Source organism: Streptomyces sp. NPDC033136 (assembly GCF_055578235.1).
In genome coordinates this window covers 1-53,485 of sequence record NZ_JBVIPD010000022.1, presented here as the reverse complement: position 1 = coordinate 53,485, position 53,485 = coordinate 1, and the positions used below count along the sequence as shown (strand labels likewise).

At 70.1% G+C, this 53,485-nt stretch carries 66 protein-coding genes and 1 pseudogene (1 of these 67 cut by a window edge); 47 read left to right on the top strand and 20 right to left on the bottom strand.

The window, feature by feature from the left end; all coding sequences use genetic code 11:
* The 8 genes from ACZ5TL_RS31075 to ACZ5TL_RS31040 all read left to right on the top strand — a co-directional run.
* Positions 1 to 1,215, top strand: the 3' portion of a protein-coding gene (locus ACZ5TL_RS31075) for a hypothetical protein (protein WP_468593988.1). 855 nt of this gene lie to the left of the window's left edge; 1,215 of the gene's 2,070 nt are visible here — the last part of the coding sequence; the start codon falls outside the window, past its left edge; the stop codon is at positions 1,213 to 1,215.
* A gap of 19 nt (positions 1,216 to 1,234) precedes the next feature.
* The gene (locus ACZ5TL_RS31070; RefSeq protein ID WP_468593986.1) at positions 1,235 to 1,534 is read left to right on the top strand and encodes a hypothetical protein; all 300 of its coding nucleotides are present in this window, start codon (positions 1,235 to 1,237) and stop codon (positions 1,532 to 1,534) included.
* 83 nt (positions 1,535 to 1,617) lie between these two features.
* Positions 1,618 to 2,223, top strand: coding sequence for a hypothetical protein (locus tag ACZ5TL_RS31065; protein WP_468593984.1), 606 nt, complete (start codon positions 1,618 to 1,620; stop codon positions 2,221 to 2,223).
* Positions 2,224 to 2,415: 192 nt separating this feature from the next.
* The gene (locus tag ACZ5TL_RS31060; RefSeq protein WP_468593982.1) at positions 2,416 to 2,625 is read left to right on the top strand and encodes a hypothetical protein; all 210 of its coding nucleotides are present in this window, start codon (positions 2,416 to 2,418) and stop codon (positions 2,623 to 2,625) included.
* Between the two features lie 109 nt (positions 2,626 to 2,734).
* Positions 2,735 to 3,262, top strand: a complete 528-nt coding sequence (locus tag ACZ5TL_RS31055; RefSeq protein WP_468593980.1) for a hypothetical protein — start codon at positions 2,735 to 2,737, stop codon at positions 3,260 to 3,262.
* On the top strand, positions 3,259 to 3,540 hold the full coding sequence (locus ACZ5TL_RS31050; protein WP_468593978.1) for a hypothetical protein: 282 nt from the start codon (positions 3,259 to 3,261) through the stop codon (positions 3,538 to 3,540). The genes ACZ5TL_RS31055 and ACZ5TL_RS31050 overlap by 4 nt, the downstream gene beginning before the upstream one ends.
* A gap of 137 nt (positions 3,541 to 3,677) precedes the next feature.
* Complete coding sequence (locus ACZ5TL_RS31045; RefSeq protein ID WP_468593976.1) at positions 3,678 to 3,893, top strand: hypothetical protein; 216 nt, start codon at positions 3,678 to 3,680, stop codon at positions 3,891 to 3,893.
* Positions 3,894 to 3,913: 20 nt separating this feature from the next.
* Positions 3,914 to 4,651, top strand: coding sequence for a hypothetical protein (locus ACZ5TL_RS31040; RefSeq protein ID WP_468593974.1), 738 nt, complete (start codon positions 3,914 to 3,916; stop codon positions 4,649 to 4,651).
* A gap of 133 nt (positions 4,652 to 4,784) precedes the next feature.
* Here ACZ5TL_RS31040 and ACZ5TL_RS31035 read toward each other — a convergent pair whose 3' ends face one another.
* A complete protein-coding gene (locus tag ACZ5TL_RS31035; protein ID WP_468593972.1) occupies positions 4,785 to 5,288 on the bottom strand; it encodes a GIY-YIG nuclease family protein in 504 nt (167 codons plus the stop codon).
* A gap of 9 nt (positions 5,289 to 5,297) precedes the next feature.
* Positions 5,298 to 5,528 (bottom strand): hypothetical protein, encoded by a 231-nt coding sequence (locus ACZ5TL_RS31030; protein WP_468593971.1) that lies wholly within the window; start codon positions 5,526 to 5,528, stop codon positions 5,298 to 5,300.
* Between the two features lie 98 nt (positions 5,529 to 5,626).
* On the opposite strand from ACZ5TL_RS31030, the gene ACZ5TL_RS31025 reads away from it, so the two are divergent.
* The 21 genes and pseudogenes from ACZ5TL_RS31025 (at position 5,627) to ACZ5TL_RS30925 (ending at position 19,647) form a co-directional block, all read left to right on the top strand.
* The gene (locus tag ACZ5TL_RS31025; protein ID WP_468593970.1) at positions 5,627 to 6,052 is read left to right on the top strand and encodes an RRQRL motif-containing zinc-binding protein; all 426 of its coding nucleotides are present in this window, start codon (positions 5,627 to 5,629) and stop codon (positions 6,050 to 6,052) included.
* 50 nt (positions 6,053 to 6,102) lie between these two features.
* On the top strand, positions 6,103 to 7,050 hold the full coding sequence (locus ACZ5TL_RS31020; protein WP_468593968.1) for a DUF4097 family beta strand repeat-containing protein: 948 nt from the start codon (positions 6,103 to 6,105) through the stop codon (positions 7,048 to 7,050).
* Positions 7,051 to 7,215: 165 nt separating this feature from the next.
* Positions 7,216 to 8,265 (top strand): DUF6919 domain-containing protein, encoded by a 1,050-nt coding sequence (locus tag ACZ5TL_RS31015; RefSeq protein WP_468593966.1) that lies wholly within the window; start codon positions 7,216 to 7,218, stop codon positions 8,263 to 8,265.
* 17 nt (positions 8,266 to 8,282) lie between these two features.
* Complete coding sequence (locus ACZ5TL_RS31010) at positions 8,283 to 8,675, top strand: RapZ C-terminal domain-containing protein (RefSeq protein WP_468593964.1); 393 nt, start codon at positions 8,283 to 8,285, stop codon at positions 8,673 to 8,675.
* 100 nt (positions 8,676 to 8,775) lie between these two features.
* On the top strand, positions 8,776 to 9,564 hold the full coding sequence (locus tag ACZ5TL_RS31005; protein ID WP_468593963.1) for a hypothetical protein: 789 nt from the start codon (positions 8,776 to 8,778) through the stop codon (positions 9,562 to 9,564).
* A 98-nt stretch (positions 9,565 to 9,662) separates the two neighbouring features.
* Positions 9,663 to 10,553: a hypothetical protein gene (locus ACZ5TL_RS31000; protein ID WP_468593962.1), complete on the top strand. Its 891-nt coding sequence runs from the start codon at positions 9,663 to 9,665 to the stop codon at positions 10,551 to 10,553.
* A gap of 131 nt (positions 10,554 to 10,684) precedes the next feature.
* Positions 10,685 to 11,176 carry a hypothetical protein gene (locus ACZ5TL_RS30995; protein ID WP_468593960.1) on the top strand — a complete coding sequence of 164 codons (492 nt, stop codon included), beginning with the start codon at positions 10,685 to 10,687 and terminating at the stop codon, positions 11,174 to 11,176.
* 93 nt (positions 11,177 to 11,269) lie between these two features.
* Entirely contained in the window at positions 11,270 to 11,725 is a 456-nt protein-coding gene (locus ACZ5TL_RS30990; RefSeq protein WP_323711857.1) for a transcriptional regulator, read from the top strand.
* 56 nt (positions 11,726 to 11,781) lie between these two features.
* Positions 11,782 to 12,798, top strand: coding sequence for an AAA family ATPase (locus ACZ5TL_RS30985; RefSeq protein ID WP_468593958.1), 1,017 nt, complete (start codon positions 11,782 to 11,784; stop codon positions 12,796 to 12,798).
* The gene (locus ACZ5TL_RS30980) at positions 12,795 to 13,187 is read left to right on the top strand and encodes a hypothetical protein (RefSeq protein WP_468593956.1); all 393 of its coding nucleotides are present in this window, start codon (positions 12,795 to 12,797) and stop codon (positions 13,185 to 13,187) included. The genes ACZ5TL_RS30985 and ACZ5TL_RS30980 overlap by 4 nt, the downstream gene beginning before the upstream one ends.
* On the top strand, positions 13,184 to 13,495 hold the full coding sequence (locus ACZ5TL_RS30975) for a hypothetical protein (protein ID WP_468593954.1): 312 nt from the start codon (positions 13,184 to 13,186) through the stop codon (positions 13,493 to 13,495). Before ACZ5TL_RS30980 ends, ACZ5TL_RS30975 begins: the two co-directional genes overlap by 4 nt.
* Positions 13,492 to 13,917, top strand: a complete 426-nt coding sequence (locus ACZ5TL_RS30970) for a hypothetical protein (protein WP_468593953.1) — start codon at positions 13,492 to 13,494, stop codon at positions 13,915 to 13,917. Before ACZ5TL_RS30975 ends, ACZ5TL_RS30970 begins: the two co-directional genes overlap by 4 nt.
* A gap of 109 nt (positions 13,918 to 14,026) precedes the next feature.
* On the top strand, positions 14,027 to 14,599 hold the full coding sequence (locus tag ACZ5TL_RS30965) for a hypothetical protein (protein ID WP_468593951.1): 573 nt from the start codon (positions 14,027 to 14,029) through the stop codon (positions 14,597 to 14,599).
* A 35-nt stretch (positions 14,600 to 14,634) separates the two neighbouring features.
* Positions 14,635 to 14,883: a hypothetical protein gene (locus ACZ5TL_RS30960; RefSeq protein ID WP_323711633.1), complete on the top strand. Its 249-nt coding sequence runs from the start codon at positions 14,635 to 14,637 to the stop codon at positions 14,881 to 14,883.
* A gap of 94 nt (positions 14,884 to 14,977) precedes the next feature.
* Complete coding sequence (locus ACZ5TL_RS30955) at positions 14,978 to 15,274, top strand: hypothetical protein (RefSeq protein ID WP_468593950.1); 297 nt, start codon at positions 14,978 to 14,980, stop codon at positions 15,272 to 15,274.
* Positions 15,271 to 15,903 (top strand): ASCH domain-containing protein, encoded by a 633-nt coding sequence (locus ACZ5TL_RS30950; protein ID WP_468593948.1) that lies wholly within the window; start codon positions 15,271 to 15,273, stop codon positions 15,901 to 15,903. The genes ACZ5TL_RS30955 and ACZ5TL_RS30950 overlap by 4 nt, the downstream gene beginning before the upstream one ends.
* A 94-nt stretch (positions 15,904 to 15,997) precedes the next feature.
* Positions 15,998 to 17,121, top strand: a pseudogene (dnaN, locus tag ACZ5TL_RS30945) (DNA polymerase III subunit beta).
* Positions 17,122 to 17,225: 104 nt separating this feature from the next.
* A complete protein-coding gene (locus ACZ5TL_RS30940; protein ID WP_468593947.1) occupies positions 17,226 to 17,945 on the top strand; it encodes a hypothetical protein in 720 nt (239 codons plus the stop codon).
* 70 nt (positions 17,946 to 18,015) lie between these two features.
* A complete protein-coding gene (locus ACZ5TL_RS30935; RefSeq protein ID WP_468593946.1) occupies positions 18,016 to 18,390 on the top strand; it encodes a hypothetical protein in 375 nt (124 codons plus the stop codon).
* On the top strand, positions 18,383 to 19,411 hold the full coding sequence (locus ACZ5TL_RS30930) for a DUF5131 family protein (RefSeq protein WP_468593945.1): 1,029 nt from the start codon (positions 18,383 to 18,385) through the stop codon (positions 19,409 to 19,411). The genes ACZ5TL_RS30935 and ACZ5TL_RS30930 overlap by 8 nt, the downstream gene beginning before the upstream one ends.
* A gap of 5 nt (positions 19,412 to 19,416) precedes the next feature.
* The gene (locus ACZ5TL_RS30925) at positions 19,417 to 19,647 is read left to right on the top strand and encodes a hypothetical protein (RefSeq protein WP_468593944.1); all 231 of its coding nucleotides are present in this window, start codon (positions 19,417 to 19,419) and stop codon (positions 19,645 to 19,647) included.
* A 92-nt stretch (positions 19,648 to 19,739) separates the two neighbouring features.
* Here the strand turns inward: ACZ5TL_RS30925 and ACZ5TL_RS30920 are convergent, their stop codons facing one another.
* On the bottom strand, positions 19,740 to 20,576 hold the full coding sequence (locus ACZ5TL_RS30920) for a hypothetical protein (protein ID WP_468593943.1): 837 nt from the start codon (positions 20,574 to 20,576) through the stop codon (positions 19,740 to 19,742).
* Positions 20,573 to 21,550, bottom strand: coding sequence for a ParA family protein (locus ACZ5TL_RS30915; protein ID WP_468593941.1), 978 nt, complete (start codon positions 21,548 to 21,550; stop codon positions 20,573 to 20,575). Before ACZ5TL_RS30915 ends, ACZ5TL_RS30920 begins: the two co-directional genes overlap by 4 nt.
* Positions 21,551 to 21,935: 385 nt before the next feature.
* Here ACZ5TL_RS30915 and ACZ5TL_RS30910 point away from each other — a divergent pair, with 385 nt between their 5' ends.
* On the top strand, positions 21,936 to 22,826 hold the full coding sequence (locus tag ACZ5TL_RS30910; protein WP_468593940.1) for a PIN domain-containing protein: 891 nt from the start codon (positions 21,936 to 21,938) through the stop codon (positions 22,824 to 22,826).
* 64 nt (positions 22,827 to 22,890) lie between these two features.
* On the top strand, positions 22,891 to 23,673 hold the full coding sequence (locus ACZ5TL_RS30905) for a DUF6292 family protein (protein WP_468593938.1): 783 nt from the start codon (positions 22,891 to 22,893) through the stop codon (positions 23,671 to 23,673).
* A 33-nt stretch (positions 23,674 to 23,706) separates the two neighbouring features.
* On the opposite strand, the gene ACZ5TL_RS30900 is transcribed toward ACZ5TL_RS30905, so the two are convergent.
* Complete coding sequence (locus ACZ5TL_RS30900; protein ID WP_468593936.1) at positions 23,707 to 23,904, bottom strand: hypothetical protein; 198 nt, start codon at positions 23,902 to 23,904, stop codon at positions 23,707 to 23,709.
* 159 nt (positions 23,905 to 24,063) lie between these two features.
* Between ACZ5TL_RS30900 and mobF the strand changes: the two genes are divergently transcribed.
* Entirely contained in the window at positions 24,064 to 25,887 is a 1,824-nt protein-coding gene (gene mobF / locus ACZ5TL_RS30895; protein ID WP_468593935.1) for a MobF family relaxase, read from the top strand.
* The gene (locus ACZ5TL_RS30890; RefSeq protein ID WP_468593934.1) at positions 25,884 to 26,231 is read left to right on the top strand and encodes a hypothetical protein; all 348 of its coding nucleotides are present in this window, start codon (positions 25,884 to 25,886) and stop codon (positions 26,229 to 26,231) included. Before mobF ends, ACZ5TL_RS30890 begins: the two co-directional genes overlap by 4 nt.
* A 572-nt stretch (positions 26,232 to 26,803) precedes the next feature.
* Here the strand turns inward: ACZ5TL_RS30890 and ACZ5TL_RS30885 are convergent.
* Together ACZ5TL_RS30885 and ACZ5TL_RS30880 are read right to left on the bottom strand one after the other, a co-directional pair.
* The gene (locus ACZ5TL_RS30885; RefSeq protein WP_468593933.1) at positions 26,804 to 27,262 is read right to left on the bottom strand and encodes a hypothetical protein; all 459 of its coding nucleotides are present in this window, start codon (positions 27,260 to 27,262) and stop codon (positions 26,804 to 26,806) included.
* A gap of 95 nt (positions 27,263 to 27,357) precedes the next feature.
* Positions 27,358 to 27,783 (bottom strand): hypothetical protein, encoded by a 426-nt coding sequence (locus ACZ5TL_RS30880; RefSeq protein WP_468593931.1) that lies wholly within the window; start codon positions 27,781 to 27,783, stop codon positions 27,358 to 27,360.
* 456 nt (positions 27,784 to 28,239) lie between these two features.
* Between ACZ5TL_RS30880 and ACZ5TL_RS30875 the strand changes: the two genes are divergently transcribed.
* From ACZ5TL_RS30875 to ACZ5TL_RS30865, 3 genes are all read left to right on the top strand, one after another.
* A complete protein-coding gene (locus ACZ5TL_RS30875; protein ID WP_468593930.1) occupies positions 28,240 to 28,707 on the top strand; it encodes a hypothetical protein in 468 nt (155 codons plus the stop codon).
* A gap of 121 nt (positions 28,708 to 28,828) precedes the next feature.
* Complete coding sequence (locus ACZ5TL_RS30870; protein WP_468593929.1) at positions 28,829 to 29,884, top strand: replication-relaxation family protein; 1,056 nt, start codon at positions 28,829 to 28,831, stop codon at positions 29,882 to 29,884.
* A gap of 227 nt (positions 29,885 to 30,111) precedes the next feature.
* On the top strand, positions 30,112 to 30,630 hold the full coding sequence (locus ACZ5TL_RS30865) for a hypothetical protein (protein ID WP_468593928.1): 519 nt from the start codon (positions 30,112 to 30,114) through the stop codon (positions 30,628 to 30,630).
* Between the two features lie 100 nt (positions 30,631 to 30,730).
* Here the strand turns inward: ACZ5TL_RS30865 and ACZ5TL_RS30860 are convergent, their stop codons facing one another.
* Complete coding sequence (locus ACZ5TL_RS30860; RefSeq protein WP_468593926.1) at positions 30,731 to 31,276, bottom strand: GNAT family N-acetyltransferase; 546 nt, start codon at positions 31,274 to 31,276, stop codon at positions 30,731 to 30,733.
* Positions 31,261 to 32,286: a hypothetical protein gene (locus ACZ5TL_RS30855; RefSeq protein ID WP_468593924.1), complete on the bottom strand. Its 1,026-nt coding sequence runs from the start codon at positions 32,284 to 32,286 to the stop codon at positions 31,261 to 31,263. The genes ACZ5TL_RS30860 and ACZ5TL_RS30855 overlap by 16 nt, the downstream gene beginning before the upstream one ends.
* A 475-nt stretch (positions 32,287 to 32,761) precedes the next feature.
* Here ACZ5TL_RS30855 and ACZ5TL_RS30850 point away from each other — a divergent pair, with 475 nt between their 5' ends.
* From ACZ5TL_RS30850 to ACZ5TL_RS30840, 3 genes are all read left to right on the top strand, one after another.
* The gene (locus ACZ5TL_RS30850; RefSeq protein WP_468593923.1) at positions 32,762 to 32,992 is read left to right on the top strand and encodes a hypothetical protein; all 231 of its coding nucleotides are present in this window, start codon (positions 32,762 to 32,764) and stop codon (positions 32,990 to 32,992) included.
* Positions 32,989 to 33,168 carry a hypothetical protein gene (locus ACZ5TL_RS30845; protein ID WP_468593922.1) on the top strand — a complete coding sequence of 60 codons (180 nt, stop codon included), beginning with the start codon at positions 32,989 to 32,991 and terminating at the stop codon, positions 33,166 to 33,168. Before ACZ5TL_RS30850 ends, ACZ5TL_RS30845 begins: the two co-directional genes overlap by 4 nt.
* A 93-nt stretch (positions 33,169 to 33,261) precedes the next feature.
* Positions 33,262 to 34,041 (top strand): class I SAM-dependent methyltransferase, encoded by a 780-nt coding sequence (locus ACZ5TL_RS30840; RefSeq protein WP_468593921.1) that lies wholly within the window; start codon positions 33,262 to 33,264, stop codon positions 34,039 to 34,041.
* Positions 34,042 to 34,099: 58 nt separating this feature from the next.
* Here the strand turns inward: ACZ5TL_RS30840 and ACZ5TL_RS30835 are convergent, their stop codons facing one another.
* Together ACZ5TL_RS30835 and ACZ5TL_RS30830 are read right to left on the bottom strand one after the other, a co-directional pair.
* Complete coding sequence (locus ACZ5TL_RS30835) at positions 34,100 to 35,056, bottom strand: D-alanine--D-alanine ligase family protein (protein ID WP_468593920.1); 957 nt, start codon at positions 35,054 to 35,056, stop codon at positions 34,100 to 34,102.
* A 30-nt stretch (positions 35,057 to 35,086) separates the two neighbouring features.
* The gene (locus tag ACZ5TL_RS30830) at positions 35,087 to 36,319 is read right to left on the bottom strand and encodes an aminotransferase-like domain-containing protein (protein ID WP_468593919.1); all 1,233 of its coding nucleotides are present in this window, start codon (positions 36,317 to 36,319) and stop codon (positions 35,087 to 35,089) included.
* Positions 36,320 to 36,825: 506 nt separating this feature from the next.
* Here ACZ5TL_RS30830 and ACZ5TL_RS30825 point away from each other — a divergent pair.
* Positions 36,826 to 36,960: a hypothetical protein gene (locus ACZ5TL_RS30825; RefSeq protein WP_468593918.1), complete on the top strand. Its 135-nt coding sequence runs from the start codon at positions 36,826 to 36,828 to the stop codon at positions 36,958 to 36,960.
* A 100-nt stretch (positions 36,961 to 37,060) separates the two neighbouring features.
* Positions 37,061 to 37,894: a hypothetical protein gene (locus tag ACZ5TL_RS30820; protein WP_468593917.1), complete on the top strand. Its 834-nt coding sequence runs from the start codon at positions 37,061 to 37,063 to the stop codon at positions 37,892 to 37,894.
* Positions 37,895 to 38,034: 140 nt separating this feature from the next.
* On the opposite strand, the gene ACZ5TL_RS30815 is transcribed toward ACZ5TL_RS30820, so the two are convergent.
* Entirely contained in the window at positions 38,035 to 38,205 is a 171-nt protein-coding gene (locus ACZ5TL_RS30815) for a hypothetical protein (RefSeq protein ID WP_468593916.1), read from the bottom strand.
* A 266-nt stretch (positions 38,206 to 38,471) separates the two neighbouring features.
* Here ACZ5TL_RS30815 and ACZ5TL_RS30810 point away from each other — a divergent pair, with 266 nt between their 5' ends.
* Positions 38,472 to 38,741, top strand: coding sequence for a hypothetical protein (locus tag ACZ5TL_RS30810; protein ID WP_468593915.1), 270 nt, complete (start codon positions 38,472 to 38,474; stop codon positions 38,739 to 38,741).
* Between the two features lie 60 nt (positions 38,742 to 38,801).
* Here ACZ5TL_RS30810 and ku read toward each other — a convergent pair whose 3' ends face one another.
* The gene (gene ku / locus ACZ5TL_RS30805) at positions 38,802 to 39,734 is read right to left on the bottom strand and encodes a non-homologous end joining protein Ku (RefSeq protein ID WP_468593914.1); all 933 of its coding nucleotides are present in this window, start codon (positions 39,732 to 39,734) and stop codon (positions 38,802 to 38,804) included.
* Between the two features lie 96 nt (positions 39,735 to 39,830).
* Between ku and ACZ5TL_RS30800 the strand changes: the two genes are divergently transcribed.
* The gene (locus ACZ5TL_RS30800; RefSeq protein WP_468593913.1) at positions 39,831 to 40,214 is read left to right on the top strand and encodes a transposase; all 384 of its coding nucleotides are present in this window, start codon (positions 39,831 to 39,833) and stop codon (positions 40,212 to 40,214) included.
* A gap of 17 nt (positions 40,215 to 40,231) precedes the next feature.
* The gene (locus tag ACZ5TL_RS30795; protein WP_468593912.1) at positions 40,232 to 41,239 is read left to right on the top strand and encodes an IS3 family transposase; all 1,008 of its coding nucleotides are present in this window, start codon (positions 40,232 to 40,234) and stop codon (positions 41,237 to 41,239) included.
* 105 nt (positions 41,240 to 41,344) lie between these two features.
* Here the strand turns inward: ACZ5TL_RS30795 and ACZ5TL_RS30790 are convergent, their stop codons facing one another.
* Positions 41,345 to 41,554, bottom strand: coding sequence for a DUF6207 family protein (locus ACZ5TL_RS30790; RefSeq protein ID WP_468593910.1), 210 nt, complete (start codon positions 41,552 to 41,554; stop codon positions 41,345 to 41,347).
* 197 nt (positions 41,555 to 41,751) lie between these two features.
* Complete coding sequence (locus tag ACZ5TL_RS30785; RefSeq protein ID WP_468593908.1) at positions 41,752 to 42,438, bottom strand: hypothetical protein; 687 nt, start codon at positions 42,436 to 42,438, stop codon at positions 41,752 to 41,754.
* Between the two features lie 314 nt (positions 42,439 to 42,752).
* Here ACZ5TL_RS30785 and ACZ5TL_RS30780 point away from each other — a divergent pair, with 314 nt between their 5' ends.
* Entirely contained in the window at positions 42,753 to 42,971 is a 219-nt protein-coding gene (locus ACZ5TL_RS30780) for a hypothetical protein (RefSeq protein WP_468593907.1), read from the top strand.
* 323 nt (positions 42,972 to 43,294) lie between these two features.
* Here ACZ5TL_RS30780 and ACZ5TL_RS30775 read toward each other — a convergent pair whose 3' ends face one another.
* Positions 43,295 to 44,275 carry an ATP-dependent DNA ligase gene (locus tag ACZ5TL_RS30775; RefSeq protein ID WP_468593906.1) on the bottom strand — a complete coding sequence of 327 codons (981 nt, stop codon included), beginning with the start codon at positions 44,273 to 44,275 and terminating at the stop codon, positions 43,295 to 43,297.
* 205 nt (positions 44,276 to 44,480) lie between these two features.
* On the opposite strand from ACZ5TL_RS30775, the gene ACZ5TL_RS30770 reads away from it, so the two are divergent.
* The gene (locus tag ACZ5TL_RS30770; RefSeq protein WP_468593905.1) at positions 44,481 to 46,166 is read left to right on the top strand and encodes a DUF6119 family protein; all 1,686 of its coding nucleotides are present in this window, start codon (positions 44,481 to 44,483) and stop codon (positions 46,164 to 46,166) included.
* Positions 46,167 to 46,294: 128 nt separating this feature from the next.
* Here the strand turns inward: ACZ5TL_RS30770 and ACZ5TL_RS30765 are convergent, their stop codons facing one another.
* The 3 genes from ACZ5TL_RS30765 to ACZ5TL_RS30755 are packed head-to-tail and all read right to left on the bottom strand — an operon-like array spanning position 46,295 to position 49,668.
* Positions 46,295 to 48,259, bottom strand: a complete 1,965-nt coding sequence (locus ACZ5TL_RS30765) for a DUF3732 domain-containing protein (RefSeq protein ID WP_468593904.1) — start codon at positions 48,257 to 48,259, stop codon at positions 46,295 to 46,297.
* Between the two features lie 4 nt (positions 48,260 to 48,263).
* Entirely contained in the window at positions 48,264 to 48,743 is a 480-nt protein-coding gene (locus tag ACZ5TL_RS30760; protein WP_468593903.1) for a three component ABC system middle component, read from the bottom strand.
* Positions 48,736 to 49,668 (bottom strand): ABC-three component system protein, encoded by a 933-nt coding sequence (locus ACZ5TL_RS30755; protein ID WP_468593902.1) that lies wholly within the window; start codon positions 49,666 to 49,668, stop codon positions 48,736 to 48,738. The genes ACZ5TL_RS30760 and ACZ5TL_RS30755 overlap by 8 nt, the downstream gene beginning before the upstream one ends.
* A gap of 63 nt (positions 49,669 to 49,731) precedes the next feature.
* Between ACZ5TL_RS30755 and ACZ5TL_RS30750 the strand changes: the two genes are divergently transcribed.
* A complete protein-coding gene (locus tag ACZ5TL_RS30750; protein ID WP_468593900.1) occupies positions 49,732 to 49,890 on the top strand; it encodes a hypothetical protein in 159 nt (52 codons plus the stop codon).
* A gap of 176 nt (positions 49,891 to 50,066) precedes the next feature.
* Here the strand turns inward: ACZ5TL_RS30750 and ACZ5TL_RS30745 are convergent, their stop codons facing one another.
* Positions 50,067 to 52,727 carry a helicase associated domain-containing protein gene (locus tag ACZ5TL_RS30745; protein ID WP_468593899.1) on the bottom strand — a complete coding sequence of 887 codons (2,661 nt, stop codon included), beginning with the start codon at positions 52,725 to 52,727 and terminating at the stop codon, positions 50,067 to 50,069.
* Positions 52,728 to 53,485 lie beyond the last annotated feature (758 nt).

The window sequence follows — 53,485 nt, the reverse complement described above, 5'->3', positions numbered from 1 at the left end:
TACGACGGCGAGCAGGCCAACTACCGGTTCTTCCTGCCCGGCTCCGGCGCGGTGCACGACTTCATCACCGGCACCTCCGGCTCCGGCAAGTCCCGCGCGCTGGACGGGCTGCTGGGCATCGAGCGGCGCAGCCCGCTGATGTGCTCGATCGTCATCGACCCGCAGGCCGGCCTGTCCCTGCCGGACTGGCCCGACGGTGTCGCCGTGTTCGCGCCGGGCAACGCCTTCGGCATCGTCGTCCTGCGCGCCGTGCACGCCCTGATGAAGGAGCGCGGCAAGCGGTACAACCGGCTGAAGTGGGTCGACGACAAGGGCCGCACCCGCGTCGGCCGCGCCTTCTTCGTGCCGGGCGATCCCGACCCGCTGGTCTGCGTCACCCTGGACGAGGCCCACGACCTCCTCAACGACCCCGACTTCGGCGAGGAAGCCGTCAAGATCGTCGGTGACCTCGTGAAGGAGGCCCGGAAGGTCGGCATCAAGTTCCGCCTGGCCAACCAGTCCCCCAACGCCTCGGAGCTGGGCGGCGAGACCCTGATCCGCGACATCCTCCAGGGCGGCAACAACCTGGTCCTGCGCTCCGGCTCCTCCGCGACCGGCAAGCGGGCCGCCGGAAACGCCCTCGGGGACATCGACCCGGGCGCGATCCCGAAGGAGTTCAACGACGGCACCAGCACCGGCGGCCTCGGCTACCTCGCCGGTCCCGACAACCGGTCCGCGATGTGGCGGGCCCCCAACGTCGAAGACGCCTACGGCCTGGCCCACGAGGGCGAGACCACCGGCATCGAGCAGGCCAGCATCGACGCGCTGCCGATCGTGCGTCACATCCTCGAAGAGCACGCGCTGATGATCCGTCTGCGCAACGCCGGCGAGGACTACACGTACAACCCCGAGCGCTTCACCGACACCGCCCCGACCCAGGCGAAGAAGCCCGGGAAGAAGCAGGCCGTGCCCGCTGTGGCCATGGAGAAGGTGCCGGACGCCGTGGAGCCCGAGGGCGCGTCGATGTCCGACACCACCCGGCGGATCGTCGCCTTCCTCCACAAGCACGGCAAGCCCGCAGCACCGGCGGTCATCTCCAGGTCGCTGGGCATCCCCAACCCCCGGGTGCGCACCGCCCTGGGGCGGATGAAGGACGACCCGAACGTGCCCGTCACCAACCTCGGCCACGGCGCCTGGGTCCACACCGACCACGCCGACTACATGGCCGCCGCCTGAACCAGCGAGGGAGAACCCTGTGAACAGCACCGACGCCCCGGCCGGCGCCCTGCAGATCCTGGACCAGGCCGCCGCCCTGGTCCGCCAGCGCGCCGCCCGCCTCGGCACCGAGCCCGCCCCGACCCCCACGCTCACCATCGTTCTGGACGACGCACCCGCACTCCTGGCCAGCCTGTCCGGCCCCCAGCGCGACCAGCTCACCGAACTCATGACCAGCGGCCGCGCCAACGGCATCCACATCCGCGGCCGCTCCCGGCTCCCCCGCCAGTACGCCACCCTCGCGGAGCTGAACGCCGCCGCCGAGCACGGCGACCTGTAGCCACCACCCCGCCCCACCACCGAGGCCGGCCCCTTCCCCCGAGGGGCCGGCCTCGGCCGTACCCGACTCCCCTGGAGCGCCCGATGAACACCGAGCAGCACCTGGTCGACCAGGAAGTCGGCCCCTACTCCCCCACCGTGCCCACCGCGATCTGGCAGCCCGCCCCCCAGCACCACCAGGTCGTCGTACAGCAGGCACCCGCCCCGGCCCTGACCCTCTACCAGGTGCCGGTCCCCGGCTCCGTCCAGGTCCAGCTCCCCGACGGCCGCATCGCCTGGGGCCGCCCCGTGGAGCACCGCCTGGACCCGGTCCCCGTCGCCACACCGCGCGAGCCGATGCCCTCCTGGGCGAAGGCGATCGGCATGGTCGCCGGAAGCATCACCGCTCTCGCCCTCGGAGGCGCCATCGCCCTCCGTATCGCCGCACCCGCCCTGGGAGGCCTCGTGGACGTGCTCGACATGCTCTGGAAGGTCGCCCTGGTCCTCGCCGTCATCCTGTTCGGCGGCCTGGCCGTCGCCCGCTCCCTGTTCGCCAAGGCCGCAGGCCACACCGGCAGCGACCACGGCACCAGCAGTGAGCCGTCGACCGTCGTCTTCGCCCCGCAGATCGACACCGGCGGCAAACGGCTCATCGGCCGCGGCGGCGACGTGAACATCCAGTGGGGCGACGGCAACCGCAACAAGCAGTAACGCCGCCTCGCCGCGAAGCACATCGAGCTCCTGGAGGCCGCGCTCGCCGCGCTCAAAGCGGCGGCGACCCAAGGCTCTTCCCGCCGACCTGCCTGGTCCTCGGCCCGCCCCCACGGCGGCCTCGAGGGCCGGCCAGGCCGACCGGCCTGCCCGCACCTTCCTTCCCTCTACCTCGCCAAGGAGCGATCCGCCATGGCCCGACAGCCTTCCGGACCCGTCCTCACCCTCCAGCCCGCGCCCCAGCCCGGCTGGTGGCAGACCAACCGCCACAAGGTCCTCGCCGTCCTCGCGCTGATCATCGGCTTCCTGCTCGGCCAGAACAGCACCGACGCCCCGGCCGCCACCAACACGCCGCCCGCGCACACCGCACCCGCTGACAGCGCCACCCCGGCCACGCCGTGATCCGGACCGCCCGCCCGGCCCTCGCCCCCCGCCGCCCCGCGCGGCAGCACAGGGCGAGGACCGGACAGGCCGCCCGGCCCCACCCCGACCCGCCTGCAAGGAGCCTTCGTTGACCACCGCCCCCCTCAGCCCCACCGAGATCCAGTACTGCCAGCACGCCGCCAGAGTCGTCCGCATCGAAGCGCCCGCCGTCACCGAGCTGCTCGCGGCCATGGCACACCTGGACCAGGCCCTCGAGGCCGACCCCCAGGACAGCGCCACCCACTACGCGCCCCGCGGCCAGGAGCACCTGGTCCCCGACTGGATCCGCGCCAACGCCGACAAGATCCGCGCGCAGCTGGACGCCCTCGTCAACCGCTACACCGACCCCGGCAGCGGCCTGCTCAGCCAGGTCACGGACCAGCCCGGCATGTGGACCGATCCGGCCTCCGGCCGCACCTTCGACCTGGACGCCGACTACGTGCCCGCCAGCGACGACGGCCGTCGCCCCGGCGTCGTGTGGCGCTACCGCGGCATGCACGCCGCCAACGGAGCCCCGATCCTCCACCCCCACCAGCTGCCCGACCGCACCCCGTGCGCCGGACCCTGCTGGCCCGTCGGCACCGTCCCGACCATCGTCATCGGCGGCGGCGTATGAACCCTCCCACCGTCACCGCCTTCACCGAGACCGCCGCCCTGTACGCCGTCATGAACGAGGACCTGCCGGGCGCCCGCCGCATCGTCGGCGACATGCTGCCCGGCGAACGCGCCCAGCTCGCCCAGCAACTGGACCAGCTGCGCGAGCTGCTCGGCCCCCGCTGCGACGGCTGCGACGCCCTCACCCCCATCGGCACGAGCGTCCTCACCAACCCGCTGAGCACCGACCGGCAGTACCTGTGCCGCGACTGCGCCGCCGCTCCCGCGACGGCGACCTGACCCGGCCTGCCCGCCCGGCCTCCGGCGCCCCGCCCCTCGCGGCGGCTCCGGGGGCCGGACAGGCCGACCGGCCTCCCCAGCACCTCGTCCCCTGCCGCAGCAGTGCCTGCGGACAACCCACAAGGAGAGCAGTCGCTTTGGCGAAAGCGCCCGCCGTCATAGGTGTCCTCACCGAGCCCGCCCCGCCCACCTGGTGGAAGGCCAACCGGCACAAGGTCTTCCTCATCCTCGGCCTGATCGGCGGCTTCTACATCGGCACCCACAGCAGCGACGCCGCGACCAAAACCGACCCGCCCAGGCCGGCGCACACCGCGCCCGCCGACCCCAGCACCGGCACAAGCCCGTCCCGCTGACCACGAGAGGCGACACCACCATGAGCGTCACCCCGTTCCCCCACTCCCGCGCCGACCGCCAGCAGGAGCCCACCACCCAGGCCCGGGACTACAGCTGGTGGAAGCAGTTCAGCGCAGAACACGGCTGGCTCGGCCGCCGCCTCCACGACATCCGGATGGCCCCCACCTACGGCTGGCGGCTCATGGCCGGATGGATCAAGAGCGTCATCATCCTCGCCATCGCCGCGGCCGCGTTCTTCTCGCTGTACGGCATCGGGGCCACCGTGATCGAAGCGGCGCGGGCCCTGCCGTGGTCCACCCCGACCGGCGACGACCACACCGGCCTGCTCGCCACCATCGACCAGCCGGTCCGGTCCTACCTCGCCGCACGCACGCAGGCGCTGCCCGTCGACGCCACCACCGCCTACAGCGCCTGGCAGGCGGTCGGCGTCGTCGCGTTCATCCTCGGCTACCTCCGCAACGGCGGAGCCCGCCTCACCTGGACCGTATGGGGCGCGGCCACCGTCGCCATGGTGTGGATCGGCACCCCCGGCCCCGGCCGCGAGGTCGCCGCCGGCATCGCGGTCCTGGCCTGGGCGGCCCTGTCCGTCCTGGCGCTGCGCGGCATCAGCCTCTCCCCGGCCGCCTTCATCAACGTCGACGTGCACAACCAGACGCCGCCCGCCCCCGAGGTCCGTGCCGAGATCCACTGCCACCACCCGGAGCCGAAGCCCTCGTACAAGCCGTTCGACCCCATGCAGCCGCCGTCGCTGAACTGACCCTGACCGCTGCCTGTCCGGCCCGCGCCCCGCGCGCGGACCGGGCGGAGAACGGCCAGGAACAACCAGCACCATCAGAAGCACCACTGCGCCGCACGGAACGTCCGTGCGGCGCAGTGGCTGTCGGTCCGGGCTACTTCGAGCGGGCCTCCCTGTCGCGTTTCCACTTGGGCACGCGGTCCCAGGTCGCGGCCCATAGCTTGACTGCGTTGAGGTCCCAGGATGCGGGGCCAGGGCGTTCCAGACGTGGAGGGAAGTCCCGTCGCTTGCTCAGTGTGGTGATGCGCTGGGGTGAGACGCCGAGGAATTCGGCCACCCTGCGGGCGTTCGCAACATCCATGTCTTCGGTGACGGGTGCCGACGGTCGTTCGTCGGCGAACTTCGAGGTGTACGAGCGGCGTTCGTTGCGGAGCGGCAGTTCGGCGTGCAGGGCTTCGTACTCGGCTTTCTCAGCCTGTGGCCGGTCCGGGAACCACTCCAGGGTCAGCTTGGTGACGTCCCTCTCCCACCAGTCCTTCTCCCGGAGGTGAGTGCGGAAGCGATCGTAGGGCTCACTCGAGATGCCTACGTACAGCAGCTCATTGCTCTGGTTGAAGGCCCGGTATAACGCGGTTCGAGCGGTGGGGTCAGCAGCCATTGCCCCTCCTCACTTGCTGCTCTTGGGTCCAGGCTTCGCGGGCTCAATGCCGTTCTCGCGGGCGATCCGCCGCACGTACGCCGCTGTGAACGGAGATCTCTCCGTCACGTCGGTGGGCCGCATCCCGCCCTTCAGAGCTGCAACGACAGCTGCGACGGCGGCCTTTCGCGCCTCGTCGTGGGCTTCCTCGGTCTCTCTGTACCGCTGAGTGGCCTGATCCAGCCCCTGTTCAACATCCATGCGCAACAGAGTATCGCTACACGGTTGCGTATCGCTCCTCTGTATCGCTACTTTGTATCGCAACGGTGGATCGGTAATCCGGCGAGGGAGGGACACCCGTGCGTAAGGACGACTTCGACCCGCAAGAGAACGACGACCTGGTCGACGTCGACCCGTACGCACCCACCGAGCCGCCGACGACCATCCCGATCTACAAGCGCAACCAGGCACCCGAAGGACTCGCCACCAAACGGCAGTTGAGGGCGATGGGACTGCGGCCCGGCGGCCAGGACGTGGTGGCCGAGGTGGAGACGCGCGGCCCGAAGAACGGCTTCCTGTACGAGATCGCCAAAGCGAAGCCGGTCCGGCCGATGACGCTCGCCAAGGAGTACGCGCTCGACAAGGCCATGGCCGCCCGCCAGACCTGCCCCAAGTGCGGCCGCCGTTTTTACGGCTGCCTGCGTACCTCGCTCGGCATCTGCCTGGAGTGCCACGAGGGCACCCCCGCGCACCCCAGCTCCTACATCAACCCATCGGCCGCCTGACCCAGCGGCTTTCACCCTTCACCGCCATCGACCAGCAGAGGAGATCTGCCATGCCCACTCGCACCCTCACCGCCCAGCAGCCCGGCCCGATCCTGATCGACGCCCAGCTCCTGGGCGCGGGCGGCGTCGTCACCGTCCGCACGGACCGCACCCGCAAGGAAGCCGAGATCACCATCCGCACCGCCGACGAGACCGGCGACTCCGCCGACGCGGTCCGCGACGCCGACCTTCGGTGGGACGCCCGCGGCGCCCTGGTCGCCCACGTCCAGGGCAAGGGAGGCGGCATCAGCGGCGGCAGCACCACCATCATCCGCGGCGGGGGCGGCACCAGCGTCGTCCAGTCCTTCGGCACCGTCCACGGGTCCGTCACCGGCATGGTCATCGACGGCGACATGACCATGGTCGGCGGCAACGTCTACGTGAACGGCCGACGCATCACCCCCGGCCAGGGCAGCACCACGATCATCACCGGCAGCTCCCCCATCGAGATCACCGCCGTGGTGCCCGAGGGAAGCTCGGTCACCGCCCGCACCCAGTCCGCCGACGTCACCGCCGACGGCACCTACACGGCCGTGTCCGCCTCCACCCAGTCCGGCACCGTCCGCGCCCCCGGCCAGACCGAGCAGTTCACCGCGGGCACGCAGTCCGGCGACATCGACGTGGAGAACTCCCCGCACATCACCGCCAAGACACAGTCCGGCGACATCCGGCTCGGCCGCACCGACGTCGTGGAGGCCAGCACCATGTCCGGCGACGTCACCATCCGCGACTTCGGCGGCACCGCCCAGCTCAACAGCATGTCCGGCGACATCCGCGTCCACGCCACCGCCGGCGGCGACATCACCGCCAAGACGATGTCCGGCGACGTCAACGTCACCGCCACCGAGCAGGCCGTCAACGACGACCTGGACGTCCGCGCCAACAGCATGTCCGGCGACGTGCGCCTCCCCAGCCGCCGCCAGTCCGGCACCAGCGGCCCCCGCCGCCGTCGCAGCTGACCGACCGGCTTCTGTCGGTCCCGGACACCCCCGCCAGGGCGGTCCGGGGCCGGCGGTGGCCGACCGGCCAGCACCGCCCGGCCCGGGCGTGCCCGTGATCGCGCCCGGGCCGGGTCACCACTTCGGACCACCGCCCTTTGGAGGAACCGCATGAGGCGCTTATGGATGAGCCGCGCCGACCGTGCCCGCTGGCAGGCCGCCCGCACCCTGACCGACCTCGGCAAGGTCACCGCCGCCTGGTGGGAGGGCACCGTGCGCAGCCTCCCCGGTCACCGCGCGAACCACCGCCCCCATCCCGCCCTCGCTGAGCACACCGCGGCCCTCGCCACCGCCAACCGCGCCGGATTCGTCATCCCGGCCGCGCAGGCCGGCTTCGTCGACGGGCAGCTGCAGCAGCGTGCCGCGGTGCAGGGCTTCGCCACCGACCCGGCCCTCATCCGCCGCCTGGTCGACGCCGCCGAAAAGGCCGGCCTCGAGATCGCCCTCAACGACTGGCTCGACTTCGAGTACGACGGGCCCGGCACCGGGATCACCGTCACCACCGGCGACGGCGCCGACAACCTCTTCGGCCAGGCCCTCGGCCTCCCGGACCTGAAGGCGATGTGGCCGAAGCTCCCGCACGCCGTGGACGCTGTCGCGGACGCCCTTCAGATCACCCTCGCCGACCCGCAGTTCGGCCCCAGCACCCTCCTGTGGGACACCCTCACCGCCGCCATGCCGGCCGAACCCTCCCCCGCCCCGAAGATCATGTGCCGGGAGTGCGGCTGCACCTTCCGCAGCAACTGCGCCGACGGCTGCATCGGCGGCGTACAGGACCAGGCCGACGGCCGCTGCCCCGCCTGCATCGACCCCAGCATCGTCATCGACTGGTCGAAGGAGCCGGAAGAGAAGGAGTGCGCCCTGTGTGGCGCCCCCTTCTTCCACGCCGGGTCGTACTGCTCCCTGGGCTGTGAGGCCGCCGACGGCTACGGCGACGAGGACGACGAGGAGGAAGTGGTCGAACAGTCGTCCCCCGCAGGCGCCCGCAAGGAGTGCACGCTGTGCCGCGCCCCGTTCTCCGGCACCGGCGACTACTGCACCGTCCTGTGCAACCTCGCGGACACCCCCTGGAGCGGCGGCGAGGGCGAGCCACCGCTTCGTGCATCCGAACGCATCCAAGCCAAGCGCTCCCAAGCGGCTGACCCTGACGACCCGTGGGCCACCAGCCCGTTCTGAGCCCGGAGACCAATCCCATGGACATCCGCATCACCTCGTTCGGGCACCTGCACGGGCCCGCCCCCGTCGGCGCGCACATCACCCTCGACCTGCGGCACTTCCGTGACCCGCACGTCGACCCGAGCCTGCGCGCCCTGACCGCCCGCGACCGCAGGGTCATCCGGGCTGTGAAGCGCACCCCTGGCATCGAGCAGCTGCTCGCCGCCACCGTCGCCCAGGTTCAGGCCTACGCCCGCAGTCCCGGCGCCGGGCAGCGCCCGCTGCACGTCGCGGTCGGCTGTGCAGGAGGTAGGCACCGTGCCGGTGTCACGGCCTATCTGCTGGCCCGGCGCCTGCGCCGCCGTGGCCACCAGGTCACCCTCCACCACCGCGACCTGCACCGTCCCGTCGTCGAACGCGCCGCAGCCTGACGGCTCCCCGTGCCGCCCCAACCCTCCCGCAAGGGCTGGGGCGTTGCGGAGGACCGGACAGTCCGGCCCCACACCGCAGACCCCCTCCCGGAGGCCATCCGTGACCAAGGCACCGATCCACTACATGGTGACCATGCCCGACGGCACCGTCCCGCCCACCGCCGGACCCAGCAGCCAGTACGCGACCGTCAACCTCGCCGAGCACGTGGGCCAGGTCGTCGACCACCCCAGCCCGGGCAAGAAGTGTTACGACGTGAGCGCGTTCTCCTACTTCCGCACCTACACCCAGCGCGGCATCGGCGAGGTCCTCGAACGCCGCGGTGAGTGGCCCGTCGAGTGGCCGGTCCGCTTATGGATCGTCGAGCCGCTCGGAGAGACGGGCAACTGGGGCGGCCGGCACTACCCGTACTGGGTCCTGTGCCACCAGCTGAAGGTCGTGGAGGAGACCGAGATCTGGAGGGCCTTCGGACACCGCGGCCAGCAGGTCTGGGACCTCATCGACCGTCAGCTCCCCGACCTGGCCCGGCAGTGGGCCGACGAGTGGCAGAGCGACCCGGACGGCACCCACAGCCGCTACGACGACTGGAACGAGCGCCTGAGCGACACGCACGCGCTGTGCTGCTGGGTGCGCAACAAGGCGGATGGCTCCCGGCGGGAGGCGGCCAAGGAGGTGGCGCAGGAACTCGCCCGGGCCGCCGCCGAGAAGACCGCGGCCGCCGCCGGCGCCGCCGAGGACGCCGTCGCCGCGATCAGCCGCCGTGCCTCGTGCCTCACGGCTGGCCAGCTGCTGCACGACCGCATCTGCCGGGGCGACTACCAGAAGAGCATCCGCGCACTTCTGCTCGGTGCCGGTCTCGACAGGAACGTCCCCGCCCTCGCGAACGCCTGAGGCCTGACGGCCCCCTGTGCCGCCCCAACCCCGACCGGGGCTGGGGCGGTGTGGAGGACCGGAACAGCCCCGGCCTGCACCGATTCGAAGGAGGGTTCGTGACCACTTCCACCACCGTCGCCCGCACCATCGGCGAGAACGTGCTCGACAGCATGAGCGTGATCGGCGGTGTCGTCGTCGGCACCACGGTCGGCCGCCTCGCGCACGCCCGCACCACCGACCGGAACGGCCCCGCCAGCCGCCTCGCCGCCGGCGTCGCGGCCGGACTGGTTGCTGCGGTCATCACCGACAGCCTGCTGAACACCGCCACCAGCTCCTGGCGCAGCACCCTGAACGGCAGCGCCCCGAAAGTCCCCGCCGCGACGTTCGACCAGGCCCGGCCCCGGATCACGGCGCAGGCCGCCGCCGACGCCGCGCACAAGGCCAAGTCCCGCTGGTACTGGAGCGACTGGCGCAACCCCGCCCCGAGCGACGCGCTGTGGCACGGCTACGAGGACGGCACCGCCACCTACTACCTGGCGCCCGGCCTGTACCTGCGCTACCAGCCCCACCACAGCGATCTCGGCACCAAGCGGTCGATGGGCTGGACGGAGCAGTACAGCCTGGAGACCGGCGAGGGCACCACCGTCCTGACCGGACCGGCCCACCTGCTGGAACTGCTGGACTCCCGGCACACCATGCCCGTCCCGGCGCGCGAGCGGGCCGAACAGCTCGAGGCCATCGTCGACGCTGCCCTCGCCGAACAGCCCGAGGACGACCTGACGTGCCCGGCCGTCACCGGCGAGGTCATCCAACAGCGGGCCGCCGCGCGCGACATCGTCGACGTCACGCACACCGAGGCGGTCGGCCTCATCAACGAGCGCCTGTACCAGCGCAGGATCCGCCTCGCGTCCGCCAGCGCCGCGCACGAGGACGACCAGGAGGAGAGCGCGGACGGGCAGCCGACGGAGGCCGACCAGGACACCGCGGCCGTCGCGTCGGCGGCCTGAACCCGGCAGTTCTCGCTGCCCCACCCGCTCTGACGGCTCCCTGTGCCGCCCCAACCCCGCCCGCAGGGCTGGGGCGGTGCGGAGGACCGGGCAGATGGGCCCGATCCCCGGACACACCCCAAGGAGACCTTGTGACCGACATCCTCGAACCCGTCGTCGCCCCCGCGCTGGACGACGCCTCCCCGCTCGCCCGTCTGTTCGCGATGGTCAGCGAACTCGACACCTACACCGAGGCCGAGCAGCGCGACGACGCAGAGATCGCCGCCGCCCACCACGTCTACAACGCCTACGGCGCCACCGTCGGCCAGGTCCTGGACGGCGAGGACTGGGTCGGCCAGATCCCGGTGAAGGACAACCGGCTGGAGGCCAGCGCCGTCGCCTGGCTGGAGGGCGGTTTCTGGCTGCACCACACCCTCGACATCAGCGAGGACGACGGCGCCCGCGACGTCCTCACCCTGATCGCGCCCTGCGCCTGCAACTCCGGCTACGTCGACTTCCAGCTGGAGAACGAGGACGACCTGCTGGAGGTCCTCACCGACCTGCGCCGCACGCACGGCCGCGTCCCGCACGACGACGGCGAGTGCGCCAGCGTCCCCGACCCGCACGCCCCCACCACGAAGTGACGCCCGGGGGCGGCCGCCGCATCCGACCAAGAACGCCCGCGGCCGCCCCCGTTCTCCCGCAGCCCGAACAACGAGATGAGGAGCACCTCCAGCATGACCGATCACAGCCCCCGAGCCGCCCGTTTCGCCGCCGTCTACGCCCTGATGCGCATGGCCGCCGACCTGGGTGACCACTGGATCCAGTCCGACCACCAGGCCGTCACCAAGGGCCAGCACGACGAGAACGACGGCCAGTCCAGCCGGGCCGGGCGCATCGCGTGCACCGCGCACGTCGCCACCTACACCGCCACCCAGGCCGCCGTCCTGTACGCCGGATCCCGCGTGCTCGGCCTGCGCCTGAAGCCCGGCCGGGTCGCCGCGGCGCTCGCCCTGTCGGCCGGCACCCACTGGTGGGCCGACCGGCGCATGCACCTCAAGGCCGTCGCGGACGCCACCGGCAAGGGCAACTTCTACCAGCTGGGCGGCCCCCTGGGTGGCGCTTACGCCCTGGACCAGGCGTTCCACCACACCGTGGAAACCGTCGCGGCCGCCATCGCGGCCTCCAAGTGAGCCCCGCCGACCCTCCCGCGCCCACCCAGCGCCTCGTTCCCGCAGGGAGCCCCACCGTGACATCGTTCCTCGACACCGACTTCCCCGACCCGGCCGTCATCGTCCTCATCGGCCCGTCCGGTTCGGGCAAGTCCACTCTGGCCAGCACCTGGGAGCCCACCCAGGTCCTCAGCCTCGACCACTACAGGGCCCTGGTCTCGGACTCGGCCGGCGACCAGTCCGCCACCGGCGACGCCGTCTTCGCCCTCCTGCGTGTCCTCGAGGCCCGCCTGCGCCGCGGGCTGACCTCCGTCGTCGACGCCACCTCCACCAACCCCGAAGACCGCGCCACGCTCCTGGCCACGGCCCGCCGCTACGGCGTTCCCACCGTCGCCCTGATCGTGCCCACACCGCTGAGCGTGTGCCTGGAACGCAACGCCTCCCGCACCGGCGACCGGCAGGTGCCCGAGGACGCAGTCCGCGCCCAGCACCAGGCCATGGTCGCCACCGCCTCCCCCGACCGCCTGCTGCAAGAGGGCTTCGACTACGCCGAGTTCGCCCCCGGCATCCAGCGTCTCGGCCGGCTCGGCGCGCTGCTGCAGCGGGCCAGCGACACCCGGCGCCGCGAGCTCGGCCTGGACGGCGGCGACAAGCCGGGCGACGCCTGGCACCTGCGCCGCTACTTCGGCCCCGAGATCGCCCGCCTGGCCACCTGGAAGGACGGCTCCGACCTCGTCACCGGCGACGACCGCGTCGTTGTCCTGGAAGTCGCCGGCGACCACCTCACCCTCGCCTACCGGCACGACGCCGACGGCGAGGGCAACTTCGGCTTCGACGTCCTGGTGCCCTGCCCCAACGACACCGACCGCGACGACGACGATGAACCCTGTGGTCCGGCCTGGCTGCCCGCCTACAGCGCCACCGGCCTGCTGCACGCCTACCAGGGCAGGCACGAGAGCGACGACGGCCTGATCTGCGAAGGCTGCGGCTACGAAGGCGAGATCGACCACGAGGCCGCCGACTGGGAGGCCGGATCCGACCCCGAGGACAGCGGCGACCGGCAGACGCAGTACGCGGGGGCGGTCCGGTCGTGAGCACACCCCCCATCGAGCCGATCCTGGACCCGGTCGAACGCCTCGCCGCGGCCCTGCGCGCGGGGCTCGGAGAGGCGTGGGAGCCCACCATGGGGCCCGGCGCTCCGGCCGCGATCCTCACGAACACTGGCGCGGGCCGGTCGGTCGGCGCCGACCCCGACCCGGAGACGGGCCGCATCACCCTCCAGGCGTGGATCGACGGCGGCGACGGGCGTACGCCGACCGCGATCTACACCGCGGACATCTCCCGGCACCGCGACCTCGCCCACTGGCTGTCCTGCGGCAACCTCAACGAGCCCGCCGTGGTGATGGCACGGACCCTGCGTCTGCTGCTCGCCCAACTCCCCTCCGACACCGACCTCGACGCGCGGGACAGGGGCGAGAAGTGAGCGCCAGCGGGGCCTCGCGCCCCGACACGGCAGCGCAGGGATGGGACCAGGCGGTCTTCCGCTGCGGCCGGTGCGGTGCCGACCGCACGGTCACCACCGAGGCCGACTACCTGAAGGCCATCTGCGTTCACCGCGACGCGCACGCGCTCTGGGACCGCCTCAACCCGATCGAACGCGACGGCCTCGCCTCGATCCTGCGGGTGCTGCTGGCCGATGTCGGCCTCGGCCGGGAGTTCCTCGCCCTCATGGACAACCAGCAGCAGGCCACCCGCCCGAACCCCACCACACAGGAAGGAGCCACCCCGTGAGCCTCATCGGCCAGGAAGAAGGCATCGAGCACGGCACCCTGCGCGGCCACCGCCAGCACACCCGCCGCAAGGTCCCCGCCACCGAAGCGTGCGGCTGTCTGCAGGCCAAGCGCGCCGACGAACAGGCCAAGTCCGAGGCACGGCAGGCCGGCCGCGCGCCCCGGGCTGCCGGGCAGCACAAGTGGAACGGCGGGAAGTTCGCCGCCGGCACCTCCCGCGCGGAGGCCAACACGGCCGTACGGGCCGCCTGCCCCACCGAGGGCTGCGGCCAGGAGGCCGCCGGCCGCTTCCCGAAGCAGCGCGGCTGGGTCCGGGTCCACGTGGCCGGATCGACCGAACCGGCCCGCGACTTCTGCTCCGGCTCCTGCGCGACGTACGGCATCGCGCTCGCCGAACTCCGCATGGACAACGCCGCCGCCTGAGCTGACGGCCGCCCGTGCCGCCCCAACCCCGCACGCGGGTTGGGGCGGTGCGGAGGACCGGACAGACCCGCCCGGCCCTACGCAGGACCCGAGAGGAGGACCACCCCTCATGACCGTTCTTCAACTCGCCCCCGCCCTCCACAACCGAGACGACCGTCCGCACGACGACGGCACCGGCCTTGAGCCGATCGTCGCCCTGCACCAGCGGGTGCAGAACTTCGACCTGTCCCAGCGGGAGCAGCAGCGCGGCGAGGAGGCCGCGTTCCAGGCCGTACTGAACGCCGACGCCGTACTCACCGGCGCCTTCCCCGACACCCTCGACACCGTGGTGCAGGCCATGTCCTGGACCGGACACCCGCCCGTCCCGGACGCGCAGCTGATGGCCAGTGCCGTCACCTACCTCGGCTCCGCCGACGGGCTGCGCGGCTGGTGGCTCCACTACACCCGCCGCGAGGAAGGCATCGGCGAGGACGGCGACCTGGTCCACGTCCTCACCCTCATCGCCCCCTGCTCCTGCGGCACCTACCTCAGCGTGGAGCTGGTCGACGAGGACCACCTGATCGTCCTGCTGGACGAACTCGACACCGCCCCCGGCGCCCCCATCGACTGCGACTACCGCTTGCGGATCCGATCCAGCAGCTACGCCGACCCCGCACACACCAGCATCGAGCCGCCCTTCTAGGGCCCGCTCGCACCCGACCGTGCACGGACGAAGCGATGCACTCCGACCCGTGGCTGGTGACCTTCCGCCTGCTCGATGAGGCCAGCACCCGCCACAGCTACGTGATCAAAGACGCTGCCAGCGCCTACCTCGCCCGCGCGGCAGCCCGCAAGCTCGCCGACAGCCCGGCCGAACAGGCCGCCCGCGACGGCGCAGCCATCGACCCCCGCTACGACGACGTCCTCGCCCTCACCCCGATCGTCCTGGCCCACACCCTGCACTTCGACGCCAGGACCCCCACCTGAATCCGCCCCGGGACGGCCGCCTTTCGGCCTGAGAAACCAGCCGGCCGTCCCGGGCCACACCATCCCGCCCGCAGGCGAGAGGAGCACCCTCATCATGCCGTCCCGACCCCGCCCCGCCCACTCCCCCACCCGCAAAGCCCGCCAGGCCGCGGCCGCCAGAATGCGCGCCATCGGCCTGGGACGTCGCCGCCCCCTGCCCCATCGCGGTCCCAGCTTCCTGTGCGGACCCTGCAACGTCGCCTGGGCCGGCGCGGAAGCCGACTGCTTCTCCTGCGGCCTGCCCGCCACCCAGGAGCACAGCCACCCCGGCACCGCCCTCCAGATCCTGCTGATCGCCGTCGGCCGCACCCCCGTCCTCAAAACAGACCCCCAGATGGAGGAGTCCCGGTGACCGCCACGATCGCGGACGCCTACGACGCCCGCCTCTACGCCCGGGCCCGTCACGAGGCCGAACCCACCGGCGCACTCTTCACCGCCCCCCAACGGCCGGCGCCACTCACAGCCGAGCAGCAGCGCCTCAACTTCGAGCTGCTGGGCCAGGGCATCAGCTCCCGCCACCAGGCCGCGCCCACCGAGCCGACGCTCACCGCGATCCGCGCGCTGACCATCCAGCCGCCCTGGTCGGACCTGATCGCCCTCATGAACGAGGCGATCGCCAAGCGCATCGAAAACCGCGTGTGGACCACCCACTGGCGAGGCACCCTCCTCATCCACGGCGGAAAAACCATCGACAAGCGGGCCCTGGCCCTGCCCGCCGTCCGCGAGGCACTGCCCGACGACTACGAGCCGGTGCAGGGACACGTCGTCGCCGTCGCCGACCTCGCGGGCATCCACGCGGACGACGGCGCATGCACCCGCTGGTCCGAGCACGGCTGCTTCCACTGGGAGCTCCGCAACGTGCAGCCCCTGCGCGAACCGGTCCACGCCACCGGATCGCAGCGCCTGTGGAAGCCCAGCCGCCTGCTCCTGGACCAGATCACGGCCGCCAACCCGGCACTCACGACGCGGCTCACCGGATAACACCCGCGCCCCAGCCCGGCCGTCACCACGGCGTCCGGCTGCCAGCCCCTGCCAGTCCGCCCCACCCGATCACCGACGAGACAGGAACCCGTTCGTGAAGTTCACCGTGGATCACGCCGACCTCGCCGCCGCCGTCAGCTACGCCGCCCGCAGCCTCCCCGCCCGGCCGCCCGCCCCCGTCCTCGCCGGGATCCTCCTGGACGCAGGCGACGACGGCCTGCGCGTGAGCAGCTTCGACTACGACACCTCCGCCGACACCGTCGTCCCCGCCACTGTCGCCGACAACGGGCGCGCCGTCGTCTCCGGACGGCTGCTGGCCGACATCGTCGCCCGCGTCCGCGGCAACGTCGACCTCGAACTCACCGGCCCCCGCCTGGTCCTGCGCGCCGGATCCGCCCGCTTCACCCTGCCCACCCTGCCCCTGGAGGAGTACCCGGCGCTGCCCGAGGCCGGCGCCACCTCCGGCACGCTGCCCGGACCGGCCTTCGCCGAAGCCGTCGCCCAAGTCGCCTGCGCTGTCGGCAAGGACGACACCCTGCCCGTCCTCACCGGTATCCAGCTCCGCCACGACCAGGAGGACGGCACCCTCACCCTGGCCGCCACCGACCGCTACCGGTTCGCCGTACGCACCATCGCCTGGAAGAACTGCGACCTCACCGCCGACCGCACCACACTCGCGCCCGGAAAGCCGTTCCTGGACGCAGTCAAGGCCGTCGCCGACGACACCACCATCGACCTCTCCCTCCCGACGCCTCCGGCTCCAACGGCCTGTTCACGCTGCGCACCGACCACGCCACCACCACCCTCCGCGGCCTGGAAGGCGACCTGCCCAAGTACCAGACCCTCTTCCCCACCGAGTTCAACCACACCGCCACCGTGGAGATCGCCGCACTCAAGGACGCCGTCCAACGCGTCGCCCTGGTCGCCACCAAGGAATCCCCCCTCCGGCTCACCTTCGCCGCCGACAACACGCTCGTCCTGGAGGCCGGCACCAGCGACGAAGCCCAGGCCGTCGACAACGTCGACACCAACCTCGACGGCGACGAACTCACCGTCGCCTTCAACCCCGCCTTCCTCCTCGACGGCCTGAACGCCCTCACCGCCGAATCCGTCGACTTCCACTTCACCACCAGCACCAAGCCCGCCGTCCTGCGCGGGCACGGCAGCGACGACCAGGCACTGCGCTACCTGCTCATGCCGATCCGCATCACCGGCTGAACCACCCAACCTCACGCCTGCGGGGCGGCCGTGACACGACTCCGGCCGCCCCGCAGCACCACCGGCTCCTGCCGACGCCATCACCCTCGAAGGAGAACCTCTTCATGACGAACGGCACCACCCAACTCACCCGCCTGCGCACACGGATGCTGGCCACCGCGTACAGCAACGCCGACTTCTGGAACCAGCGCACGGCCTTCCTCACCGACCAGGCGGTGGCAGCGCTCGCCCGCCGCGACCCCGCCGCAGCCGAAGACCTCGCCGCGTCACTGATGAGCCCGGAACCCCTGCACGACACCCAGATCCTGGGCGCGGCCGTGGAAGGCGGCATCGACACCAGCGGCTGGGAGGAGCGCCGCGAGAAGATCCGGACCTACGCCCGCGACGCCTACGAGCTGTCCCCGAAGTCCGACCCGGCAACCGAGGCCGAGCGGATCTGGGCATCGCTGTACGACAACTACCCGCAGATCGCGGACGCCCTGGCCACCTTCCTCCGTGACATGCCGCCCACCTGGCACGAGGACCTGTTCACCACCAGCCCTCACTCCCCCGCCGTCTGCCGGACGGCCTCGGAGCTCCCCGGCCCGGAGACGGCACCGTACGACCCGCTGGACTGGGAAGACTGCCCGGCCTGCGCCGAAGCGCAGGACCAGTGCCGCTACCACCGCGGCGTCTTCGCCGGCATGGAGTACCAGCGCGACCTGATCACCACGGCCCTGACCGATCACGCGGCCATCGACCAGCTCCAGCAGCGCCACGCCGAACTCGAGGCGAAGGCCGCCCAGTCGGCGGCCGCCGACACGAGCACGCCCACCACCCAGTGAAGCCCGGGGCGGCCGCAGGCCTGCGAGCCCGGCCGTCCCATCCCCCCGCCACTCCTACGGAAGGACCACTGTGCACGGTCAGACCGACTCCACCACCGCTTCCCGCCCGCCGATCGTCGCGTTGTGCGGGTCGACCCGGCACTGGGACGCTCTCGCCGAAGCCAACCTCTACGAGACCGCAGCCGGCCGCATCGTCCTCGCCCCCGGCTGCAACATGAAGCAGCCGCACCCGCTGTGGGAGGACCCGGCCCGGGCCGACCGGCTCAAGCAGCAGCTCGACGAACTGCACCGCCGAAAGATCGACCTCGCCGACGACGTCCTCATCGTCAACCCCGGCGGCTACATCGGCGACAGCACCCGCAGCGAGATCGACTACGCCCGCAGCCTTGGCAAACCCATCCGCTACACCCACCCCGTACCCGCAGACGAGGACAACCGTGGCTGACACCACTTCCATCGAATGGACCCGATCCGAGGACGGGACACCGGGAGCCACCTGGAACCCGGTCACCGGCTGCACCAAGGTCAGCCCCGGCTGCGACAACTGCTACGCCGAAACCTTCGCCGAACGGTGGCGCGGTACGGAAGGCCACCACTTCGAGAACGGCTTCGACCTCACCCTCCGGCCGGACCGCCTGCGGCTGCCGCTGACGTGGCGCAAGCCGCGCCGCATCTTCCTCAACAGCATGTCGGACCTGTTCCACCAGGACATCCCCGATGCCTACATCGCCCAGGTGTTCGCCGTCATGGCGCTCGCCCCGCAGCACACCTTCCAGATCCTCACCAAGCGGCACGCGCGTATGAAGGCGCTGCTGTCCCGCCCCACCTTCTGGCACCAGGTCGCCGACGAGGGCAGAAGGCACTTCATCGGCTGCCAGCAGGACTGGCTCGCGGTCGGGGCGATGCTGGGCGGCGACCCGCTCCCCAACGTCTGGTTGGGGGTCTCGGTCGAAGACCAGAAGTGGGCCGACATCCGCGTCCCGGCCCTGCTCGAGACCCCGGCCGCCGTGCGCTTCCTCTCCTGTGAGCCGCTGCTGGGGCCGGTCGACCTCAAGCAGGCCGTCATCACCATGGGCAGCGAGCGCGGCCGCGGCCTGACAGCCTCCTACGTTCATGCCGGGGGCTGCTGCGAGAGGGGCCTCCACGGCATCGACTGGGTCATCGTGGGAGGTGAATCCGGTCGCAGCGCCCGCCCGATGCATCCGCAGTGGGCCCGCGACCTGCGCGACCAATGCGAGTGGGCAGGTGTGCCGTACTTCCTCAAGCAGTGGGGGGAGTTCGCACCCGAAGATCACGGACACGACCGCGGCGGCATCATCCTCATCGACGCGCAGGGCCGCAGCTGGAACCGCAGGGAAGCCCTCGCCCCAAAGGACGCGGTCCGCATGCGCCGGGTCGGCAAGAAGAACGCCGGCCGCCTCCTGGACGGCAAGCACCACGACGCTGTCCCCGCGACCGCCCGGTGAGCGGCATGACCGGCCGGGTGTACCTCGAACGAGGCCGCCCCGTCACCGTGGTCATCCCGTACTGCGCGCGCCGCGCCCCTGACATCCCCGGCGCCTGGCTGCACTTCCAGTGGCCCGGTCGGCGACCAGTCGCCGGGCCGCGCAACGTGGCGATCCGCCGCACCGACGGATCGAAAGTCGTCCGACCGTTCCGAGGCCTCACCCGGAGCGCTCCGTACGACAACGAGGACGGCTGATACGACACCAGCAGGCCCCGCCCTTCCCGGGCACTCTCCGGGAAGGGCGGGGCCTTTTGTGTTTCTGTAAGCGGTCGCGGCAGCAGCTGCTGTCAGCTCTGGTTCTTGCCACGAGAGCGGGTGTTCGTCGGCAGCGGCGGCAAGAAGGCATCGAGCGCAGCGTCCACGAAGTCTGAGCGGCTCGGGAAGCCATACCCCTCCGAAAACGCGTCGATGACCGCGAGTTCCTGGTACGACGGTCGGAAGGACTGCTGCACGCTGTTCTTCATACGGCCGCGCTCGGTCCGCCGCCCCGGCACATCCCCGAAGAGGTCGTCCGGGTCGTAGTCCTCTTCGTCGACTGGCTGCTGCCGGTGGCGAACCGACTCCAGTAGTTGCGCGAAGAGGTCGTTCCTTCGGGCATGGATCACGGCCCGGCGTACGACGACGGCGTTGGTCGGCTCGGAGCCCTTCTCCATCTTCTTGGTCAACTGGTACTGGGCGAAGCGCTCCCGGACCGAGTCAGACACCATGACGGTGCACTGAGTGGCCTTCTTCCCCATCTCTCCCAGGTCGGGGATGACGATCTCGGATACCTCGGCCATGGGACGCGTCTCAAGCACGCGCTCGGTGGCGGGCGCGGCCGCGGCCCGGGTGGCGGGAACGCGGGCTGCCGCAGGTGCTGGCGCTGCCGGATCAGGCGACGGCTGCACTGAGGCCGCCGACGCTACCTCGGCCGGAGGCGTTCCTGGCGTCTGCGGATCCGTAGCGTCGACGGTGGCCGACTCCTCTGTCCCAGCATCTGCGGAGCGCCGGCGGCGGCGCGGACGGAACGCGCCCTGCGCTGCCGCCGAGAAGGCGTCCAGGGAACCGTCGTCCTCGGGCAAACCACCGCGCCGGGTAGGCTCCTCAGCCGTCGTGGTCTCGTCTGCGATCTCTCCGGCGCTCACGCTTCGTCCTCCGCCTCGTCATCCTGAATGGCGACCATCGCCTGCATGATCTCAATGGCCAGGGACTGATAGTCACCTGCCAGGTCCTTCATCGACTTGCGCAGGCCCGGGTCCAGGTCCTTGGACCCCCGTAGCTCCTGGGGGACCTTCCCGGCCTTGCGCGCCGCTACAGCGGCAGCTTCAACGTGCCGGACGTACTGCTCGAACACCGGGGCAGCGCCCTTGAGGTCATGGGCGAGATCAGCCTTGATCTGGCTCTGGACCTTGGTCGCCGAGGAGTTCGTCGCAAAGAGCACGACTCCCAGCAGGCGCAGCATCGGGTTGATGTGCGCGGCCTGGCCGAAGCGCTTGGCCACGACACGCAGGCCCTTGCGAGAGGAAGGGTCGCTCTTGGAGGGGATGAGGACAAAGTCTCCGGCTGTCATCGCCTCCAACTGCAGAGGCTCTGAGCCAGGTGCGACGTCGAGAATGATGATGTCGTAGTCGTCGCGCACGCGGTCGATGGCAGCGGCATACATGCCCATCCACGCTGACTGATCTTCAGGAGCGGTAGCCCGGGTAGACATACGCCTCTGGCAGTACAGCTCTTCGACGACATCTTCAAGCGCATCCCCGCCCGGAACTACATGCAGATTGGGACGCGCCTGTCCGGTCGGGATCAAAGGCTTGCCGTCAAGGATGGCTGCTGCCTGCGCCTCGCCGTCGTCTGCGAGCTTGGTTCCGGTGAAGCCCAAGTCCTCGCCGTTGTTCCCTTGCTCATCCATCTCGATCAGCAGAACCTTCTTGCCGATCTTTGACCAGGCAACAGCCAAGGCTGCGGACAAGGAAGACTTCCCGACGCCTCCCTTGCCATTGACGACGACAAACACCTTGGCTTCGAGGGCATAGTCCTCGATGAGGGCAAGCCTCCGTGAGAGCGAGCGCTTCACCTCGCTCAAATCAACCAGTTCCATCGGAACGGATCGCACTGTCATGGGGTCTCCTTCCTTCCTGCGCATCGACGGGTGACGGCCCCAGACACTACACAGTGATCATCGGAAGGATGAGGAGACTGCCCCGGTTGAGGCTCAGAGTCCACCTGATATGTGGACTGCCGAGGCGGTCGCATGACGGGGCGAAGTTGCGACTGAGTGCGTGACCACTAGTGCGCTATATAGGACGACCTATAGCGCGTTTGCTAGCACTTTACCTAGCGTGTGTGTGGCTCAGCCTGTCATCCCCGACGAGACCGCACACGCTGACCCGAATTACCAGAAGATCGCCAAATGCATCAAGTCCCGCACGAACGCGGTGTTGGTCGCCGGATGACCCGATGGAAGGCGCAGCGGACCTGCTCGACCATGGAGGATGATCGAGGGCATGCCCAAGAATCCGCCGCCTCCGACCTACGTTGAGCATCTGCTGTCCGAACTGGCGGACATGGAAGCCTCCTACGCTGCCGTACTGGAAAGCTCCCAGGTCCGGGCACGGCAGATGAGCGGCGGGGGCCTCCAAATCATCGGGCACCCCTGGGCCTGGGAGCCGAGCACTCCGGACACCGAGGCCCGCAGGATGGAGCTGCTGCGACAGGTACGCGACTGGGCACCCCGCTTCCGGCTCCTCTTCCCTCACCCCACACCAGCTGTCGAACGCCGCATGGGCGACGCGATCGGCCTGCTGGAGGACTGGCTGGTCCGGGACGGTCGGGTGAAGCATCGCGCGCCTCGGGACATCCCCGGGGCTCTGACCCGGCTGAGCGAGGCTGCCGCAGCGCTCCGTGAGCTCGTTGAGCTGCTCCCGGAGGACGACTGGCGGGTACGCGTGGTCGTGGACACCAACACCTTGATGGACGACCCCGACGTGGCGATCTACAAGGACATCGTCGGCCCGCGCTACATGGTGCACCTCCTGCCCGTCGTGCTGCGCGAGGTGGACGACCTCAAACGCAGTGGCACGCGGCCGGAGCGCCGGGAGGCCGCGAAGAAGGCCGACAGGAGGCTGAAGGCGATGCGCGACAACGGCGACGTACTCAAGGGCGCACGAGTCGCGGGCGATGTCTACGCCGTCTTCGAGCACATCGAGCCACGCTCGGAGGGCCTTCCCACCTGGCTCGACCTGGACGTCCCCGACGACCGCTTCATCGCTTCCGCGCTGCTGCTGCAGTCCAGGCACCCCGGCTCCAAGGTGTACGCCGCGACCAGCGACATCAACCTGCAGACCAAGCTCGCCGCAGTCGGCCTCCCCCACATCGAAAGCCCCGCAAGCGCCTGATCCGGGGCCAGCCAGCAGCCGCCGGGCCGCCCCGACCTACCCACCACGAAGGAGCCCCATTCTCATGGGCGAGGTCCCGACCCCCACGCCACGCGACCGAGCGATCTATCACCGGACCGGCCACTACATGGCCGACGTCGCCGAACTCCTCCTGCGTGACGGCTACCCAGTGATCCATGCCGGGTCCTGCCAGCCCGAGCACATGGGCGGCCTCGAAGACGACGGCGGCGGGTACGTCGACCTCGCTCCCGAGGTCCTCGCCCAGGTGAACGGGGCGCAGCAGAACGCCATGGAGCTGCACCTTGCATGGGACACCAGCAGCGGCTGGTCTCTCGTCACTGAGATCCCCAAGGCCAAGGACGTCACCCGCTGGATGGGAGCCGGCCTCACTCCGGCCCCCGAGAAGGTGGCGGGCTTCTTCCTCGCCGGCCTCCTGGACTTTCCCAACGCGGGCAGCGAGGAACGCCCCCACTACCGCAAGCCCGGCCACGACCTCGACGGCCTGGCCGAACGCCTCGCGCCCTTCGACAGGAAAGGCTCCTTCAGGGACCGCTTCCACCATGCGCGGAACGCCGCTGCCGAGCGCCTGGCCGTCGACGCTGTGCTCTCCGAGGACACCGTCGTGTCCATTCCGATGCGCGCCGGGGAACTCAAGGCCCTCCAACGGCTCGCCCAGTTCGTCGACATGAGCGAGGCGCTGCGCGGTGTCGCCGTACAACTCATCGCGGACCTGAAAGCCAGAGCGTCCTCAACGAGTGACGAGAGCCAGATCGAGTCCGTCAGGTCACACAGCACCGGTGTGGCACAGGCCAAGGAGATACGCCGGATAGGTCGCGGTCGCGGCTGATCCTTCCGTAGCGCAGTATTCGCACGGCCCGGGTCAGCTGCCGTAGCGGGCGTTCATCAGGTCGTTCCACTTCTGCGTGTTGGCCGGGTCGTTGGCGCAGCTGGTGCAGTGGGGCAGGTAGTCGGTCCGGGTGGGGTACGGCACGTTCGAGCGGACTTCGACGCTTGTGCGCAGCGTGAGCGGGCGGCGGCACAGCGGGCAGAGGTCTCCGTGGAGCAGTTCCGTATTCATGCGGCGGACTGTGCACAGGGCGACGGCTTACCGTCTCGGGCTGAGCGGACGGCCCGCCTGACGGGCACGCCGGTAAAGATCTGGTGATGGCCTCCCGCCCGGCGGGAAGGACCCTCGATCGCGCTTTTTTGCAGGTCAGCGCCGGGGTTCCATGGGCCGATGATCAGCATGTCGCCAGTTCGCCCGGGGAACGGGTGGCGCTACCTGTTCCGCGGTGTGATGGTCGGCGACGGCCACCGCCCCGCGGGCACACCGCTGCGCGCCGCCCAGGACGAAGCCGGTGTCCCACCCGGTGTCTGGAAGGGCCGGGGCCTGGCCGCGCTCGGTCTCAAGGCCGGGGATGTGGTGACCGAGCGGCAGGCGGAACTGCTCCTGGGGGAGGGCCGGCACCCGGACGCCGACCGGATCGAGCGCGAGCTCCTGGCGCAGGGCAAGAGCCCGGCGCAGGCCCGTCGGGCGACCGTGCTGGGCAGACCTATCGAGCACAACCGCTCACCCGAGACCGACAAGGCCAAGGAACGCACCCCCTGGCTGGCCTTCGACCTGACGTTCCGGCCCCCGCCGACGGCCCACCTCGCGTGGGCCCTGATGGACGACGAACACCGCCTGGTGCTGGAGCTGTGCGACGACATCGCCCGCGACAAGACCCTGGCGTGGCTGGAGGAGTCGGTCGCGCAGATCCGCTCGAAGGCCGGCGGCAAGCAGCGCGCCCCGGTCAAGGACGGGCTGATCGTCGCGGTCTTTAGGCACTACGAGTCCAGGGCCACGGAATCGAGGCCGCTCCTCCACGCACACGCGGTCGTGTCGATCCGCGCCCGGCGGCCGCACGACGGGAAGTGGGGCAACCTGTCGGCGGACTCGTTGATGGCCAACATCGTTGCCGCTGACACCCTCTACACCTTGTACTTCATGGAGGAGGTGTCCGCCCGGCTCGGGTGGGCGTGGGAGCCGCGCGAGGTGACGCCCGGCCGCCGGCCTGTCATGGAGATCGCGGGCATCGACCAGCGGCTCATTGGCTGGCAGTCGACCCGCCGCCAGCAGATCGAGGACGCGCTGCCCGTCCTCACCGCCAGGTACGAGGAACGGCAGGGGCACGCGCCGGGGGAGCGGGCCGCCTACGCGCTGGCCTGCCAGGCCGCCGACCAGACGCGCCCGCCCAAGCGCACGGAGCTGCTGTCGCTGACCGAGCTGCGTAAGCGATGGCGCACCTCAGCGATCCGGGCCTACGGCGCCGACGTCGTCGACAGGCTGGCGGAGCGGGCGCGGGCGGCGGCCGCGGCGGTGTGGGCGCGGGTGCGGCCGGTGGTCGACATAGCGCTGGCGGCCGTCGACGTCGTCGCCGTGGTGTACGTGATGCGCGGCGCCTTCGCACGCCACCACCTGCTCGCCGAGGCCCGCCGTCACCTCTCCTACGTTCTGCGCGGCCGGCCTCACGAGCCGGGCCTGGACGACCAGATCGTGCAGGCGGTTGTCGACGACTACACCCGCCCCGTCGGGCGCGGCCGGAGGATGACCGCCGATCTGCGCGCCCTGTACCCGAGCGACACCGAGGACCAGGCCGTGCTGCGCCCGCTGACTCGCAAGCGGACCGCCCCGCTGTACGAGCGAGCCCGCCTCGCCGCCGACGCCCTGGCCGCCCGGGTCCATGCGGTGCGCCGTGCGGAGCGCCCGGGCTCCCGTATCCGACCACGCACTGTCGCCGTGCCCGCCGCCTCGAGGACGCACCCGCGGCCGTTCCGCACCGGCCCGAAGAACGGGCGCCTCCTGGAGCCGGAGACCGGCGTCGACACGGTGGAGCAGACGCGCCAGACCTTGGAAGCCGCCGCCGCGCAGTTGGCCGCCACGCTCCAGGACAGCCGACGGGCACGCGAGGCCGCCCACGGCCCCCGTCCGCAGCCCACCCCGGTGACGGCCCCGTCGCCACACACCCAGCAGCCCGGCGTCCAGCACACCCCGGGCCGAAGTTCAGGAGGAGTCGCATGAGCACCCCGGAAGAACTGCCCAACCCCGACGACGCACTCGCCCGCGCCCGCGCGGCCCGCCCGGAGATGGCCGCCGCGCTCGACGAGGACCAGGAGCCCGAGCTCGACGAGGACCTGGGGTGGCAGCCGGTCTGGAAGCGGCCCCGGAAGTTCAAGTCGAAGGCGGACAAGAAGAAGGAGCTGCGCAAGCAGCGGGAGCGGCTCCGGGACGCAAGGAAGCGCCGCCTCGCTGCGGGGAACTCGCGGCGGCCGCGCTCCCGGCAGAGCCGGATCGGGAACGCGGCCGCGCGCCGCGATGCCCGTGCACTGTCCCGGGTGCGGTACTCCACGGCCTGGCTGTGGTGACGATGCCGGGCATCGTCCACTGAGTGGATCCCACGATGTTCTGCATCCGGTGGCGATGCACGACATCGGGTGGACTCCACCCGATGGACTCCACTCAGTGGGCTCCACCGAGTGGACTCCACTCCGGTGCGCCGGATGACGATGGACGCCACCGTGGTGCGCACCGCGATGGTGCGCCCATCGCACCCGGTGCGCCGCGCCCGGCGATGCCCGGCACTCTCGCACGCGCACGGTGCGCCGCACGCGATGTCCCGCACCGCACCGGTGCGCCCATCGGCCGACCCCTTGACCAGGTGCGGCCGGAGGCGCGCGACCCCTTGTCCAGGTCTGCTGCCGAGGACGATTCCCCTTGACACAGCCCGTTTCGGCTGGCGATCAGGCCGTGGTCAAGGGGGTGTGTGATAGAGGAACCCGCCCGGCCGTGGCGCGCGCCCGTCGCGGTGCGGCGATGCCGGTGGAGCGCACCGCGGTGGCGCGGCGCGGTGCGGCGATGCGGCGGACCGCACCACGGTGGTGCGGTGGTGCGCCCGCGATGCGCGCCGCACCGCACCACCGCCGTCCCGGAGGTGCGGCTACGCGGTGGTGCGGTGCGCCGGGTGTGCCTCCATCGCCTGCCTCACCCCTGCGGCCTCCAGCTGGCGCAGCACGTCGGCGACGTCGCCCTGGTCCTCGGTGAGGATGTTCTCTGCGAAGCGGACGATGGTCTGGGCGATGCCCGGCGGGAAGGCCAGGCAGGCGCCGTCGCCGTGGCGCAGGACCTCCAGCAGCAGTCGCCCGAGCGCCGCGGCCAGGAAGGAGTGTGGGCACGGCTCACCGTCGCAGTCGTCCACGGCGGTGACGGGGATGAAGATGCGCGCGGCGACGTCCAGGAGCAGCTGGCGCAGCTCCGGTCCTGTGTCGGTGGCGACCGCGCCGGCGGTGTCGATATCGCGGGCCTGCAACGCCCGGATGTAGGCGAACGCGCCGGCGACATCATCCGGGTGCATCGGGGTCAACGGCTCGGTGGTGGCGGTGGTGTTCTTCTTGGGCATGACGGCTCCGTAAGTTGTTGGCTGGCCCGGGAGGGCTGGATGTGGCTGACGACGGCTTGCCGGTTGTGGCTTGCGAGGCGTGGCCGTCCGGTGGCTCAGGCGGCGGTCGGGCACTCGGGGGAGACGTCGCCGCGGACGTCAGCGAGGAACTGGGAGACCTGGTCGACCTCCTGCATGCACTCGATCAGGAACCCCGCCGCGATCCACGCGGTCTGCGCCCCACCGCCCGCCAGGCACCACCGCTTGAGGTACCGGCTCGCCACCGTCACCATCTGCCGCAGGGCGTACGCGGACTCGCAGTCGGCGTGTTCGTCGGGCACCGCGGTGATGTAGTCGGCCAGCAGCAGCTCGCCGAACTCGCCGATCAGCCGCGCGAGCTCCGACCCGTCAGAGTGGAAAGCGGCGAGCGCGGCCTTGTCCTGCTCGCTGCCCTGGCCCCGCCAGACCAGCTCCACGTAATCGGCGGCTCGCGCGATCTGCTCCGGGGCGAGCTGGGAAACCTTCGACGCAGTCGTCTCCATGACGCTTCCTCACTGTCGACGGGCCACCGCGCTGATCGTGGCGGCCACAGAAGCGATCTTCGGAGCGATTGCCTGTGGATAGATTCCGCGCACCGACGCTGAGCGAACCCGCCCGGCCGACGTGTGACGTTGCGCGGTAGTTGGCGGCTTTGCACGATGGTTGGCGAGGCCGCTTTAGCGATCGCGTGACCTGCGCGTTTGGCTCCGGAGCCCAGCGTTCCGGCCCCGGCTCGCCAACTACGGAGCAACATGTCGCGCTGACCGGCGCCAACCCGAGAGCGGCCCGCCATGTATCGCGCAACGTCACACCGACGCTCGCGTGGCCCCCTTGTCCACCTCCGCTACCTGCGACATTCCGCCCATTCCGGTGAGGAGAATTCTCCGTCCCGGCACGCTGCGCGACCCCCCGGGGAAAAGCCGCTGCCGCCCGGGGCCTGCCGCTGGGAGACTGCGGGGATGACCACGCAGCGGCTGCCGTTCCCGGTCCCGGACGAACGCGCCCACTACTTCGTCGACAGCTACGCCGACATGCACGACCTCGTTGAGGACCTGGTCGTGCCCGCCGGCACTCCCGAGGCCGCGGCGAGCGTCCTGCGGACGGCCCGCGAGCTGCTGCGCCAGTCGTACTACTGCTACGAGTTCTCCACCGTGGCGGTCATGCACTCCCTGATCGCGGTGGAGATCGTGCTGCGCAACCGGATCCCGGACGCGGGCAAGAAGCCGCTGCACCAGCTCATCAAGCAGGGTGCCGCCGACGGGATCCTGACGGCCCGGCAGGCGGAGTACCTCGACTACGGTCGGCAGATCCGCAACGGCATGGCGCACGGACAGACCACGCACGCGGTGATGCCGCCGGCCATGGCGATCCCGATGGTGACGACCTCGTTCACGATCGTCTCCGAGCTCTGCGCCGCACCTGCCTGATGATCACGGCTCGGTAACGGCGCTCAGTGGAGTGTCACACCGTCGACTTTCGCCACACCTCTACCAGGTGACGGGGGACTTCCATCCGGACCCCCGCGCCACCTGCGTGAGGAGCCTTGTCATGACGTACACCAGCAGCGCCCGGCAGCCCGAACCGGAGCCGCGCCCGACCTGGACAAGGGGTGCTGAACGCCCATCGGGCGGCCCGGAATCCAGTGCCGTGAACGGTGCCGCGAACGATTCCAACGTCGTGCCCATCACCGCAGCTCACACCGCCCGACAAAGGGTCTCCCGGCACGCTGACACCTCTCTCCCTTCCCCTGAGACGTCAGCGAAGGGGAAGAAGTCCACTCCGGCCATGAAGGTTCGTGCCGATGCGCTGCGGATGCTGGGGTGCGTACGGATAGCCACGGTCCGGCAGATGGCTGAGGTAATCACGAAGGATGAGTCGGACGGCCGGTCGTACGTGCGCAGGGCGATGAACAAGCTGGCGGAGCTGGGGCTGGCGGAGACGAACGGCAAGGCGGGCAAGCACCCGATCTGGAACCTGACCCCGGCGGGACAGAAGGCTCTGGCCGACGGCAACGAGCTGCCTCCCCGACCGAAGGCCGGCACCGGAGCCAAGGCGGTGAAGGCCGGGTTCGGTCCGCACGGCGTCGCGGTGACGGACATGATCCTCGCCTACGGCGGCCGCAAGCACCTGACCGACTGGCAGGTGGAGGTCAACCACGCCATCAAGGAGACCGGCCTGAGCTTCAACACCGACGCCGTCCTCGCGCTGCCGACGAAGACCAGCGAGGTGCGCCTCTTCGAGCTCGACAACGGCACCATGTCCCAGGCCCGCCTCGCCAAGGAGGTCTGGGACTACGAGCGCTACGCCGGGCACCGCGTCTGGGAAGGAGCCCGCGGCACCAACGGCCGCACCTTCCCGTTCTGGCAGCGCCACCGCTACACCCGCTCCCAGACCTTCCCGCGGCTGCACGTCGTCCTGGCGGGCAAGGAGGAGCACCTGCTCGACAACCGCCTCCAGGCGCTCGCCGACGACGTGAAGGGCATCGCCGTCGCGGTGTGGGTGAACACCCTGCCCCGGCTCCAGCGAGGCGAGCCCTGGTACGAGATCGGCGTCGACGACCCGGACCGGCGCCGCGAACGCTACCCCGAGCCAGCAGGCCGCTGACAGGGGCGGGTGGGCAAGCCGCCTCACAACGGTGGCTTGCCCCGGGAGCTGGCCGCCCGTCGCCTCGTACAGGTCCTGCGCGCGACGGCGGACCAGGCCGGCGGCGCCAGCCGGGACGGCTGGCGAAGTCGCCGCGCCACCCGGCGGGATGACGAGGGTCAGGACGCGCACTGCGCCCTGGCCCCGGCGTACTCAGGTATTCCGACGTCATCGACCGGAAGGCAGCCATGAGGCTTCACAGGCACCACAGCACGCAGCAGAACGCGGACACACCGTTCAGGCACGGCGACCCGGGAGACCTGTGGCACGCGATGGCCCGTCTCCATGCGACCCATCCCGAGCCGGTCGGCCTCAGCGTGCCGTTCGAGCGGCCGGCGGCACGGCTGTCGATCGCGGACCCGAACGACATCCTCCTCTCGGCGCGGGTGGAACTGTTCGAGGATGAGCCGATAAGCCGTCTTCACGACGTGATCGAAACGGTGTCGCGCCCCCTCGCCGGGGACGGCGGGCTCGGCGAGTACGCGCTCGTGCCCGACGTCGCGCTGGAGCTCATGATCGGCGTGCGGCAGGAACTGCCGCTGCACAACGCCCACGTCGCAGGCCTCACCCGGCTCCTGCGGGACGCCATCGGCACCATCGGCGCGGGCAGCGGCCCCGGAGAGGGGAACTGCTCTCACTGCGGCGGGAGGGGCCTGGCCCGCCCGCTGTGGAAGCCGTCGTTCTCAGCCGACCAGGACGTCGCGTAGTTCCCGTACGGCACGCTCCCGGTGGTGCTGAGCGGGGATCGCCTCGTACACGACGACGGCCCGCTCCGGGTGGGAGCGGGCCGCAAGCTGGTGGTCCCGGTCAGGCCGTGTGCGTGCGGTCGAGCAGCATCACGGCATACAGCGGGGAGTCCGGGAATGGCTGGCGCTCGCCGACCTTCTTGTATCCCCAGCCCTCGTACATCGCCTGGAGCCGGGGCCGCTTGGTGTCCACCGTGAGCACGGCCAGGGCCTCTGGCCGGTCGGCGAGCAGCGCGGCGTGCAGCCTCTCCCCAAGACCCTGCTTGCGCCATTTCGGCCTGAGCATCAGCTCCGAGACGGAGAACGTCGACGGGTCCGCCGGCTCTTCGGTCAGGTACTCACGCCACCATTCGCGGCCCGGCTCGCCCGGCGCCCCGTAGGTGAACCCGATGGGCTCACCGCCCACGTACGCGACCACGCACGCGAATCCTTCACGCCCGCCCCAGTGGTCCACGAACCAGGGGAAGCGCTGTACGAACTCTTCGTGCCGCCGCTCGAAGTAGGCATCGGCATGGACGTCGAGCAGGGTGGGCCGGATGTCGGGCAGGTCGTTGTGTCCGTAGCGGCGCAGGTCGATGGCGGGTGCCGTGGTCACGCGGGGCTCCATTCGGATCGGTAACGGTCGGCCCACTCGCGCGCCACGGTGGTGGAGGGCGCGAGCGTGAGGAGATCACGGTAGAAGTCGCCCAGCTGGACGCGCAGTCGGCCGGGCAGTGGGCTTCCGGACATCAGGGTGAAGGCGTCTTCGGTGGTGGCGCAGGCTTGTTCGGCGTCGCCCTGGTGGAGTTGGGCGATGGCGAGGTCCACGGTGGTCATGGCGCGGTTGCGCCGGTAGGGGGCCGGGATCGTGGACAGGGCGCGGTGTGAGGCGGCTTCCGCCTCCGCGCTCTGGCCGAGTCGGCTGCGGACGATCCCGGTCAGGGCGTGCAGTTCTGCGGGCCCGTAGAAGGCGATCCAGGACGGGCGGGGGCGTGCCTCGGCTCGCACGAGGGCCTCTTCGGCGTATCCGATCGAGCGGATGGCGGCCTGCCGGTCGCCCCGGTAGGCGTGCCCGATTGCGGCACGGGCGTGGGCGAGGGATCCGAACAGCGGATCGCGGCGCGTGATCGCGCAGGACTGGGCGGCCTGTGCTGCTGCGACACCTTCGGCGTGGTGACCGAGTTGGTACGCAAGGATCGAGGTGGAGTTCCACACCCGCATCAGTGCCACGGGGTCCTGCGACAGCCCGGCCAGCCTCAGCGCCTCGGTCACGTGGCTGCGGGCGCGGTCGAGCTGGCGGGCGTCAATGCACGACCAGGCGGCGGCCGTGGTGTAGTCGGCGGCGACACCGAACAGCCGTTGCCGGATCGTCTGCGAGGCGGAGTGGTCCTGGAGGCCGACAGCCTCGGCTGCGCCGGCGAGCGCGGCGCGCTCGAGGGCGGCGTGTCCGCCGCGTTTCTGATCGAGCAGGGTGAGCCGGTCCAGGCCGTCCCGCAGGCGGAGCACATCGGAGGTGCCCACGGTGGTGGGACGGGTGCCAGCGGCTGGCAGGGCGGTGGCTGCGACGGCGGATGTGGCGGCGGTGCAAAAGCGGCGGCGGAGCATGGCTGAGGGGTCCTCGTAGGGCGGTGCGGGCATGCCGGGGGGATAGAAGCCCAGGCAGAGGGGCGTGCATCCGAATACTGCTGTGAGGGCGTCTCGCTGGCGCTGGTGCGGCCAGTGGGTTTTTCCGGTTACCCAGTTGCGGACCGTGCGGTCACCGACGGTCCCTTTGTGACCGGCCGCCTTCAGCTCCTCGTTCACCCTGTCGGCCAACGTGCCCTGCTTGAAAGCGTGTTCGGTCATGTGGGCCTGCAACCGGAAATTTCCTTCCACGCACTCACCGTAGCCGCGTGATCATGCAGCGTGGAGGGGTTGGGAGGATCCCACCCCGCAGAAATTTCCGGTCACCGCGAGTAGCAACGGGCTCACTTTTCCTACCTGTTGACCTCGCCTTGGCGTTGGACTGGACATGCGCCCCGGCGAAACGCCGCAGGCGCCCGGCGGCCGTCTCTCGTTCCCCCGTGGGAGATGGCCGCCACAAGTCCCGACCGCGAGCGCGAGGCACCCCAACATGACGACGCGCAGCACGCCGCCCAAGCCAGTCGCAGGCGCCTACGTGGACGCCCCGGCCATTCACCGCGAGCGGCTGAGCAAGCAGCAGATCGCAGGCCGCTCGTGCTGCTGGTGCAGCGGAACTCCCGACCCCAGGTTTCCGGTGCCGATACTGCGGGACGCCGCCCTGTACGCCTGCGCCCCCTGCGCGTCCATGTACGCAGTCCCGGCCGTGGAGGCGAACCAGTGACCCGCGTCGGCACCGACGACTTCCCGACCGGGCTGGACGACTGGACCGCCCGCGACTGGGCGGACTACCGGGAGCGGGTCGAAGACGGCGAGGGCAGCGCGCACGCGATCGACGCCATCCAGCGGCGCCGCCGTCGCCAAGCACAGAGCAAGACGTCGCAGGAAAGCGCACCGTGACCGGCGCAGGGTCGTTCCCCGTAGCAGCCCGGGCGCCATCTGACCGGGTTTCGAAGACAGCCATCTCCCAACCGCCCGACGAAGGGAATCGCCATGACGTACGCAAGCGACACCTACGGCGACCGAACCGCCGACGAGTACGACGCTCTCTACAGCGACTTCGTGCCGCCGGCCGCGCAGATCCGATTACTGACCGAGCTCGCGAGCGCCACGCCCGTCGTGGAGATCGGCTCCGGCACCGGGCGGGTCACCCTGCCCCTGGCCGAGCACGTTCCGGTCCTCGCGGTCGACGCCTCCGAGGAGATGACCCGCCAGCTGGCGAAGAAGACCGGCACCCTGCCCATCACCCCGATCACGGCAGACGCCGCCCACTACATAGCCGGCAGGCGTGTGGATCTCGTGTGCGCCCTGTTCAACACGTTCTTCCTGCTGGCCTCCGAGAGCACCCAGCGGGCGTTCCTGCACAACGCGGCGCGCATGCTCACCGACAACGGCACGCTCCTGATCGAGACCTTCGTCCCGCGGCCCGGCCAGCGTCTGCCCGACGGACCCCATCCGGGAGTGTTCCCCGAGGGGCGCAGCGTCGTCGCCCTCAAGCGGCGGACCGTGGACACCGTCGTGGTCTTCGCCGCCGAAAACCACGACGACGAGCAGGAGTTCCACTACTCCGAAATCGTCCTGCGCGACGGAGAGCCGGTGCGCGTGCTGCCCGGCCAGATGCGCTACTGGCGACCCGAGCAGATCGACACGCTCGCCGGTGAGGCGGGGCTGCTGCTGCGGGAGCGGTTCGAGGACTGGGACCGCACCCCGTACGACACGGCCACCAGCGGCCGCCACATCTCCCTGTACCGGCTCGCCGGACAGAGCCAGTAGCACACACGACGGCCGCCGCACCCTGCTGCGCCCGGGGTGCGGCGGCCGTCGTGTGTCGTCAGGCAGACCGGCCGTTTCGGTGTGCTGCCTGCGCCGCGAGATCGCGGCAGAAGCCCCCGAAGTCCAGGCCGGCCTCCGCGAGCGCCATGGGGTAGGTGCTGGTCTCGGTCATCCCGGGGGCGACGTTCGTCTCCAGGACGAAGACCTCCCCGGCCTCGGTGACGATCGCGTCGGTGCGCGACAGGTCCAGCAGCCCCAGCGCCTGGTGCGCGGCGACGGCCACCCGGGCGGCCTCCTGCGCCACGTCGGCGGGCAGGCGGGCCGGACAGTGGAACTCGACCGCGCCGGGGGTGTAGCGGGCGGTGTAGTCGTACAGGCCGTCAGCGACGATCTCCACCACGGGCAGCGCGCGCGGCCCGTCGCCGAGATCGGCTACTGCCACGGCGATCTCCGTGCCTGTCACCCGCTGCTCGATCAGCGCCTCATCGTGGTACGCGAAGCAGGCCATCAGGGCCTGCGGCAGGTCCTCTGCAGAATCCACCCGGCTCACGCCGAACGCGCTGCCGCACGCGCGCGGTTTGACGAACAGCTCAGGACCCAGCCGTTCCACGACCCGGGCCGTCAGCGCGGCCGCGCCCATGTCGTGGAACGCCTGCTTCGGCAGCGTCACCGCCTCAGGCGTCTTCAGCCCGGCCTGTTCCAGGATCGCCTTGGCGGTGGTCTTGTCGAACGCCGTACGGCACGCGTGCGGGCGGGCGCCGACATAGGGCACCCCGGCCAGCTCCAGGACCTCCTTTATGGTCCCGTCCTCCCCGGCGATGCCGTGCAGCACGGGGAAGACCACGCCCGATGGGTCCTGCGCCAGTGCGGGCAGCAGGTCCTTGCCGACGTCGCGGAGTTCCACCTCGACCCCGGCCCGGCGCAGCGCGTCGGCCACCCTCGCCCCGGAGCGCAGTGACACCTCGCGCTCCGGTGACAGGCCCCCGGCGATGACGATGACGTTCAGGTCGCTCATGCTGATTCCGTTCCTCTGGCTGTCGGGGCGTCAGGAGTGGTCCGGGCCCGGGACCTGCGGGCCAGGGCTGTGCGGGTGCGCGGTGGTGCCGAAGGTCTCCCACAGCTCCAGCTCGGTGCCGATCACCTCAGCCAGGGTCCGCACGCCCTCCCGGATGCGCTCCGGCGGCGGATAGCAGTACGACAGACGCATGGCCCGGCGGCCGGCCCCGTCGGCGTAGAAGCCGGTGCCGGGTACGTAGGCCACCCTCGCCTGGACCGCCCGGGGCAGCATGGCCTTGGAGTCCAAACCCTCGGGCAGCGTCACCCATACGAAGAAGCCGCCGCCCGGCCGCGTCCACGACACCCCCGCCGGCATGTGCTCCTGGAGGGCGTTGAGCATCGCATCACGCCGCTCCCGGTACATCTCCCGGAAGGCCTTCAGCTGTTCCTGCCACGGCTGGGTGCGCAGGTACCGGTCCACGGCGAGCTGGGCGAAAGCGGAGTGGGACAGCATCGCGCTCTCGGCAGCCAGCACCAGCTTGTCCCGCACCGCGGACGGCGCCAGCGCCCAGCCCACCCGCAGCCCCGGCGCCAGGGTCTTGGAGAACGAGCCCAGGTAGACGACGTCCGCGGGAGCGTCGGCACGCAGGGCCCGCATCGGCTCGCCCTCCAGGTGCAGCAGCCCGTAGGGGTTGTCCTCCAGCACCAGCACCCCGGCCCGGCGACACACCTCCAGGACGCGTAACCGCCGCTCGGCAGCCAGTGTGACCCCGGCCGGGTTCTGGAAGGTGGGCACCGTGTAGAACAGCTTCGCTGGCCGCCCGGCGCGCTCCAGCCGGGCGAACGTCTCCGCCAACGCCTCGGGCAGCACCCCCCGCTCATCCATGTCCACGTGAACGGCGCGAGCCTGATACGCGGCGAACGTCCCCAGCGCGGTGACATAGGTCGGACCCTCGGTGACCACCGTGTCGCCCGGGTCGAGGAACACGCGCGCGACCAGGTCCAGCGCCTGCTGCGAACCGACGGTGACCACCACGTCATCCGGATGGGCGTCGATGCCTTCTTCGGCCATCACCGCGCAGATCGTCTCGCGCAGGCTCGGATCCCCCTGAGCGGATCCGTACTGCAGCGCGATCGACCCTCGCTCCGTCACCAGGTCGGCCATCAGCGCGGCGACGGCATCCATGGGCAAGGCGCTCACGTTGGGCATCCCGCCGGCCAGCGACACGATCTCAGGGCGCGACGCCACCGCGAACAGCGCCCGCACCTCGGACGCGACCATCCCCGCCGCCCGCTGCGCATAGTGGCCAAGCCATGGATCGGCGCCCCGCCGGGATGGTTCATCAGGCTGCATTCGCACGCTCCCTGTCCGTCACCACTGGAGGTCACAGACACTACTGGCCTGCGCTCGACCACCGCGCCCCGTACGAGTCCGCTGCCGGGCAGCCGGCTCCGGTGGCAGAGCGCGTCGCAGACGGCGGCGACGTCAGCGCCAGGCCGGAGATCAGCCCGCCCATCCGATGTCACGGACCTCGATCGCTCCGGCGTGCGGTTCTCCCTGCTGTCCAGACCGGGGTCGAGGTGTTGGTGTCCCCGCGTACGCTCGGATCGCCCGCCATGCCCTCAACTCAGGAGACCCCGGTGACCGCACAGGAGCCCCGCATCAGTCGCGGAGGAGAGGACTCCCCGGCGCCAGTGATTCCCGGATGCACGCGTGTCGAACGACAGGTCACAGCACGTGGCGCGTCTGCGGATGAACTTGAAGCCCTCGGCTTGCCCAGGTACGCCATGCTTCCAGTCGTGGTCTACGAGGCCATTCAGTACGGCCAAGACGGCAACGTCCTGGCGGCCACGACCACCGTCGTCCGTTCCAAGCATCCGACTCCCGAGGGCTGGGGGCTTTCGCCCCGGGGCGGCGACTGATCACAGATGGAACAGGATGCCGTGCCCGTACGGCAGTTCGCCGCGTTACGCCGGGCATGACGCGCCTCCCTGGCCGCCGCCCAGTTGCCGGAGATCACTCATGTACTCGCCTCCCCCTGACCCGGACACCGAACAGCGCATGCGCACCCACCACGCCCGCGCCGCGAAGGCCCTGGACGTCCAGACCGAGCCGGGCGGGGAGTTCTGGGGGTGGGCCGGGCGCACTCTGGGCGCCCCGGTCCGCACCGCCGCCGGCGCCCCGGCGTGGCTGCGGCTGGTGTCCGCCCCGGAGGCCAAGGCGTCGGGGAAGCTGTGGGACGGCGCCCTGGACGCACAGCACGCTTTCGGCGACCTCGACGGGCACCGCCCCGAGCTCCTGGCCGTGCACGACGCCGTCGACGACGGCACGGCCTACCGGGCGGAGCTGTCAGCCCGCGTCGACCAGCCCGTCCTGTCCGACGACCCGATCCTCCAGCACGACCTCCAGCTGACCGGCTCCTGGTGGGCCGACCTGACCAAGACGCTGGAGAAAGTGTCGGCGACTGTCACTGACCGTGTCGCCGTACGTCAGCAGTACATGGACCGGGCGATCCCCGAGTTCGTGGGCATCCTGGCCCCGGCCGTGACCTGCTGGACCACCGCCCACGCCGACCTGCACTGGGCGAACGTCACCGCGCCTCTGCGGCTTCTGGACTGGGAGGGCTGGGGGCGAGCTCCGGAGGGGTTCGACGCTGCCACCTTCTACGCCTACACGCTGCTCCAGCCGGACACCGCTGCCCGCGTCCGCGGCGCCTTCCCCGTCCTGGGCAGCCCGGCCGGCCTCGCCGCCGAAGCGACCGTGTGCGCCCAGCTGCTCCAGACCGTGAGCCGCGGGGACAACCTCATCCTCGAAGGCCCGCTCCGGGACTGGTCCGAGGAACTTCGCCGCCGCTGAGCCCGCCGTATCTGACGTGCCGTACCAGGCGTCTCGCGCAGCCCGACCACGGCAGGTCAGCGCGCTGCTCACCCGCCACCGGCTTGCTTCGGCCTGCCCTCGGTCAGCTGGCTGGCGGTGTTCTCGATCCATAGCAGCGTTCACTCGACGCCGGCCCGCCACCCGGGTTCCGCGCCGTCGTACCGGCCTTCGGCGTCGGCGCGGATGGTGGCCGCGAGGGTGCGCAGATCCTTCTGCAGTCCCTGTCGCCGTGCCGTGTCCACGGCCTGGCGCATCTCGTCAGTGATATCACCGGGTCGGAGCTCGCTCATCGCCCCACCTTGGACGACCGGCCCCACCGATGGCCATACCGGAAGGTCACCAGCCCCCCACGGCCGAAGCTCTGGCCAGCCAGTGATCACCCGTGGCAGGCTCTTGCCCTCCAGGCGAGGGGAGTGTCTCGATGCAGGGCTGGGCGGAGACAGAAGGCGAAGTGTGTCCCGACTGCAAGGCAGGACCAAGTCCCGAAAATGCCTGCGTCGGGGTCGGGACGCCCCACCAGATGTGGCATACGCCCGATTGCCCGCAGTACACGATCATGCAGATCAACTGGAAGGAAGGCGCCCGGCGCGTCAGGGAGCAGGATGAGTGGGCCAAGGGCGTCTTCCCGGCCGCGCACGAACGCCTGAAGCAGGCAGCCGCCGAGATGCCGCCGGGCACAGCCGCGCAACCGTTCATCGACGCCCTGACCGAGCTGGTCCAGGCGCAGGCCGACACCACCGGCTTTGTCGTCCTGCACCGGTGGGCGGAGATCCTGGAGCGGCACTTCCCGCCAGAGCTCCCCGACCCCGACCACGCCGCCGACTAGGCACCCGGCAGGCCGACCACGGCCCGGGACGCCCCGACCACGGGCCCGACCAGGGGCAGGTCAGCGTGCTGGTGTACCTCGCTGATCGCCCGATCGCCTGGCGTTCCTCGAGGGCGCCGTCCGAGCGGTCGCCTTCCCCGGCGTCTTCCGCACGGCCTTCTTCGCCGGTATGGCTGGCGCCTCCTGCTGGTCCGTGTCGCCCGTCTCGCCCCGCGCCGCCCGGGCCTTGTCGACCGACTCCTGCAGCGCGGCCATCAGGTCCACCAGCTGACCTGGCCGCGCCTCCGGCTCCGGGGCGTGCGGCAGTTGGCGGTCTTCCCGCTTGGCCTCGATCACCTCGTGCAGCGCCTCGCTGTAGTGGTCGGTGAACTCGGAGCCGGTGAGGTCGTCGCGGGTCATGGCCTCGATGAGCGCCACGGCCTCGCCGATCTCGTCTTCGTCCAGCTGGACCGGCGGGGGCACCACGGCGGCGGGATCGCGGATTTCGTCCGGCCACAACAAGCCGTGCAACGCGATCACATCGCCACGGGCCCGCAACAGACCGAGCCGCTCACGGCCCTGCCACGCGAACCGTGTGACAGCGACCCGCGAAGCCCGCTCCAGGGCGTGCCGCAGCACCAGGTACGGCTTGGCGGCCACGGCGCCCTGCGGCTGGAGGTAGTAGCCGGGGCCGATGCGGAGCGGGTCGACGGCGGTGGCCGGGATGAAGGCGATCAGCTCGATGGCGCGCGCTGTGGGCAGCGGCAGGGCCCGAAGCTCTTCGTCCGTGACGGGGATGACCCGGCCGTCCGGCAGTTCATAGCCTCTCCCGATCTCGCCGAAGGTGACCTCGCGGTCCTCCACCTCGCACCAGTAGCGGTTGCGCACCAGGCCCCGGTCGGCGGTGTGGATCCGCCGGAAGCGCACGCTGTGATCTTCGGTCGCGCTCAGGACCGTGATCGGGACGCCGACCAGCCCGAACGAGATAACGCCGTTGAAGATGCTCGCGGGCATGGCACACCTCCGCAGCCCCCCTCTCTGTCAGCCTTGGGTGAGACGTCTCGCTTCGGCGGGTTAGCCTGAGAGGGCACGACAGGAGAATCACCCCCTATGACGAGCACCGCCCCCGCCGAGTCCGATCCGGCTCCCAGGCCGAAGCGCCGTTCCTTCACTCCCGAGTACAAGCTGCGGATCGTGGCCGAGTACGACGCGGCGCCCAAGAACGAGAAGGGCGCGATCCTGCGCCGCGAGCGCCTCTACCACTCGCATGTGAAGGAGTGGCGGGCTGCGCGGGACGCCGGGGCCCTGGAGAAGCTGGTCGACAAGCGCACCAGCCCGGCCCGGCCGAAGAAGTCGGCCACCGAGGCGGAGAACGAGAAGCTGCGCCGCCAGGTGGAACAGCTGGAGAAGGAACTGGCCCGGAACAAGGCCGCGTTGGAGGTAATGGGAAAAGCTTCCGCGCTCTTGGAAATGATCTCCGAGGGCGCGGACTGAAGGCTGCCGCCGACCCGGTGGTCGACGACGCGTTCACCGGCGTCGAGGACAAGCTGGGCATCACGGCCGCGTGCCGTCTGACCGGCCGCTCAAGGGCCACCCACTACCGCCGGCTGCGTCCGGCGCCGCCGCGCAGGCCCCGCTCGCCGCAGGTCCAGCCCTCGGCCCTGACGGCAGAAGAACGGGCTGCGGTACTGGAGTTGATGAACAGCGTCGAGTACGCCGAGCTTCCTCCCGCGCAGATCTGGGCCCGCGAGCTGGACGCCGGGCGCTACCACTGCTCGGTCTCCACGATGTACCGGATCCTGCGCGAAAAGGGGCAGTCCGGCGAACGCCGCCGCCAGGCCACCCACCCGGCGAAGACGGTGCCCGAGCTGGTGGCCACCGCACCGTCGCAGGTGTTCACCTGGGACATCACCAAGGCAGCCGGACCGGTCAAGGGCGTCTGGTATCACGCCTACGTCATCATCGACATCTTCAGCCGGTACATCGTCGGCCACACCGTCGAGCGGGCCGAATCAGCGGCGCGGGCCGAGGAGTTGATCCGCGAGGCTATCGCCCGCAACGGCATCGTGCCGGAGACCGTGCACGCCGACCGCGGCACCTCGATGACCTCCAAGAAGGTTTCGCAGCTGCTGATCGACCTCGGCGTCACACGGTCGCACTCGCGGCCGAAGACCTCCAACGACAACCCCTACAGCGAGGCCCACTTCAAGACCACGAAGTTCATGTCCGACTACCCCGATCGGTTCGATTCGCTGGCCCATGCCCGCGAGTGGTTCGACGCGTTCATCGCGTACTACAACCACGAGCACCGGCATTCGGGCATCGGCTGGCACACGCCCGCCAGCGTGCACTTCGGCACCGCCGAGGAGGTCCGCGACCAGCGAGCCGTCACCCTCGCCGAGGCATACGCCCGCCACCCCGAACGCTTCGGACGCCGCCCCCGACCACCCCAGATACCCCAGCAGGCATGGATCAACGACCCGGCCAAACGCAGGGAACCCGCACCACAAACCTCATAGCGTCACAACCGTCTCACTGGACTTGAAATCTTCCGCCCCGAGCACCTCCAGCGTAGGAGCCGCGCCAGGGCTCGTCACGAGCAAGGCCGGCACCCTGCCGCAGGCCTACACGTCGGCGTCCTGGTGCAGGTCCAGGAAGAACCGCAGCCGTACACCGGGCTCGCCTGGCTCCTTGGTCGTACGGTCCGCCGGCGCGATCGCGCACTGCGCGGCCAGCAGTTCCTGAACAGCGAAGGCGGTCTCGTCATCGGAGGCCGCCACCTCCACCACGGCCAGGCCCGGCAGCGCCACATGCGCGTCATTGATCTGCCTCATACCTGGCACGACGTGCCGACGCCCCCGGAGGTTCTTCCGTCCGAACGTCTTCACCCGACCGGGGACGGCTCGCGCGAGGCCTTGGTGGTTGCCGGCCACCCCTGACCTGAAAAACGACGATGCCTCCGGGACCCAACCGGCCCCGGAGGCATGTCGCTTGCTCCGCAGTCCCGTTCAACGAACGGGGCCCGTCGACGTCACGCCACGGCGGCCTGCCTCGCCAGCACCGCGAGCGGGGAGCGCCGGCCTTTCTCCACCGAGCGCAGCTGCTCGAAGTCGACCTCGGGGTGCGCGGCGGGGATCGCGTCGACCGACGCCGTGGTGTAGAGCGCGACGTCGACGGCCCCTGCCCGGCTGGTGCCGAAGCGGACCTCGATCGACTGCGGGGAGCGGATCCAGCCGAGCCGCACCATCCAGTCGAACTCAACCCTGCGCACACCGAGTCGCGCGGCGGCCTGCTCCGGTCCCAGCGGGGTGTCGGCGGCGACCAGGTCCGCCAGGTCCTCACGCTGGCAGACCTTTGCGACCTGACCGGGATGGTGCAGCGTCCCGTCGGGGTTCGCGCTCAGGTCGACCAGTAGTCCACGGTCGACGAACCGCCGGACCACGAAGGCCGTCACGTTCGCCTTCTCACCGATCACGTTCGGAGTGCCCAGGGCTTCGGCGATCCGGTCCGCCGCCGCGCCGCCGGAGATCGGCGGGGAGGGCATCGCGGCCCGGATGGCGTCGGCGTCCAGCGCCTCCACAGCCTCCCGGGACCACTGCCAGGAGGACACGTCCGGATCGGGGATGAGCCTGGCGTGCCGCGCCCACCGGAAGGCAGCTGCGGACACCTTCAGGCGCTTGGCGGCCTGGCCCTCGTCGTACTCGGTTCGTCGTGCCATGAGATCACCTCTCGCTCGTTCGCCTCGAAGCTGGCGAACAGAACATGACAGAACACCTAAAACCATGTCAATGGCCTTTGAAAACAGGCAAGTTGGATGCATGTCGCTAGAACGGCGCCCGCGTACGCGAGGGAAAAAGCACCCATCCGGACGCCGCTGCGGAAGTTGAGTCGTCATGGTCGGGGCGACCGCGAACCCCGACCATGAGGCCGACCGCGACTCCAGCCGCACCGCCCCCAGGCCCGACCGCGGCTGGCCGGCCGGGCGGCGTGTCCAAGATGACAGCAAAATCGAACAAGCGATCTAATGCCGGTATGGACGTGACCGACTTCCCCGACGACCTGGTGCAGACGCAAGCCGCCTGGAACGCCACCTACGCCGCGCTCGCCGCACCCCGCCCCCGCGACACCACCGCCCTGCGTCGCCGCCTGCTGCTCCTGTCCGTACGCCTGTGGTGGCATCCCTACTGGGACACCGCCCGCTCGGCGCCGGCGGCGCGCACCGAGCTGCGGCAGCTGGCCCGCACTCAGTGAGCAGCACGGGCCGCATGAGGGCCCGCCCGGACGCCGCACGCCGCCGGGGTTGCGGCAAGGGTTGCGCTAGAGGTTGCGTCATCTGGTTGCGCTAGGGGTTGCGCCTAATGTTGCGCACCCCGGCGGGCCGTCCCCGTATCCGTGCACGTCACCACGCGGTTTCGGCGTGGTCGGGCCGCTGACATCCCCGTTGCGACCCCTTCGCCCATGCCCTGGCTGGAGTTGAGGATGAGGGAGGGCGGGATGGGCGGCGCGTCCGCAGCCGGGGATCGGGGCGCGATCTTCGTGTTGCGCGTCGGCGGGGCCTCCGCGCCCGGTCGCCGTCAGTGCGGCGGTGACGTCAGGCGGGGGACGTCGGCGGGGGAGAGGTCGGGGCGGGCACGGTGCCAGCGTGCGGGATGCCGCCACCGGCCGGAGGCGTCGCGGGCGACGTCGACGCCGACTTCCACCACCAGCTCGGGTTCCACCAGCGTGACGTTCAGCTTCTCCTGGCTGCCCCACCCGGCGGAGAACGACCAGCCTGTCCACGGATGACCGCGCCGCCCTCGAGCGAGCAGACCGGCGACCGCCGCACCTGCCGCCTGGGCGAGGGTGGTGGTGCGGCCGACGTACTGAAAGTGGCCTTCGTCGTCGTACCTGCCGAGCAGCAGCGTGCGGGGCGCGGCCAGAGGGCCGGTGATCGCGCCGACGATCGCCTCGCTCGTCTCGCGGACCTTGTATTTCTGCCATCCCCTCACCGACGGCTTGTAGACATCGTCCAGCCTTTTGAAGACCAGGCCCTCCATCCCGACCGACGCCCACGTCAGCCACTCGCGCACGACGTCGGCCTCGGTGGTCGACGGGCACAGCGCCCACGGCGCGATGAGCCGGCGGGCTGCGAACAAGGACTCCAGCGCGGCCCTGCGCCTCCGGTACGGCCAAGAGGTCGTGTCCGTCCCGGACAGCCGCAACAGATCGAACGCGACGAAGTGGGCCGGCCACTCCTGTGCCGCCCGGGCCGCCCCGGTGCCGCGCCGGGCAAACCGGTTCTGCAACTGCTCGAACGCGAGGCGGCCCGCGGCGTCCCATACGACCAGCTCGCCGTCCAGCGCGGTCGCGTCCGGTAGCTGCACGGCCCCGGCCACGATCTCCGGAAACGAGGCCGCCATCTCGGTGCCGCGCCTCGAGCGCAGCACCACCCGGCCCGCCTCGACGGAGACGAGAGCCCGAAATCCGTCCCACTTCGGCTCCGCAGCACAGCCAGGCCGCAGATCGGGCACGGACACGGGGGTGGTCAGCATCGGCTCCGGCAGCGTCCATGTCACCTCCCATCCCTTCCACCCGCCCTGTCCGCCACCCGAGTGGCTGCGCATCGCCCGGTGAGGGAGGTACAACTCCGCTCGCATGCTTTGGGCAGCTTCCGTCCGTCCGGCATTCCCCTTGGGGCCGGATAGATCTGTTCGGTGGTGAAGACGGCACCCTGTCTGCTTTCGTAGTGTCTTCAAGTGCTTCGCACGCGGGGAGGCCGTCTTGGGTAGTAGCCGCACATCCCGATCCGCCACTCGTAAGTCCACCCTCCACCGGCTCAGGCCCTCCGAGGGCACGACCCCGGAACTGCGCACGTTCGTCCGCGAGAGATACCTCGACAGTGAGGACTACCAGGCCAGGGAGTTCACCCGCCAGGGGATGGAGGGCTTGCTGATCACCGGAGGCGTTCCCCGAGAGCGCGCCGACTGGTGCAGCGCGGTGGAATCCATCACCGGACTGGAAGTCAATGAACGCAGCCGCGCCGCGGCAGGACTCATTCTCATGCGCACCGGCCGCGGCACTTACGCGCTGAGCTACGGGGTGGGGCAGCACATGCTGGACCCCTACTTCCGTGACGACGAGTTCGGATTGGAGTTCGCGACCCGCTGCCTCGACGACGACGGGGTCATCAAAATCCGCAACCAGATCATGGACGGCAGAGGTCGGGTCGACGAGTACTCGGTGTCACGGGGCGAGCGGATCGACGACTTTGGTCTGGACCGTTTCGGTGCCGTTGTCCGCCGCATCTGTGGCACTGTCAGCGGACTGTCACTGACTTCCCTGGAGGCCGACAGGACACGACAGGTCCGCGTCGAGTGCTCACAGGCCACCATCAAGCTTCCCCTGGCCACCACCGTGGAACAGTTCCTGAGCGACCTGCAAGCGATCGAGGACGTGTGTGCAAGACCTGATCCGCTGCCGCAACTGCGTTTTGTCAGCAGGGTCCACACCCTCGACAGCCGCAGCCAAAAGGCGGTGCAGGCCCAGGCCATCCTGGAAAAGCACCTTGCGGACCCGGACAGTCCCCGTCTGATCATTGGGATTCCTGACTCGTGCCAGGAAAGCTACAGCTCTGCCCAGGCGTTCCGCGCCAGACGAGGCGCCCGCACGATCGAGACGAACGACCTGGAACTGCACCACCTACTGCAGTTCGTACAGGACAAGCCTGAGGGAGAACGGCTCAAAGCCCTCGGCGACGTACGGGTCACCATGTTCAGCGACGACGACTTCCTGACCCCGGCCAGCGTCACCACCAACGGGAAAGAGTGGCTCATCGCCGACATCACGATGGGCACAGACCGCCTGTTCTACGGCAACGGCAAATGGTTCGAGGTAGGGGCAGGCTTCCTCGAGACCCTGGAAGAGGAACTCACCGCCCTGTTCACCCAGCCGCAGACGGTCACCCTCCCGCGCTGGACCAAAGGCCCGCTCGATTCCAAAGGCCGCGACTCTCACGACGAGGACTGGTTCAACCACCAAGCGGCGAAGCCGGACGGGTACCTGCTCTTCGACAAGAAAGACATCGTCACGGGGAAGTTCAGGGGAGGAGGCCTGGAGATCTGCGACGTTCTCGGCCCCGAGAACCAATTGATCTGCATCAAGAAGGCACCCGCCAGCACGGCCCCTCTCAACCACCTCTTCGCCCAGGGCGTGGTCGCCGTCGAGACGCTGCGCAGCGACCTTGAAGTACGGACCAAATTCCTTGACCAGGTCGCCGCACACACGCCGGACCACCGCCTACTCGACGACTTCGGCACGCTCCGGGTTGTCTTCGGGATCCTCCTGAAGGACGGCCAGGACATCCGTGTTGACTCGCTCTTCGCGTTTGCCCAGGTCTCGCTGCTCCAGGCAGTCAGGCGGCTGCGCGCGATGAACGCGGAGGTCGAAGTCGTCGCTATCCGCCGCTGACGCAAGGGGCCGCACCCTCGCCTGCATGCTGCCGAGTAGCAGTCAGTCGGTGTGCACGAAGGCGCGGTCGAAGAACGCTGTTGCCGGTTCTGCCCGGGGTGGATGCTGAGAGTGGAGAGGGTGCCTGGCTACGGGGTGGGGTTGTCGTTGAGCCAGGTGGCCGGGATGAGCTTTTCGCCGTTGCGCCAGTTGTAGCGGATGGATGCCTGGTACCAGTCGTGGGGCAGGTCCGCGTGGTCGCTGACGATCATCTGGAAGTTCGGGGACAGCTCCCTGACGACCTGGTGCATGAGTTCGAAGAGGCGGGTGACGGTCACTCGGTCTTCGTCCAGGGCGATGTCCTCCAGCCGGCCTCGCTGTTTGGCCATGTCGGAGGGGTAGTAGGGCTGGGTCGGCTGGTCGAGCATGAGGAAGCGGGGTACGGGCCTGCTGTTGGCGACGAAGTACTGGTGGAGGGCGAGGTGGGTGGCCACGTGGTAGCCGACGTGGTTCTTGCCGCTGCCGATACGGAGCAGTTCGGTGATGCCCTCGACGGTGTCGGCGACGATGGTGAGCTTTTTGAGGTCCAGACGGACCAGGCGGTCGCCGTGTTCGAGTTTCAGGGTTCGGGCGTGGCCGGTCATCTTGCCGCTGAGGTAGCTGAGGCCGTGGGTGAGTTTGTCGTCGATGGTCTCGGTGTCGAGCTGCTCTTCGAGGCCTTGGACGAGCCGCTGGGCGACGGCGACGTCTGATTCCAGGCGCTGGAGGTGTCCGCTGTCGGTCGTGGTGTTGATCTGGCCCAGGTAGGCGCTGATCCTGCCGCGGGTGTAGGCCTGGGCTTCGGCCTGTCCTAGGAGGCCGGCCTGCTGGTTGCGCTGTTCGGCGATGATGCTCAGGGCGCCTTCGATGCCGCGGAGCTGTTCGCGTAGGCGCGTCGCCGCCTGCTCGATCTCGCGCAGGGCCTGCTCGCGGCGGGGCTGGACGGTTTGGACGCTGTCGAGCTGGCCTCGGAGGTCTGCGAGGGTGGTGTGCATATCGGCGACGGTGGGGTCGGGCTCGTCCAGTTCGTTTCCGCACAGGGGGCAGCTGTGTTCGCCGGGGAAGCCGTCGGGCACGAGATTGAGGGCAGACAGACGTGACATGCCGCGGGCGACGGCGCCGGTGTAACCGGCAGCCTGTGTCTCCAGGTCGTTCAGGAGCTGGCGTTCTTCTGCGAGGGAGCGCAGCTGCCGCCGGAGAGCCGATGACTGCTCGGTGAGGAGGAGTTCCTGCCGCCGCTGTTCCTCGTCTGCGTTGTCCGGGGTGGGCCGGAAGGAGGCAGCCTGCTGCAGGGCCTCGATGACGGCTGCTCTGTCGGAGGTGTCGACGCTGTTGTCGGTGAGCAGTCCGTGGACGCGGGCTTCACCGAGGAGGGACTCAAGGCGGGCCTCGATGCCTTGGTTTGCTTCCTGGGCGGCTTTGAGGTCGTTCTCGGCGCGGCGGAGGGCCCGTTTGGCTTGGGTGAGCTGCTGCTGAAGCGCGGCCTGGTCCTCTGGGACCGCCCCGAGGAAATAGGGGATCGTGGCCTTGAGGCTCTCGGGGATGCCGCGCTCGTTCTGCCGGTGGAACAGGGCCCGTTTGGAAGCGACTTCATCCTGGTTCTGCAGGCAGAGCAGGACGGCATGGCCGAGGTTGGCGCTGAGCGGGGAGAGCAGGCTCCCCGGCGCTGGTTCGCTGCGGGTGTCTCCGATTCCGATCCGGCGTCCGAGCTGCTGGCGCAGCTGTGTGGAGTCGGTGTTGACGCGGAGGTCGGGCAGTTCCGGGATACCGAGGTCGTTGCCGACTTCGAGCATGGCGTTGGTGACAGACTTGGCGCCGGGGCGAGGTGCCGGCCGTGCGGCCAGGATGCGGGTGTCGGGCAGCTGCAGGATGACTGCATACCACGCGACGGTGTTGAAGATCGGGCTGATCGGGAGCGTGGCCTCGTCCCTGCCGAGGCAGAAGTCGACGATGTCGAGCAGCGCGCTCTTGCCTGTCTGGGAGGTGCCGGTGACGATGTTGAGCTCGCCGAGCCGGAAGTCCAGGATGCGCTTTTCGCCGCTCTTGCTGTAGAGGATGATCGACCGGATCTGCACTGGCTCAGGGTCTCACGCCCAGCAGCGCAAACACGGTGGAAGGGTTGTCGGACTTGGCAGTCCAGCGGCCTATCAACGATGCGGCCTTGATCAGGTCGGCAAGTTCGCCCTCGGTACGGGATGTCGACGGGATCCTGCTCTTGAGGGAGCCCTGCTCGATGGTGAGCATCTGGTGGCGGAGCCCGAAGCGCAGACCTTCCCGAATGGAGGGTGCGAGTGAGGTGCTGCGGGCGGCAAGGCCCGCGACGAGTGCCGGGTGGTCTGCCACCCACTTCGTCAGGTGGGTGCGCGTCGAGGTGGGCAGCGCTTGCCGCGTGGGCCGGTGCAGGACCAGCGGGGCCACGACGAAGGCCATCGGCCACGGCATCAGCCTGCCGGAGGCCTCCCGCTCGTAGTCGCGTGCCGCAGTGGCGGCGACGGCGGCGACGAGGGCAGGGTTGAGGAAGGCGGCGCTGGCTTGCGGCCGCTGGCTCCAGCTAGGCACGGGCGGCCCTGATCAGGTTCTTCACCCGTGCCTCGAAGTCGGGGTGCCATCCGACCCGTCCGCGGTCGGCCAGCTCGTGGTGCTTGCCCCGGGAGAAGAACGCCTCGTCGTACGCTTCACGGATTCGGTACCGGGTCTGGTCCAGGGTTTTGCGCAGCAGTGCCTTGCCAGCCTGCTCCTGCTCCCGGTCGGTGGCATCTTCACCCAGGTCGTCGAGCATCCAGTCGAACTCCCGCTGCCACTCGTCGGCGAGGTTGCCCTCGAACCGCGCCAGCTCGTCGAGTTCCACCAGGTCGTCTTCGAGCCAGGCCACGGTCTGGGTGTAGGCGCGGTAATAGTCCACCATCGCCTTGTTCAACTGGCGGCCGGCACCCACCCAGCGCAACTGGTGGACGAAGCAGGCATCGGCCAGCTCGGTCTCGGCCTCCCGCGGGAAGTCCTCACGGTCCACCAGCGTGGGCAGTCTGTCGGAGGTGTAGCCGTCGCGGATGCGGCTAATGCGCTGCATCAGCCGAGTCACTGAGACGCTGGTGTGCCGCTTCTGCAGCATGTCCACGGTCTGCTCGTACCACCACGCCCACAGCTGCCGCATGAAGGAGTCGGCGTGCCCGTCGGGAAGCGCGGCCCTGAGCTTCACCCGCACCTGCGCGTCGAGGTCGTCGATGGACGGCGAACCGTCGATGACCCTCATCCGCCGTACGAAGACGGCACGCTGCGCCGGCTGAAGAGCCAGGAAAGCTGCCCGTGCGTCCTTCGTTTCCTTGGCCTTCGACTCCTGCGCGGCGGCGATGAGCAGGTCAAGGGCCTGTGCGGGTGCTGGATGGGGCGCCTTGAGCGCGGCCATAGCCGTACCCGGCCGGGCCTCCTGTGTAGTGACCAGGGTCAGCATGGGACCGTACTCGTCGCCAGGGGCGTGGGTGTCCATCCAGGACTGGATAGTCCGCCACACGTCGTCGTCCTTGTCGCCGAGCGACCGCACACTGCGGATGTGATGCTTGACCTGCAGGAGCTCAACGGGCCGACCATCTTCTTCCCACGCAACGTCGTCGTGGAGCTCCAGGCTGATCGCCCCGTCCGGGCGATCCTCTTGTCCCCGCAGCAGCTCAAGGAGGGCAAGCTGCGCCTGGAAGATGTAGCCCAGGGCTGACGCAGATGCCTCATGCGCGGAGGACGCCATGCCCACAGTCTCCCGATTCCGATATTGCCCTGTCCAGGACATCACACTAATCGAACACAAGTCTGACGGCGGTGATGTTATCGGTTCTGCTAGGGGAAATGAGTTGAGCAGGGTGGGCCCGACTCTGCCGTCGGGCCCACCTTCGACTACGCCCACTCCACGCCCAGCTCTCGCAGCGCGTCGAGCTGATCGGCCGCGAGCTTGTCGCGCCGGGTCTTGGTGTTGGAGACCCATACGCCCAGCTTGATGATCACCGGTTCCGTCTCGCCGTCGACCGTGATCTCCTCAGCGTGGCCGCGCGGTACAGGCCGATGGCCTTCCCGCTCGATCCACTGCGTGAGGGCCGCAAGTCCGCGCTGGAACGCCTGCTGTGCCTTGCTCGGGCCCTTCGCCGTACGCGTGGCTGCAGGGGCGGGAGACGGGGCCTCAGCGGGCTGCACGCCCAGCTTCGACAGCCGCTCCTGCTGCTCGGGGAGAAGCTGCGCCCAGGTGCCCGGGTTCTTCTGTCTCTGGAGCCACTTGCCCAAATCATCGCCGTCGAAGAGCACGCCCGGTGCGATGTCGGGCAGGTGGCCGTCGGCGTCGACCAGGTCCGCGAGGACGCGGTAGTGCCGCTGCCAGTCCAGCGGCCAGGGGCAGTTCCAGTCCGGGTCGATCACGGCCAGCTGCTTGGCGCGCTGTGCCGCCCGCTTCGGGTCCTTGCCCAGGCCGCCCTTCCGCCGGAGGTTGGCCATGTACTGCCCGATGGGCACCATTGCCTCGCCCTCGCCCCACACGGCGTCCTGACGCGGAGCAATGTGCCCCGTGGCCCGCCGATAGGACCGGAGCGCGGCGAGCTTGTTCTCCCACGCCTCTTCACCCGGCTCCCACACCATCCCGGCCTCCGGCAAGTCGAGCAGGGTCTTGCGCCGCTCCTCCAGCTCCCCGGCCCGCAGCGCCTTCCTCTGCTGGTGGACCCAGCGGCCAAGCGGGAAATCCTTCGTGACCCCCACTTCCACCTCGACGTCGTAGGGCACGGCGTAGAGGCCGGTGATCTCGTTCTCCTTCCGCCAACGGAGCAGGGCCTGATAACCCTCCAGCCACACCAGCGACTCCGGCCGGTACACCCGGGTGCGCAGGAACGCGGCGATGGTCGCGGCGTCGCGCGGGCTGGAGAAGTGCAGCAGCGCCGCTTCGGCAGCGGCCTGCGTGTCGTCCTCCTGGTCCTCGCCGTCGCCCTCGCCGCCGGCCCCGACGATCCGCCCCTCTTCGTCACGCCGGATGTGGACCTTGCGCTTGCCGCTCGTGAGCGCGCGGGAGGCCAGCTGCTCGACGAGTCGTTCATCATGCGAGCGCAGGCCCTGGAGGACCGCGACAAGGGGGCGGAACGAAGCGCTGGCGACCATGTCCTGCGGGTCCTCGCCGGGCTCCAGGAAGACCGGCACGATGATCCTGGCGACCTTGGTGGAGCCGTCCTTGTTGAGCCTCAGCGCGCGTCCGATGTTCTGCACGATCTCCACCTGCGAGCCGCGGGTGTCGGCGAAGCAGACGGCCTCGACTCCCCGCTCGCCGGTGATGTCGACGCCTTCCCCGAGCACGCGAACGCTGGCGAGGAAGGCGCGGTGGACCCGGCGCCCGGCCGCGTCGATCCCGTTGGCGAACTGGTGCAGCACCTCGCGCCGCTCGGAGACGAGATGGTCGCCGCACAGCCACGCCGACCACACCCGGTCCGGCGGGACGTGGCGGCCGGCCTCCAGCTCGTAGAACTCCGCGTCGATCGACGACTTCGGCAGCTTCTCCGCCTTCGCCAGGTCCTCGTCCGAGGCGTCGTTCATGTAGAGCTCGGCCGCGGTCTCGGGCAGCTTCTCCGCGAACGCGGCGGCTTCCTCGACCTTCTGGTGGAACGTCATGACCGTGCGCAGATTCCACGCGGCGGCGTGCTCCAGGAGCGCGGTCTGCAGCAGGGCTAGGCGCCGGCCGCGCCGCGCCTCCTCCGACTCCCCGAGGACCGGCGAGGGGTCGCGGATCTCCAGCACGTCGATCTCGAACCCGGCGAGGATCTCCCGCTCGATCGCCTCCGACAGGCCCAGCTCGGCCAGCCACGCACCGTACGTGCCGTTCGGGTCGTCGGCCATGCTCGCGAGCTCCGCCTCCTGGCCCTCCGCGCCCCTTCGCGGCTGGGGGGCCGCCAGGATGCGCGGGGTCGCGGTCAGGTAGAGCCGAAAGTCAGCGGGGATACGGCTGTTGTCGTGGATCGCCGCCCACGGACGACCAAGATCACCGGCGGTTCCGTGGGCCTCATCCACGATGGCGAGGTCAAACGGGGCCATCTGCTGCCCGTACAGCCGCTTCCCGCCCGCCAGAGCGGCCTCCAGCGGCCCGCGAACCTTCCGCTGGCCCACGGGCGCGTCGATGTCCTCGCGGTCCACGAGAGAGGCGTACGTGGCGAACACGACCACGGGCCCCGACCCGGCCCACAGGGCGAGCTGGATCGGGTTGGTGGTGGTGCGCACCCCCAGCTCGTTCAGCACCGGGTCGTTCTCCAGCGAGCACACCGCGACCATGGGGGAGCGGTGGCCCACCAGGCGCCACGCCTGGGCGGTCTGCACGAGCAGGTCCAGGGTCGGCACGGTGACGAGGATCCGGCCGCCCACGAATGCCTCCAGCGCGCACGCGGCGGCCGTGATCGTCTTGCCCGATCCGGTTGCTGACACGATCGTGCCCCGCGCCCCTTCGAGTGGCACAGATGACCTTGTAGGGAATCCCACCCACTTACGGAAGGCCACCTTTTGGTCGACCTGATGTTCCTTGAGCTGAATCACAGACATGAGGTTCCTCCCCGAGCGACGCCATCGTAAGTGGACGTGAAACAGAGCAGCTATCGAACAAACTCAACGAGAGCAGTCGGACAAGGAAGAATCTATGCGGCAAAAGTTGGGATTTATACCTTCGGCTAGAGGAAGTGCGTCAACCGGAAGCGGGTCAGGTCTTGAGGCCTCCTTCAACCCTTTGAGACGGTTGGAAATGCCCACAGAGACAAGTGACTTAGCACAGACAAGGACTGATGGCGTGTTAAAACCGATCCTGACGATGTTCACAGCCCTGCTTTCCCTGAGCCTCGCCCTAGGAGGTTTGATGCTGCGAAAACTAGCAGGGGATAGCAGCCACGATGCTGCAACGTTCGCGATTCTGCTATTCCTCACGAGTGCGGCCACGCTGATCGGCGTTATGTCGTACCTGACATCATGAGATCGATGCATCAGTCCTCGCAGCTTCCGCCGTTGGGGGTGTCTCGTGTTTCCGCCAACGGTACATGCTGTATCAATCTGATGCACGCGGTACACTGGAACCCACACGAACGAGCGACCCCCCTCCTTCGTAGCCTGCCCGGCCCGCGCTAGCGGGCCCCAACGGTTCTGGAGGCGCAGCCGGAAGGACCGTCAGGCGGGGGAGCGCAGCGGACCCGCCGACCAGGCTGGAGCGAAGTGAAAGCCGGTAGCGGGACGAAGTCCCGCCGGTCCGGGAGCGCAGCGGACGGACCGTCACCCCTCTTGCGCAGCAAGAGGGGTGAGCGGGTGGCGCAGCC

Coding starts and splice junctions, on each gene's coding strand:
- ACZ5TL_RS31020 (WP_468593968.1), top strand. CDS start 6,103: ATGCCCACTCGCACCCTCACCGCCCAGCAGCCCGGCCCGATCCTGATC.
- ACZ5TL_RS30840 (WP_468593921.1), top strand. CDS start 33,262: ATGACGTACGCAAGCGACACCTACGGCGACCGAACCGCCGACGAGTAC.
- ACZ5TL_RS30785 (WP_468593908.1), bottom strand. CDS start 42,438: ATGGCACGACGAACCGAGTACGACGAGGGCCAGGCCGCCAAGCGCCTG.
- ACZ5TL_RS30830 (WP_468593919.1), bottom strand. CDS start 36,319: ATGGTCGCGTCCGAGGTGCGGGCGCTGTTCGCGGTGGCGTCGCGCCCT.
- ACZ5TL_RS30925 (WP_468593944.1), top strand. CDS start 19,417: ATGACCGGCCGGGTGTACCTCGAACGAGGCCGCCCCGTCACCGTGGTC.
- ACZ5TL_RS30960 (WP_323711633.1), top strand. CDS start 14,635: ATGCACTCCGACCCGTGGCTGGTGACCTTCCGCCTGCTCGATGAGGCC.
- ACZ5TL_RS30915 (WP_468593941.1), bottom strand. CDS start 21,550: ATGACAGTGCGATCCGTTCCGATGGAACTGGTTGATTTGAGCGAGGTG.
- ACZ5TL_RS31060 (WP_468593982.1), top strand. CDS start 2,416: ATGGCCCGACAGCCTTCCGGACCCGTCCTCACCCTCCAGCCCGCGCCC.
- ACZ5TL_RS31050 (WP_468593978.1), top strand. CDS start 3,259: ATGAACCCTCCCACCGTCACCGCCTTCACCGAGACCGCCGCCCTGTAC.
- ACZ5TL_RS30745 (WP_468593899.1), bottom strand. CDS start 52,727: ATGTCTGTGATTCAGCTCAAGGAACATCAGGTCGACCAAAAGGTGGCC.
- ACZ5TL_RS30800 (WP_468593913.1), top strand. CDS start 39,831: ATGACGAGCACCGCCCCCGCCGAGTCCGATCCGGCTCCCAGGCCGAAG.
- ACZ5TL_RS30900 (WP_468593936.1), bottom strand. CDS start 23,904: ATGAATACGGAACTGCTCCACGGAGACCTCTGCCCGCTGTGCCGCCGC.
- ACZ5TL_RS31040 (WP_468593974.1), top strand. CDS start 3,914: ATGAGCGTCACCCCGTTCCCCCACTCCCGCGCCGACCGCCAGCAGGAG.
- ACZ5TL_RS30965 (WP_468593951.1), top strand. CDS start 14,027: ATGACCGTTCTTCAACTCGCCCCCGCCCTCCACAACCGAGACGACCGT.
- ACZ5TL_RS30820 (WP_468593917.1), top strand. CDS start 37,061: ATGTACTCGCCTCCCCCTGACCCGGACACCGAACAGCGCATGCGCACC.
- ACZ5TL_RS30790 (WP_468593910.1), bottom strand. CDS start 41,554: ATGAGGCAGATCAATGACGCGCATGTGGCGCTGCCGGGCCTGGCCGTG.
- ACZ5TL_RS30990 (WP_323711857.1), top strand. CDS start 11,270: ATGACCGATCACAGCCCCCGAGCCGCCCGTTTCGCCGCCGTCTACGCC.
- ACZ5TL_RS30850 (WP_468593923.1), top strand. CDS start 32,762: ATGACGACGCGCAGCACGCCGCCCAAGCCAGTCGCAGGCGCCTACGTG.
- ACZ5TL_RS30860 (WP_468593926.1), bottom strand. CDS start 31,276: ATGGAGCCCCGCGTGACCACGGCACCCGCCATCGACCTGCGCCGCTAC.
- ACZ5TL_RS30885 (WP_468593933.1), bottom strand. CDS start 27,262: ATGCCCAAGAAGAACACCACCGCCACCACCGAGCCGTTGACCCCGATG.
- ACZ5TL_RS30810 (WP_468593915.1), top strand. CDS start 38,472: ATGCAGATCAACTGGAAGGAAGGCGCCCGGCGCGTCAGGGAGCAGGAT.
- ACZ5TL_RS30825 (WP_468593918.1), top strand. CDS start 36,826: ATGCTTCCAGTCGTGGTCTACGAGGCCATTCAGTACGGCCAAGACGGC.
- ACZ5TL_RS30905 (WP_468593938.1), top strand. CDS start 22,891: ATGGGCGAGGTCCCGACCCCCACGCCACGCGACCGAGCGATCTATCAC.
- ACZ5TL_RS30835 (WP_468593920.1), bottom strand. CDS start 35,056: ATGAGCGACCTGAACGTCATCGTCATCGCCGGGGGCCTGTCACCGGAG.
- ACZ5TL_RS30855 (WP_468593924.1), bottom strand. CDS start 32,286: ATGCCCGCACCGCCCTACGAGGACCCCTCAGCCATGCTCCGCCGCCGC.
- ACZ5TL_RS31035 (WP_468593972.1), bottom strand. CDS start 5,288: ATGGCTGCTGACCCCACCGCTCGAACCGCGTTATACCGGGCCTTCAAC.
- ku (WP_468593914.1), bottom strand. CDS start 39,734: ATGCCCGCGAGCATCTTCAACGGCGTTATCTCGTTCGGGCTGGTCGGC.
- ACZ5TL_RS30880 (WP_468593931.1), bottom strand. CDS start 27,783: ATGGAGACGACTGCGTCGAAGGTTTCCCAGCTCGCCCCGGAGCAGATC.
- ACZ5TL_RS30955 (WP_468593950.1), top strand. CDS start 14,978: ATGCCGTCCCGACCCCGCCCCGCCCACTCCCCCACCCGCAAAGCCCGC.
- ACZ5TL_RS31010 (WP_468593964.1), top strand. CDS start 8,283: ATGGACATCCGCATCACCTCGTTCGGGCACCTGCACGGGCCCGCCCCC.
- ACZ5TL_RS30865 (WP_468593928.1), top strand. CDS start 30,112: ATGAGGCTTCACAGGCACCACAGCACGCAGCAGAACGCGGACACACCG.
- ACZ5TL_RS30890 (WP_468593934.1), top strand. CDS start 25,884: ATGAGCACCCCGGAAGAACTGCCCAACCCCGACGACGCACTCGCCCGC.
- ACZ5TL_RS31015 (WP_468593966.1), top strand. CDS start 7,216: ATGAGCCGCGCCGACCGTGCCCGCTGGCAGGCCGCCCGCACCCTGACC.
- ACZ5TL_RS30780 (WP_468593907.1), top strand. CDS start 42,753: ATGGACGTGACCGACTTCCCCGACGACCTGGTGCAGACGCAAGCCGCC.
- ACZ5TL_RS30910 (WP_468593940.1), top strand. CDS start 21,936: ATGCCCAAGAATCCGCCGCCTCCGACCTACGTTGAGCATCTGCTGTCC.
- mobF (WP_468593935.1), top strand. CDS start 24,064: ATGATCAGCATGTCGCCAGTTCGCCCGGGGAACGGGTGGCGCTACCTG.
- ACZ5TL_RS30940 (WP_468593947.1), top strand. CDS start 17,226: ATGACGAACGGCACCACCCAACTCACCCGCCTGCGCACACGGATGCTG.
- ACZ5TL_RS31065 (WP_468593984.1), top strand. CDS start 1,618: ATGAACACCGAGCAGCACCTGGTCGACCAGGAAGTCGGCCCCTACTCC.
- ACZ5TL_RS30875 (WP_468593930.1), top strand. CDS start 28,240: ATGACCACGCAGCGGCTGCCGTTCCCGGTCCCGGACGAACGCGCCCAC.
- ACZ5TL_RS30755 (WP_468593902.1), bottom strand. CDS start 49,668: ATGGACACCCACGCCCCTGGCGACGAGTACGGTCCCATGCTGACCCTG.
- ACZ5TL_RS30870 (WP_468593929.1), top strand. CDS start 28,829: ATGACGTACACCAGCAGCGCCCGGCAGCCCGAACCGGAGCCGCGCCCG.
- ACZ5TL_RS30815 (WP_468593916.1), bottom strand. CDS start 38,205: ATGAGCGAGCTCCGACCCGGTGATATCACTGACGAGATGCGCCAGGCC.
- ACZ5TL_RS31030 (WP_468593971.1), bottom strand. CDS start 5,528: ATGGATGTTGAACAGGGGCTGGATCAGGCCACTCAGCGGTACAGAGAG.